The 53,764-nt window shown below is 67.6% G+C and carries 55 protein-coding genes and 2 riboswitches (2 of these 57 only partly in view); of the genes, 22 read left to right on the forward strand and 33 right to left on the reverse strand.

The window, feature by feature from the left end:
• A protein-coding gene (locus BLQ74_RS07510) for a flavin reductase family protein (RefSeq protein ID WP_090261914.1) crosses the window boundary here: on the reverse strand, positions 1 to 64 show its start. 455 nt of this gene lie to the left of the window's left edge; only the first 64 of its 519 coding nucleotides appear in the window; the start codon lies at positions 62 to 64; its stop codon lies off the left edge, out of view.
• A 256-nt stretch (positions 65 to 320) separates the two neighbouring features.
• Here BLQ74_RS07510 and BLQ74_RS07515 point away from each other — a divergent pair, with 256 nt between their 5' ends.
• Complete coding sequence (locus BLQ74_RS07515) at positions 321 to 1,505, forward strand: acyl-CoA dehydrogenase family protein (RefSeq protein ID WP_090261915.1); 1,185 nt, start codon at positions 321 to 323, stop codon at positions 1,503 to 1,505.
• Between the two features lie 117 nt (positions 1,506 to 1,622).
• Positions 1,623 to 2,753 carry an LLM class flavin-dependent oxidoreductase gene (locus tag BLQ74_RS07520; RefSeq protein ID WP_090261916.1) on the forward strand — a complete coding sequence of 377 codons (1,131 nt, stop codon included), beginning with the start codon at positions 1,623 to 1,625 and terminating at the stop codon, positions 2,751 to 2,753.
• Between the two features lie 89 nt (positions 2,754 to 2,842).
• Here the strand turns inward: BLQ74_RS07520 and BLQ74_RS07525 are convergent, their stop codons facing one another.
• Positions 2,843 to 3,133 (reverse strand): GYD domain-containing protein, encoded by a 291-nt coding sequence (locus BLQ74_RS07525; RefSeq protein ID WP_090261917.1) that lies wholly within the window; start codon positions 3,131 to 3,133, stop codon positions 2,843 to 2,845.
• Positions 3,134 to 3,438: 305 nt separating this feature from the next.
• Here BLQ74_RS07525 and BLQ74_RS07530 point away from each other — a divergent pair, with 305 nt between their 5' ends.
• On the forward strand, positions 3,439 to 4,092 hold the full coding sequence (locus BLQ74_RS07530) for a peroxiredoxin (RefSeq protein ID WP_090261918.1): 654 nt from the start codon (positions 3,439 to 3,441) through the stop codon (positions 4,090 to 4,092).
• Between the two features lie 58 nt (positions 4,093 to 4,150).
• Positions 4,151 to 4,903: a Mut7-C RNAse domain-containing protein gene (locus BLQ74_RS07535; RefSeq protein ID WP_090261919.1), complete on the forward strand. Its 753-nt coding sequence runs from the start codon at positions 4,151 to 4,153 to the stop codon at positions 4,901 to 4,903.
• Between the two features lie 15 nt (positions 4,904 to 4,918).
• Here the strand turns inward: BLQ74_RS07535 and BLQ74_RS07540 are convergent, their stop codons facing one another.
• Both BLQ74_RS07540 and BLQ74_RS07545 read right to left on the reverse strand, forming a co-directional pair.
• Complete coding sequence (locus BLQ74_RS07540) at positions 4,919 to 5,800, reverse strand: SDR family NAD(P)-dependent oxidoreductase (RefSeq protein WP_090261920.1); 882 nt, start codon at positions 5,798 to 5,800, stop codon at positions 4,919 to 4,921.
• Positions 5,790 to 7,547: an FAD-dependent oxidoreductase gene (locus BLQ74_RS07545; RefSeq protein WP_090261921.1), complete on the reverse strand. Its 1,758-nt coding sequence runs from the start codon at positions 7,545 to 7,547 to the stop codon at positions 5,790 to 5,792. The genes BLQ74_RS07540 and BLQ74_RS07545 overlap by 11 nt, the downstream gene beginning before the upstream one ends.
• A gap of 244 nt (positions 7,548 to 7,791) precedes the next feature.
• On the opposite strand from BLQ74_RS07545, the gene BLQ74_RS07550 reads away from it, so the two are divergent.
• Both BLQ74_RS07550 and BLQ74_RS07555 read left to right on the forward strand, forming a co-directional pair.
• Entirely contained in the window at positions 7,792 to 9,417 is a 1,626-nt protein-coding gene (locus tag BLQ74_RS07550) for a DUF1302 domain-containing protein (protein WP_090261922.1), read from the forward strand.
• A gap of 28 nt (positions 9,418 to 9,445) precedes the next feature.
• On the forward strand, positions 9,446 to 10,822 hold the full coding sequence (locus tag BLQ74_RS07555) for a DUF1329 domain-containing protein (RefSeq protein WP_090261923.1): 1,377 nt from the start codon (positions 9,446 to 9,448) through the stop codon (positions 10,820 to 10,822).
• A gap of 480 nt (positions 10,823 to 11,302) precedes the next feature.
• Here BLQ74_RS07555 and BLQ74_RS07565 read toward each other — a convergent pair whose 3' ends face one another.
• Genes BLQ74_RS07565 through BLQ74_RS07580 form a run of 4 tightly spaced genes read right to left on the reverse strand, consistent with a single transcriptional unit; the run spans position 11,303 to position 15,407 of the window.
• Complete coding sequence (locus BLQ74_RS07565; protein WP_090261925.1) at positions 11,303 to 12,523, reverse strand: NADH:flavin oxidoreductase; 1,221 nt, start codon at positions 12,521 to 12,523, stop codon at positions 11,303 to 11,305.
• A gap of 7 nt (positions 12,524 to 12,530) precedes the next feature.
• Positions 12,531 to 13,640, reverse strand: a complete 1,110-nt coding sequence (locus BLQ74_RS07570; protein ID WP_090261926.1) for a 3,4-dihydroxy-2-butanone-4-phosphate synthase — start codon at positions 13,638 to 13,640, stop codon at positions 12,531 to 12,533.
• A 12-nt stretch (positions 13,641 to 13,652) separates the two neighbouring features.
• Complete coding sequence (locus BLQ74_RS07575) at positions 13,653 to 14,579, reverse strand: alpha/beta hydrolase (protein WP_090261927.1); 927 nt, start codon at positions 14,577 to 14,579, stop codon at positions 13,653 to 13,655.
• Between the two features lie 9 nt (positions 14,580 to 14,588).
• The gene (locus BLQ74_RS07580; protein ID WP_090261928.1) at positions 14,589 to 15,407 is read right to left on the reverse strand and encodes an SDR family NAD(P)-dependent oxidoreductase; all 819 of its coding nucleotides are present in this window, start codon (positions 15,405 to 15,407) and stop codon (positions 14,589 to 14,591) included.
• Positions 15,408 to 15,612: 205 nt separating this feature from the next.
• Here BLQ74_RS07580 and BLQ74_RS07585 point away from each other — a divergent pair, with 205 nt between their 5' ends.
• From BLQ74_RS07585 to BLQ74_RS27410, 4 genes are all read left to right on the forward strand, one after another.
• The gene (locus BLQ74_RS07585; RefSeq protein ID WP_090261929.1) at positions 15,613 to 16,662 is read left to right on the forward strand and encodes a 3-ketosteroid-9-alpha-monooxygenase, oxygenase component; all 1,050 of its coding nucleotides are present in this window, start codon (positions 15,613 to 15,615) and stop codon (positions 16,660 to 16,662) included.
• Positions 16,663 to 16,770: 108 nt separating this feature from the next.
• On the forward strand, positions 16,771 to 17,901 hold the full coding sequence (locus BLQ74_RS07590; RefSeq protein ID WP_090261930.1) for a helix-turn-helix transcriptional regulator: 1,131 nt from the start codon (positions 16,771 to 16,773) through the stop codon (positions 17,899 to 17,901).
• A 93-nt stretch (positions 17,902 to 17,994) separates the two neighbouring features.
• On the forward strand, positions 17,995 to 18,588 hold the full coding sequence (gene nudE / locus BLQ74_RS07595) for an ADP compounds hydrolase NudE (RefSeq protein ID WP_090261931.1): 594 nt from the start codon (positions 17,995 to 17,997) through the stop codon (positions 18,586 to 18,588).
• A gap of 39 nt (positions 18,589 to 18,627) precedes the next feature.
• Positions 18,628 to 18,792, forward strand: a complete 165-nt coding sequence (locus BLQ74_RS27410) for a hypothetical protein (RefSeq protein ID WP_170842775.1) — start codon at positions 18,628 to 18,630, stop codon at positions 18,790 to 18,792.
• Positions 18,793 to 18,799: 7 nt separating this feature from the next.
• Here BLQ74_RS27410 and cobM read toward each other — a convergent pair whose 3' ends face one another.
• Together cobM and BLQ74_RS07605 are read right to left on the reverse strand one after the other, a co-directional pair.
• Positions 18,800 to 19,549 carry a precorrin-4 C(11)-methyltransferase gene (cobM, locus tag BLQ74_RS07600; protein WP_090261932.1) on the reverse strand — a complete coding sequence of 250 codons (750 nt, stop codon included), beginning with the start codon at positions 19,547 to 19,549 and terminating at the stop codon, positions 18,800 to 18,802.
• A gap of 7 nt (positions 19,550 to 19,556) precedes the next feature.
• A complete protein-coding gene (locus BLQ74_RS07605; protein ID WP_090261933.1) occupies positions 19,557 to 19,958 on the reverse strand; it encodes a cobalamin biosynthesis protein in 402 nt (133 codons plus the stop codon).
• 105 nt (positions 19,959 to 20,063) lie between these two features.
• Positions 20,064 to 20,273: riboswitch (cobalamin riboswitch) on the forward strand.
• Between the two features lie 96 nt (positions 20,274 to 20,369).
• Here BLQ74_RS07605 and cobW point away from each other — a divergent pair.
• A complete protein-coding gene (gene cobW / locus BLQ74_RS07610; protein WP_090261934.1) occupies positions 20,370 to 21,422 on the forward strand; it encodes a cobalamin biosynthesis protein CobW in 1,053 nt (350 codons plus the stop codon).
• Between the two features lie 162 nt (positions 21,423 to 21,584).
• Positions 21,585 to 25,316 (forward strand): cobaltochelatase subunit CobN, encoded by a 3,732-nt coding sequence (gene cobN, locus BLQ74_RS07615; RefSeq protein ID WP_090261935.1) that lies wholly within the window; start codon positions 21,585 to 21,587, stop codon positions 25,314 to 25,316.
• A gap of 434 nt (positions 25,317 to 25,750) precedes the next feature.
• Here cobN and BLQ74_RS07620 read toward each other — a convergent pair whose 3' ends face one another.
• The gene (locus BLQ74_RS07620; protein ID WP_090261936.1) at positions 25,751 to 26,848 is read right to left on the reverse strand and encodes a 3-deoxy-7-phosphoheptulonate synthase; all 1,098 of its coding nucleotides are present in this window, start codon (positions 26,846 to 26,848) and stop codon (positions 25,751 to 25,753) included.
• Positions 26,849 to 27,406: 558 nt separating this feature from the next.
• Between BLQ74_RS07620 and BLQ74_RS07625 the strand changes: the two genes are divergently transcribed.
• The 5 genes from BLQ74_RS07625 (at position 27,407) to BLQ74_RS07645 (ending at position 30,800) form a co-directional block, all read left to right on the forward strand.
• Positions 27,407 to 28,408, forward strand: coding sequence for a magnesium chelatase ATPase subunit I (locus BLQ74_RS07625; protein WP_090261937.1), 1,002 nt, complete (start codon positions 27,407 to 27,409; stop codon positions 28,406 to 28,408).
• On the forward strand, positions 28,390 to 29,073 hold the full coding sequence (locus BLQ74_RS07630; RefSeq protein ID WP_425287483.1) for a vWA domain-containing protein: 684 nt from the start codon (positions 28,390 to 28,392) through the stop codon (positions 29,071 to 29,073). The genes BLQ74_RS07625 and BLQ74_RS07630 overlap by 19 nt, the downstream gene beginning before the upstream one ends.
• Before the next feature lie 123 nt (positions 29,074 to 29,196).
• The gene (locus BLQ74_RS07635) at positions 29,197 to 29,541 is read left to right on the forward strand and encodes a type II toxin-antitoxin system RelE/ParE family toxin (RefSeq protein WP_090261939.1); all 345 of its coding nucleotides are present in this window, start codon (positions 29,197 to 29,199) and stop codon (positions 29,539 to 29,541) included.
• Entirely contained in the window at positions 29,538 to 29,855 is a 318-nt protein-coding gene (locus BLQ74_RS07640; protein WP_090261940.1) for a helix-turn-helix domain-containing protein, read from the forward strand. The genes BLQ74_RS07635 and BLQ74_RS07640 overlap by 4 nt, the downstream gene beginning before the upstream one ends.
• 438 nt (positions 29,856 to 30,293) lie before the next feature.
• Positions 30,294 to 30,800: a BRO-N domain-containing protein gene (locus BLQ74_RS07645; RefSeq protein ID WP_090261941.1), complete on the forward strand. Its 507-nt coding sequence runs from the start codon at positions 30,294 to 30,296 to the stop codon at positions 30,798 to 30,800.
• A gap of 6 nt (positions 30,801 to 30,806) precedes the next feature.
• Here the strand turns inward: BLQ74_RS07645 and BLQ74_RS07650 are convergent, their stop codons facing one another.
• From BLQ74_RS07650 to cbiE, 3 genes are read right to left on the reverse strand one after another with little or no spacing between them, the layout of a single operon-like run.
• Complete coding sequence (locus tag BLQ74_RS07650) at positions 30,807 to 31,538, reverse strand: cobalt-precorrin-6A reductase (protein ID WP_090261942.1); 732 nt, start codon at positions 31,536 to 31,538, stop codon at positions 30,807 to 30,809.
• The gene (locus tag BLQ74_RS07655; protein WP_090261943.1) at positions 31,535 to 32,629 is read right to left on the reverse strand and encodes a cobalt-precorrin-5B (C(1))-methyltransferase; all 1,095 of its coding nucleotides are present in this window, start codon (positions 32,627 to 32,629) and stop codon (positions 31,535 to 31,537) included. Before BLQ74_RS07655 ends, BLQ74_RS07650 begins: the two co-directional genes overlap by 4 nt.
• A 51-nt stretch (positions 32,630 to 32,680) precedes the next feature.
• Positions 32,681 to 33,889 carry a precorrin-6y C5,15-methyltransferase (decarboxylating) subunit CbiE gene (gene cbiE, locus BLQ74_RS07660; protein ID WP_090261944.1) on the reverse strand — a complete coding sequence of 403 codons (1,209 nt, stop codon included), beginning with the start codon at positions 33,887 to 33,889 and terminating at the stop codon, positions 32,681 to 32,683.
• Positions 33,890 to 33,968: 79 nt separating this feature from the next.
• Positions 33,969 to 34,151: riboswitch (cobalamin riboswitch) on the forward strand.
• An 88-nt stretch (positions 34,152 to 34,239) separates the two neighbouring features.
• Between cbiE and cobG the strand changes: the two genes are divergently transcribed.
• Genes cobG through cobJ form a run of 4 tightly spaced genes read left to right on the forward strand, consistent with a single transcriptional unit; the run spans position 34,240 to position 38,615 of the window.
• Complete coding sequence (cobG, locus tag BLQ74_RS07665) at positions 34,240 to 35,598, forward strand: precorrin-3B synthase (RefSeq protein ID WP_090261945.1); 1,359 nt, start codon at positions 34,240 to 34,242, stop codon at positions 35,596 to 35,598.
• On the forward strand, positions 35,591 to 36,217 hold the full coding sequence (locus tag BLQ74_RS07670; RefSeq protein WP_090261946.1) for a precorrin-8X methylmutase: 627 nt from the start codon (positions 35,591 to 35,593) through the stop codon (positions 36,215 to 36,217). The genes cobG and BLQ74_RS07670 overlap by 8 nt, the downstream gene beginning before the upstream one ends.
• Positions 36,214 to 36,957 (forward strand): precorrin-2 C(20)-methyltransferase, encoded by a 744-nt coding sequence (locus BLQ74_RS07675; RefSeq protein WP_170842777.1) that lies wholly within the window; start codon positions 36,214 to 36,216, stop codon positions 36,955 to 36,957. Before BLQ74_RS07670 ends, BLQ74_RS07675 begins: the two co-directional genes overlap by 4 nt.
• Entirely contained in the window at positions 36,957 to 38,615 is a 1,659-nt protein-coding gene (cobJ, locus tag BLQ74_RS07680; protein ID WP_090261948.1) for a precorrin-3B C(17)-methyltransferase, read from the forward strand. Before BLQ74_RS07675 ends, cobJ begins: the two co-directional genes overlap by 1 nt.
• A gap of 125 nt (positions 38,616 to 38,740) precedes the next feature.
• Here the strand turns inward: cobJ and BLQ74_RS07685 are convergent, their stop codons facing one another.
• From BLQ74_RS07685 to BLQ74_RS07695, 3 genes are all read right to left on the reverse strand, one after another.
• Positions 38,741 to 38,938: a hypothetical protein gene (locus BLQ74_RS07685; RefSeq protein WP_090261949.1), complete on the reverse strand. Its 198-nt coding sequence runs from the start codon at positions 38,936 to 38,938 to the stop codon at positions 38,741 to 38,743.
• Between the two features lie 193 nt (positions 38,939 to 39,131).
• Positions 39,132 to 39,632 (reverse strand): single-stranded DNA-binding protein, encoded by a 501-nt coding sequence (locus tag BLQ74_RS07690; protein ID WP_090261950.1) that lies wholly within the window; start codon positions 39,630 to 39,632, stop codon positions 39,132 to 39,134.
• Between the two features lie 17 nt (positions 39,633 to 39,649).
• Entirely contained in the window at positions 39,650 to 41,038 is a 1,389-nt protein-coding gene (locus BLQ74_RS07695) for an MFS transporter (RefSeq protein ID WP_090261951.1), read from the reverse strand.
• A 215-nt stretch (positions 41,039 to 41,253) separates the two neighbouring features.
• Between BLQ74_RS07695 and uvrA the strand changes: the two genes are divergently transcribed.
• Positions 41,254 to 44,109 carry an excinuclease ABC subunit UvrA gene (uvrA, locus tag BLQ74_RS07700; protein WP_090261952.1) on the forward strand — a complete coding sequence of 952 codons (2,856 nt, stop codon included), beginning with the start codon at positions 41,254 to 41,256 and terminating at the stop codon, positions 44,107 to 44,109.
• A gap of 70 nt (positions 44,110 to 44,179) precedes the next feature.
• Here the strand turns inward: uvrA and bfr are convergent, their stop codons facing one another.
• From bfr to rpsN, 16 genes are all read right to left on the reverse strand, one after another.
• Complete coding sequence (gene bfr, locus BLQ74_RS07705) at positions 44,180 to 44,644, reverse strand: bacterioferritin (RefSeq protein ID WP_090261953.1); 465 nt, start codon at positions 44,642 to 44,644, stop codon at positions 44,180 to 44,182.
• A gap of 145 nt (positions 44,645 to 44,789) precedes the next feature.
• Positions 44,790 to 46,238: a catalase KatA gene (gene katA / locus BLQ74_RS07710; RefSeq protein ID WP_090261954.1), complete on the reverse strand. Its 1,449-nt coding sequence runs from the start codon at positions 46,236 to 46,238 to the stop codon at positions 44,790 to 44,792.
• 272 nt (positions 46,239 to 46,510) lie between these two features.
• On the reverse strand, positions 46,511 to 46,900 hold the full coding sequence (rplQ, locus tag BLQ74_RS07715; protein WP_090261955.1) for a 50S ribosomal protein L17: 390 nt from the start codon (positions 46,898 to 46,900) through the stop codon (positions 46,511 to 46,513).
• Between the two features lie 43 nt (positions 46,901 to 46,943).
• Positions 46,944 to 47,945, reverse strand: coding sequence for a DNA-directed RNA polymerase subunit alpha (locus BLQ74_RS07720; RefSeq protein WP_090261956.1), 1,002 nt, complete (start codon positions 47,943 to 47,945; stop codon positions 46,944 to 46,946).
• A gap of 22 nt (positions 47,946 to 47,967) precedes the next feature.
• Positions 47,968 to 48,588 carry a 30S ribosomal protein S4 gene (gene rpsD / locus BLQ74_RS07725; RefSeq protein ID WP_090261957.1) on the reverse strand — a complete coding sequence of 207 codons (621 nt, stop codon included), beginning with the start codon at positions 48,586 to 48,588 and terminating at the stop codon, positions 47,968 to 47,970.
• Positions 48,589 to 48,604: 16 nt separating this feature from the next.
• Positions 48,605 to 48,994: a 30S ribosomal protein S11 gene (gene rpsK, locus BLQ74_RS07730; RefSeq protein ID WP_003093689.1), complete on the reverse strand. Its 390-nt coding sequence runs from the start codon at positions 48,992 to 48,994 to the stop codon at positions 48,605 to 48,607.
• Between the two features lie 18 nt (positions 48,995 to 49,012).
• Positions 49,013 to 49,369 carry a 30S ribosomal protein S13 gene (gene rpsM / locus BLQ74_RS07735; RefSeq protein WP_090261958.1) on the reverse strand — a complete coding sequence of 119 codons (357 nt, stop codon included), beginning with the start codon at positions 49,367 to 49,369 and terminating at the stop codon, positions 49,013 to 49,015.
• Between the two features lie 130 nt (positions 49,370 to 49,499).
• Positions 49,500 to 49,616, reverse strand: coding sequence for a 50S ribosomal protein L36 (gene rpmJ, locus BLQ74_RS07740; RefSeq protein ID WP_002555468.1), 117 nt, complete (start codon positions 49,614 to 49,616; stop codon positions 49,500 to 49,502).
• A gap of 29 nt (positions 49,617 to 49,645) precedes the next feature.
• The gene (secY, locus tag BLQ74_RS07745; RefSeq protein ID WP_090261959.1) at positions 49,646 to 50,977 is read right to left on the reverse strand and encodes a preprotein translocase subunit SecY; all 1,332 of its coding nucleotides are present in this window, start codon (positions 50,975 to 50,977) and stop codon (positions 49,646 to 49,648) included.
• Positions 50,978 to 51,412, reverse strand: a complete 435-nt coding sequence (rplO, locus tag BLQ74_RS07750; protein ID WP_090261960.1) for a 50S ribosomal protein L15 — start codon at positions 51,410 to 51,412, stop codon at positions 50,978 to 50,980.
• Positions 51,413 to 51,415: 3 nt separating this feature from the next.
• The gene (gene rpmD, locus BLQ74_RS07755) at positions 51,416 to 51,592 is read right to left on the reverse strand and encodes a 50S ribosomal protein L30 (RefSeq protein ID WP_003093696.1); all 177 of its coding nucleotides are present in this window, start codon (positions 51,590 to 51,592) and stop codon (positions 51,416 to 51,418) included.
• Positions 51,593 to 51,594: 2 nt separating this feature from the next.
• Positions 51,595 to 52,095, reverse strand: coding sequence for a 30S ribosomal protein S5 (rpsE, locus tag BLQ74_RS07760; RefSeq protein ID WP_090261961.1), 501 nt, complete (start codon positions 52,093 to 52,095; stop codon positions 51,595 to 51,597).
• A gap of 3 nt (positions 52,096 to 52,098) precedes the next feature.
• Complete coding sequence (gene rplR, locus BLQ74_RS07765; RefSeq protein WP_090261962.1) at positions 52,099 to 52,449, reverse strand: 50S ribosomal protein L18; 351 nt, start codon at positions 52,447 to 52,449, stop codon at positions 52,099 to 52,101.
• A gap of 10 nt (positions 52,450 to 52,459) precedes the next feature.
• Complete coding sequence (gene rplF, locus BLQ74_RS07770; protein WP_090261963.1) at positions 52,460 to 52,993, reverse strand: 50S ribosomal protein L6; 534 nt, start codon at positions 52,991 to 52,993, stop codon at positions 52,460 to 52,462.
• 11 nt (positions 52,994 to 53,004) lie between these two features.
• Entirely contained in the window at positions 53,005 to 53,397 is a 393-nt protein-coding gene (rpsH, locus tag BLQ74_RS07775; RefSeq protein WP_090261964.1) for a 30S ribosomal protein S8, read from the reverse strand.
• A gap of 186 nt (positions 53,398 to 53,583) precedes the next feature.
• On the reverse strand, positions 53,584 to 53,764 hold the 3' portion of the coding sequence (gene rpsN / locus BLQ74_RS07780) for a 30S ribosomal protein S14 (RefSeq protein WP_084313380.1). It continues 125 nt past the right edge of the window; 181 of the gene's 306 nt are visible here — the last part of the coding sequence; its start codon lies beyond the right edge, outside the window; the stop codon is at positions 53,584 to 53,586.

Raw genomic sequence — 53,764 nt, forward strand, 5'->3', positions numbered from 1 at the left:
TCACCGACTTGGCCAGCCGGCGCATGGCCTGGAGCATATCGGTTTTCAGATTGTCTTGGCTCATCGCACGGGCCTCTGGTTGTCCGGTAGTGCGATCGATTCTGTCGGCCGTCCCGCCGGCCAACATCGTCCGAGGGGACTAGGCGCCGACGGCGTATCCGGCGTGGCCTGCGCGGCGATCGCGGGCATGGTCCGTTTGTAGGATGCCGCGCCCTTCGCGCGTTGCTTGAATGCCCGCGAAGGGCTCGGCGATGTGCGCGCGGCGCGCGGCCGAAGTCCTGTGCGCAGGCCCCGACGGGGCGATCACAGGAGAACAACAAATGCTCGACCAAGACCTGATCCGCCAGCGCCTTCGCCAACGCGCCCGCGAGCTGGTGCCGGTGCTGCGCGAACGCGCCCCGCTGGCCGCCCAGCGCGGGCAGTTGCCGGAGGAAACCCTTCGCGACTTCCACGAAGCCGGCTTCTTCCGCATCCTCCAGCCGGCGCGCTGGGAAGGCTACGAGCTGGAGCCGAAGGACTTCTTCGAGGTGCAGATGACCCTTGCCGAAGGCTGCATGTCCTCGGCCTGGGTGCTCGGCGTGGTGGCGATCCACAACTGGCAACTGGCGCTGTTCGACGAGCGCGCCGCCAAGGACGTCTGGGGCCAGGACTCCAGCGTGCTGATCTCTTCTTCCTATATGCCGGTGGGCCGGGTCACGCCGGTCGAGGGCGGCTATCGGCTGTCCGGGCGCTGGGGCTTCTCCTCCGGCAGCAAGCATTGCCAGTGGGCCTTCCTCGGCGCCCTGGTGCCGCCCGCGGAGCCGGGCGGCGCGCCGGACTACCGGACCTTCCTGGTGCCGCGCAGCGACTACACGATCCTCGACAACTGGAACGTGATGGGCCTGGAGGCCACCGGCTCCCACGACATCCTGGTGGAGAACGCCTTCGTCCCCGAATACCGCACCCACCGCGCCGTCGACGGCTTCATGCAGAACAGCCCGGGCAACGCGGTCAACACCGCGCCGCTGTTCCGCCTGCCGTTCGGGCAGATATTCGTCCGCGCGGTGTCGTCCTCGGCAATCGGTGCGCTACAGGGCGCCATCGACTGTTTCGTCGAGCACAACCGCGCCCGCGTCGGCGTCAACGATGGCCGCAAGATGGGCCAGGACCCGGCCGCGCAACAGGCGCTGGCCGACGCCATGGTCGCCGCCGACGAATGCCGCACCGTGCTGCTGCGCAACTTCGAGCTGATGCTGCAACGCGCCCGCGACGGCCAGCCGCTGGCCATGCCGGAGCGGGTGAAGATGCGCTACGACTCGGCGCTGGTCGGCGACAAGTGCGCGCGCGCGGTGGCCGCGCTGATGTTCAACAGCGGCGCCTCGACGATCTTCCGCGACCACCCGATCAACCGCGCCTTCCGCGATATCCACACCGGCCGCGCGCACGTCGCCAACAGCCCGGCGAAATACGCCTGGAACCTGGGCGGCGTGAGCATGGGCCTGGACAGCAGCGACTTCTTCCTCTGAGCCGCGCGCCGGGGGCGCGGCATAGTCCATTCGGGCGATTCCGCGCCGCCGGCGATTACCGACCATGACGGCGAGGCAAAACCTGCCAGCCAGTCAAAAAACAACAAGGGAATCCCGATGAAATTCTCTCTGATCTACGAAGCGCAAACGCTGGACGCCAGCCGCGAAGGCGACCGCCGCATCTTCGACGAGACCGTCGAGCAGGCAGTCCTCGCCGACCGTCTCGGCTTCGACACCTTCTGGTGCGTCGAGCACACCGCGCTGAGCAACTACTCGCACATGTCCGCGCCGGAAACCATGCTCGCCTTCGTCGCCGGCAAGACCGAGCGCATCGGCATCGGCCACGGCGTGGTCTGCCTGCCGCCGGCGATGAACCATCCGGTGAAGGTGGCCGAGCGCATCGCCACCCTCGACCTGTTGTCCAAGGGCCGCGTGCACTTCGGCGTGGGCAAGGGCGGCACCCAGCAGGAGGCCGGCACCTTCGGCTACGACCTGAGCACCCTGCAGCCGCAGATCGACGAAGCCATGTACCTGATCCCGAAGATGTTCGTGCAGGACGAGATCGAGCATAACGGCGAATTCGTCAAGATCCCCAAGCGGCCGATCCACCCCAAGCCCTACCAGGACCCGCACCCGCCGATGTACCTCGCCTGCACCAACACCGAGTCGCTGAAGAATGCCGGCGGCCGTGGCATGGGCGCACTGGTGCTGGGCTTCGGCGGCCCCGAGGAAATCGCCAAGAAGGTCGCCGTCTACCACGAGGCCTGGGACCAGCGTGACGAGAAGGACCAAGTCGGCTTCCGCCCGAACCGCCACATCGCCGCGCTGTGCCCGGCCATCGTCCTCGACGACAACGCCCAGGCCCGCGCCATCGGCATCCGCGGCCAACGCTACTTCATGGAATCGCTGGCCTACTGGTACGCCGGCGGCGAGCGCCCGGACCCGGCCAAGTGGCAGGACGACACCTTCGTCGACGGCAACGGCCAGGCGGTGATCCGCTCGCGCTTCGCCTCCGAGGAAGTCACCGTGGACTTCTCCGACCCGACCATGGCGATGATGAACCCCAACCACGCCTACGGCACGGTGAGCGACTGCATCGGCTACGTGCAGCGGCTGATCGACGCCGGCGCCGACGAAATCCTCTTCATCTGCCAGATGGGCACCGTGCCGCAGTGGGCGCAACTGGAAACGCTGAAGAACATCGGCGAGAAGGTGATCCCCTACTTCCGCGACAAGCAGAAGGCCTGAGCCTCGAACCCGACCCGCCCAGGGCGGGTCGGGTAACGCTTGCGCGGGGTGGCCGGCCACGTCCCGGCCGCCCCGCTCCTGCCGGCGCCTCAGCGCAGGCCGGCGAGCAGACCGCGGAACTCCTGTTCCGAGAAACCGCGCAGGGTCTGCGTGCGGATGTTGCCGAGCGACGCCACCTTGAGCAGCAGCGTGGTGGCCGCGTCCTCCGCGCCGTCCACGATCAGCACCATGTCGTAGCTGCCCGTCGTCCAGTAGGCGGCCTTGACCGAAATGCCGAGTTGCTCGGCCATTGCCTTGAAAGCGCCGAAGCGGTCGGGCGAGTCCTTGACGTTGCGGATGCCTTGGTCGGTGAAGCTCACCAGGGTGATGAAGGTAGCCATGGTTCAGCTCCTGTCGTATCGAGAGGCGACGGTCGAAGCAGCGGAAGCCACTGCACCGGAAGAAGGCCGCCACCCTTCCCGCCATGCATGCGTGCGGCGCACCGGGCACCGCGAGCCCCGTCGACCAGCTGCCATCCGACGACCTCCGCACAACAGGCATAGCAGCCCCGCGGCGCCCTGCACGACCGCTGATCCGCTGGCGCCCCGGCAGCTTCCCGGCGCCCGCCTATACTTTTCAGCCCACGCCCCGGCCGACGATTTCCACGGCCCTCGCGGAAGCCCTCAAGCCCACACGGAGAACGGACATGGCGATACGTATTGGCGATGAAGCACCCGACTTCACGGCGGAAAGCACCGAAGGCACCCTGCACTTCCACCAGTGGATCGGCGACCACTGGGCGATCCTGTTCTCCCACCCGAAGGATTTCACCCCGGTGTGCACCACCGAGCTGGGCTGCGTGGCGCGGCTCAAGCCGGAGTTCGACAAGCGCAACACCAAGGTGGTCGGCCTCAGCGTCGACCCGGTCAGCGATCACCGCGCCTGGGTCGGCGACATCGAGGAAACCCAGGGCCACGCGGTCAACTACCCGCTGATCGGCGACGAGAACCTGGTGGTGGCCAAGCTCTACGACATGCTCCACCCCAACGCCAGCCCCGGTGCGCGCAGCGCGGCGGACAACGCCACGGTACGCTCGGTGTTCATCATCGGCCCGGACAAGAAGGTCAAGGCCACGCTGACCTACCCGATGAGCGCCGGGCGCAACTTCGACGAAGTCCTGCGCCTGCTCGACGCGATCCAGCTCAACGCCAAGCACAGCGTGGCCACGCCGGTGAACTGGCGCCCCGGCGATGACGTGATCATCCCCACCTCGGTGTCGGATGAAGACGCGCGGAAGAAGTACCCGCAGGGCTTCAAGACGCTCAAGCCCTACCTGCGCGTGGTCAAGCAGCCGCAATGAGCGACGCCCCCGCTTCCGCCGGGAAGAGGGGGGCGCCACCGGCTGCCATACTGTTCAGATGGTCAGCGCCACTTTCCGCTTCTACGAGGAGCTGAACGACTTCCTGCCCGCCGAGCGTCGCCGGCGCGCCTTCACCTGCGTCTGCGCCGAGTCCGCCACGGTCAAGCACATGATCGAGGCGCTCGGCGTGCCGCACACCGAGGTCGAGCTGGTGCTGCTCAATGGCGAGTCGGTCGGCTTCGAGCGGCTGATCCTCGATGGCGACCGCCTGGCCGTGTACCCGACCTTCGAGCGCCTGGACATCAGTCCGCTGCTCAAGGTGCGCGCGCAGCCCTTGCGGGTGCTGCGCTTCGTCGCCGACGCGCACCTCGGCGGGCTCGCCGCGCTGCTGCGCATGAGCGGTTTCGACACCCTCTACGACAACGCCTTCGAGGATGCCCGGATCGCCGAGATCGGCGCCCGGCAGGGACGCATCGTGCTGACCCGCGACCGCGAGCTGCTCAAGCGGCGGATCATCAGCCACGGCTGCTACGTGCACGCGCTCAAGCCGGCGCTGCAACTGCGCGAGCTGTTCGAGCGCCTCGACCTGGCGCGCAGCGCGCGCCCCTTCAGCCGCTGCCTGCAGTGCAACCAGCCACTGCGCGAACTGCCCGCGGAAGAGGCGCGGCCGCGGGTGCCGCCACGGGTCGCCGCGCGCTACTCACGCTTCCTCGCCTGCGATGCCTGTCAGCAGGTGTTCTGGGAAGGCACGCACTGGCGCAGCATGCAGGCGCTGCTGGCGCCCCTGCTGGCGGGCGACCGAGCGCCCTAGCCGCGCCGAGCGGGTTCAGATCACCCGCGCCGGGTGCTGCACGCGCGGCGCGCCGAGCTGTTCGCGCCAGGACGGCGGCTGGCGCCCGTCGGCCTCGCAGATCGCATAGCGCAGGGCCAGCTCGGCGCTGACCAGGGTCAGCCCGGAAAGACTCGGCAACTGCGGATCGTCGAGCAGCGCGCGGATGATCCGGCCATTGAACTGCGGGGTTTCCGCCTGCGCCAGGAAGGCCTCGTACTGATCGGCGCGAGCCTGCCCGGCGATGGCCGTGCGCTCGGTGAGCTGCGGCCCCAGCCACAGCGAAAGCGCCGCCACCCGGGTGTTCTCGAAGTCCACCGCCATGTCCGCGGCAAGCTTGTCGATGCCGGCCTTCTGCGCGCCGTAGGCCGGCCCGTGCATGTAGCAGCCGGCGCCGAACGACGAGGTGAAGGCGATCAGCCCGCGCGCGGCGCGCAACAGCAGCGGCGCCGCGTAATAGCTGGCGACGTAGGCCGAGCGCAGGCCGACATCGAGGATGTCCACCAATTCGAGCGGCTTTTCCCAGAACGGCCCCGGATCGATGAGGTTCTCGTGGATGCAGGCGGCGTTGTTCACCAGCAGGTCGAGCTGCCCCTGCTCCTCGTCGATGCGCTGGAACAGCGCGCGCACCTGGGCATCGTCGCCATGGTCGCATTGCACGGCGATGCCGCGACCACCGGCGGCGTCGATGGCCGCGGCGGTCTCATGGATGCTCCCCGGCATCACCTGGCCACGCAGCCGCGCCGCGCCCGACTGGGTCGAGCGGCCGCTGACGTAGACGGTCATGCCGGCGGCGCCGAGCGCCACGGCGATGCCCTTGCCGACACCCCGGCTGGCGCCGGTGACCAGCGCCACGCCCGGTTGTCGCTCAGGCGTCATCGCGCACCTCCTGTGCCTGGGGCGCGGCACGGCGGGCGCTGGCCTGCTGGTGGATATGCTCGGCGGCGAGGAAGCCGAAGGTCATCGCCGGGCCGATGGTCGAGCCGGCGCCGGGATAGGTCGTGCCCATCATCGAGGAGGAGCTGTTGCCGATCGCATAGAGCCCGGCGATGACGCCGCCGTTCTCGTGCAGCACGCGGGCATGCGCGTCGGTGAGCAAGCCGCCCTTGGTGCCGATGTCGCCGGCATCCACCTTCACCGCGTAGAAGGGTGCCTTGAGCAACGGCGCCAGGCAGGGATTGGGCTGCACGTTGGGGTCGCCGTAGTAGCGGTCGAACAACGACTCGCCCTTGTGGAAATCCGGGTCCTGGCCCAGCGCCGCGTGGTGGTTGAAGCGCTCCAGGGTACGCACCAGGCCCTGCGCATCGACGCCGATCTGCGCGGCCAGCGCTTCCAGGCTCTGCGCCTTGTGGTAGTAGCCGCGCAGGTTCTCCGGCAGCCGCGAGTCCGGTTGCGCGTAGCCCGGCAGCAGCGCGCCGCAAGGGTATTTGTGGCGGAATTCGGCGTCGAACACCATCCAGCAGGGGACGCTCGCCGCCTGCTCGCTGTGGTTCGCGTACATGGCGTAGACGATGTCGGTGTAGGGCGCCGCTTCGTTGACGAAGCGCTGTCCCGCCGCGTTGACCAGCACGCAACCGGGCAGGTTGCGTTCGACGAACAGCCCGCGCTGTTTTTCTTCGCCATCGACATGCGTGGTTGGCGCCCACCAGCTGTGATCCATCAGCGCGGTGGCGGCGCCCAGTTGCTGGCCGGCGCGAATGCCGTCGCCACTGTTGAAGGGCGGCGTGGCGCTCCATTTCGCCTGCGACGGCCGTGGGTGGTACTGGTCGCGCATGGCCTGGTTTCGCTCGAAACCGCCCGCCGCCACCACCACCGCCTGTCGCGCGCGGACCCGCAGCAGGCGGCCGTTGCGCTGCACCTCGACGCCGATCACCCGGCCGTCTTCCTCGATCAGCGACTGCAGCGACGACTGCAGCCACAGCGGCACGCCGCGATCCATCAGCGAGCGGCGCAGGGCGCCGACCAGCGCGTTGCCGAGGGTGAGGAAGCGGTCGCGCCGCGAACGCAGGCGGCCGCCCAGATCGCTCCAGTAGCGCCAGAGGATGCGCAGGGTCAGGCCGACCCAGCCGGGGCGGCGGCAGAGCAGCACCTGCGCCTCCTTCATGGTCATGCCGATGCGCCCCATCATCAGGGTGCCCGGCGACGGCGCGCGCATGCGCTCGAATTCATCGCCCAGCTCGCGGGCGTCGAACGGCAGCGGGTCCATGGAGCGATAGCCAGGCTTGCCGCCGGGCGCTTCCGGGTAATAGTCGGCGTATTCCGGCTGCGCCTCGAAATGCACGCGGCTGTGCCGGTCCAGGTACTCGACCATGCGCCGGGCGTGCTCGACATAGGCCTCGATGCGGCTCGGCTCGACGATGCCGCCGGTGACCGTGCTGATGTACTGGATCGCCTCCGCCGCCGAGTCCTGCCCGCCGAGGGCGGCGATGCGGTGGTTGTTGGGAATCCAGATGCCGCCGCCGGAGACCGCCGAGGTGCCGCCATAGCGGTCGCTCTTTTCCAGCACCAGCACGTCCAGTCCGAGGTCGCGGGCGCGTAGCGCGGCGGTCATCCCGCCGGCGCCGCTGCCCACCACCAGTACATCGCATTCCTGGTCCCAGTCCTGACCACTCGTCGTTGCCTTCATGCGCGTCTCTCCCGGCAGGCGGCGCGGGTCCATCCCGCGGCCGACGTCGATTGTTCGCGCGCCTCGGAAAGCCCGGCATCGTCCGAAGAGACTAGCGGCCAAGCCGCATGCCAGAGCATCCGAGAGGCTTAGTCCCTTCGGACGATGTTGTCGTTTCGGCGCGATCCCATAGTCCGCTCGCACCTCCCCCCGCCAACCCCCGATCGAGGTCGGGCACCTCGCCCCGACCCGCGCAGAGGACGAGATGACAAGAACAAGAAACGCCGTGCGGCCGTTGCCGCTTGCCTTGCAGTTGTCCGCCATGGGCCTGGTCATGGCTGGCCAGGCCCATGCCCTGTCCTACCAGCTCAACGATGACCTCAAGGTCAACTGGGACACCACCCTCACCTACGGCCTGGCCTGGCGCACCGAGCAACGCGCGCGCGGCCTGTCCAACGGCTACCCCAATCCGGCCATCGCCAGCATCGACGACGGCGACAACGCCTTCGCCAGGGGCAGCCTGATCAACAACCGCGCCAGCTTCCTCACCGAGGCCGACTTCAAGTTCCGCGACGACTACGGCCTGTTCGTCCGCGCCACCGGCTTCTACGACGACGTCTATCACCACAGCAACGACAACGCGACCGGCACCTCCAACTGCTACGCCAGCGGCCACTGCGCCAAGCCCGACCAATTCCCGGACGGTACCGTCGACCAGCACGGCGACGACGCGCGCCTGCTCGACACCTACGCCTACGGCACCTGGGACCTGAGCGGCCACAAGCTGAACGCGCGGGTCGGCAACCAGGTGGTGGCCTGGGGCGAAAGCCTGTTCAACGGTTTCGGCATCTCCGGGGCGATGAGCCCGGTGGACGCGACCAAGGCGAACACTCCCGGCATCGAGATCAAGGAGCTGTTCCTGCCGGTCGGCCAGGTGTTCACCCAGTACAGCCTGAGCGACGCGCTGAACGTGCAGGCCTACTACCAGTACAAGTGGGAGAAGACCGAGATCCCCGGTGTCGGCAGCTACTTCTCGACCACCGACCAGATCGACGAAGGCGGCTACAGCGATGCCTTCGGCATGACCCACCGCCTGGGCGACAAGAAGCCGAGCAACTCCGGCCAGTACGGCCTGGCGCTGACCTACAGCGTGGAGCAGCTGAACAACACCGAATTCGGTCTGTACTACCTGCGCTTCCACGACAAGACCCCGCAGATCGACTTCCTCAGCCAGTGGAACAACGCGGCCTACCGCGCCCTCTACTTCGAGGGCATCGACCTGTACGGCGCCAGCTTCTCCAGCATGGTCGGCGACACCAACGTCAGCGGCGAGGTGAGCTACCGCGACGGCCAGCCGGTGCTGGTCGACACCGGCCTGGTGCCCTACGCGGTGCGCGGCAAGACCGTGCAGGCGCTGGTCTCGTTCATCCACTCCTTCGGCAACCTGCCGATCGCCGACAACACCACCCTCACCGGCGAGGTCGGCTACAACCGCGTGCTGGACAACGACAAGGCACCCAGCTTCGACGTCTTCGTCCCCGGCGGCGGCGGCCGCTACACCCAGGTGCAGACGGCCAACACCGACAAGCTCTACTACGACACCTCGGCCTGGGGTTACACCGTCAACCTGTCGCTGGACTACAACAACGTGTTCAACGGCTGGGACCTGACGGTGCCGATCATCTTCAGCCAGGCGGTCAACGGCAGTTCCTCGATGCCCGGCAGCTTCGGCCTGGGCCAGGGCGACGACCGCTTCGCCGTCGGCACCACCTGGCGCTACCTGAACAATCTCACCGTCGAGGCCCGCTACAACATGTACCTCGGCAATGCCAGCGAAACGCCCCTGGCGGACCGCGACAACCTATCCCTCAGCGCGAAATACAGCTTCTGACCCCGTCAGCCCGAGGAGCACGACCCACATGAAAAGCACCCCCCGCCTGCTTCCCCTTCTACTCTCCGCCGGCCTCGCCTGCCTGAGCCTGCACGCCCAGGCCAAGGTCAGCCCGGAAGAAGCCGCCCGCCTGGGCAAGGACCTCACGCCGATGGGCGCCGAAAAGGCCGGCAACGCCGACGGCAGCATTCCCGCCTGGAGCGGCAAATGGCGCGGCGCGCCGCCGCAGGTGAAATACGCCGGACCGGGCAACGCCTACCCCGATCCCTATGCCGATGAGAAGCCACTGTTCGTCATCACCGCGCAGAACGTCGACAAATACGCCGACAAGCTCACCGACGGCCAGCGGGCGATGTTCAAGCGCTACGCGGCGACCTTCCGCATGCCGGTCTACCCGTCGCACCGCGACTTCCGCTTCAGCCAGAAAGCCGAAGACGACATCAAGGCCAACGCCCTCAACGCCGAGCTGGCCAACGACGGCAACAGCGTGCGCAGCGCCTTTGGCGCCTCGCCCTTCCCGATCCCCAAGAACGGCTACGAGCTGATGTGGAACCACGCCCTGCAAGCGCGGCCCAACAGCGAGGAAGCGATCTACGACCAGGCGGTGATCTACTCCAACGGCAACCAGGCGCTGCAGACCGTGCACTACCAGATCCTCGCGCCCTGGAGCGACCCCAAAGGCTCGCGCGAAAGCTATGACGGCGGAGTCATGAGCCACTTCATGATCACCACCCTCAAGCCGGTGCGCGCCAAGGGCGAAATCATCGGCGGCCATGAGTTCTTCGACCCGATCGTCAGCCCACGGCAGAGCTGGCAGTACCTGCCCGGCACCCGCCGCGTGCGCCGCGCGCCCACCGTCGGCTACGACACGCCGATCGGCGCCGGCGGCTTCCGCACCATCGACGAAGACCGCTTGTTCAACGGCGCGCCCGATCGCTACGAGTGGAAGATGCTCGGCAAGCGCGAGGTGTACATCCCCTACAACAACTACAAGCTCGACGACCCGGCCCACAAGTACGCGGAGATTCTCACGCCCAACCACGTCAACCCCGACCTGATGCGCTACGAGCTGCACCGCGTCTGGGTCGTCGAGGCCACCCTGAAGCCGAGCGCCCGCCACATCTACGCCAAGCGCGTGCTGTACATCGACGAGGACAGCTGGTCCGCCGCCCTCGCCGACAACTACGACGCCCGCGGCCAGCTCTGGCGCACCAACATGCAGACCTCGCTCTACGCCTACGACATCCAGATGAACCAGGCGCGCATCGCGCTGTTCCACGACCTCATCGCCGGCTCCTACCTGGCCGACCGCATGAGCAACGAGCAGAAGCCCGCGGAACTGAACACCGCCACCTACGACAACGACTACTTCACCGCCGCCAACATGCGCAAACTGGGTCAGTGACCCAACCCTGAACGACGGATGCCGGGCTAGCCCGGCATCCGTCGTTTTGCCTGGCGCGCCGCCTCGCCAACGATCGCCCCGCCTCCCGCCACCCCGGCAGCGCCGCCCCGCGTGCGGGCGTCCAGTCCCCATCACTCCCCCGCCATGCCGCCATGCCGCCAGCGGCGACACCTCGCCCCGGGCACGTCGCCCACCCCCGGCGCCACCGCCATCCGCCGCTGCTCGCTGGCTGCCGAACGCCTGCCGCCAGGCGCGACGACAATCACCGCCACGGCGCAGGCGCACCCGCAGACAACGCAGGCGAGCGCCACGCGCAGCCCGGTCGAGCGGACGTCGGCGAACGGCAGGGGCGCACGGGAGGCTGGCGAGCGGGGGAAGAACACTGGCGCCCGGCGGGCAAACGCAAACGCCCCCGCTCCAGTCAGGGGCGAGGGCGTTCGGCAGGTCGGCGGGCCGCTGTGGAGAGCGCCCGAGCGGGAATCAGCGCGGCGCGGCGAAGCTGTCCGGGCGATTCAGCACGCAGCGGATACCGCCGGGCAGACCCATGCTGGCGACGCACTGGTTGCAGTGCGTGCAGCCGTTCTCGTAGTGCTGGCGCTGCTCCCGGGCATTGCGCACCAGGTCCGGGTCGCGCAACAGCGCGCGGCCCATGGCGACGAAATCGAAGCCCTCCTCCATCGCCCGCAGCATGCTGTCGCGGCTGCTCACGCCGCCCAGGTAGACCAGCGGCATGTCGGTGGCCTGGCGCACGCGTCGGGCCTGGTCGAGGAAGTACATCTCGGCATAGGGCAGGTTGGCGAACATGCGTCCGCCGAACCATTGCATGGCCTTGCGCTGCAGCGGGTTGCGCTCCAGCGGCAGCATCTGCGCCAGCGGGCTTTCGCCACGGAACAGGTACATCGGCGCCCGACTGGTGAAACCACCGCTCATCACCAGGGCGTTCAGGCCGTTGCCCGCCAGGAGCTGCGCCGCGCGGCACGACTCGTCGATCTCCAGGCCGCCCTCGAAGCCATCGCTGAGGTTCAGCTTGGCGAGGATCGGGAAGTCGTCGCCGACCGCCTCGCGCACCGCCGCCAGCACTTCCAGCGGCAGGCGCATGCGGTTCTCCAGGCGGCCGCCGTAGGCGTCGCTGCGGCGGTTGGTGGCCGGCGAGATGAACTGGCTGAGCAGATAGCCGTGGCCCATGTGGATCTCGATGGCGTCGAAGCCGGCGCGCTTCACGAAGGCGGCGGCGGCACGGTATTCCGCCACCGTCTTGCGGATGTCGGCGCCGGTCATGGCGCCGGCGAAGGGCACGCCGGAGAGCATGCCGTACTGGTTGAAGCAGGCGCTCGGCCCCTTCGGCCGCGGAATGTTCAGCGGCTTGTTGCGGCTGAAGAAGCCACAGTGCGCGAGCTGCGCAGACACCGCGCCGCCTTCGCGATGCACCGCGCCGGCGAGGCGCCGCAGGGTGCCGAATACCCCCTCGTGCATCCACATCTGGTCGGGGAAGGTCAGCCCGTCCGGCGAGACCCCGCAGTAGGCCACCGTGGTCAGGCCGACCTCGCCGCGCGCCATGCGCGCGTGATGCTCGATCAGGTCATCGCCCGGCACGCCAGCGGGGCACATGCCCTCGAAGGTCGCCGTCTTGATCACCCGGTTACGCAACGGCAACCCGGCCAGGCGGGTCGGGCCGAAGACTTTTTCCACCATGCCACGCATCACTCCGTCACTCCTCTTGGCCAACGCTGAAGGGCACGAACTCGACCACTTCCAATTCAAAGCCGGAGACCGCCTTGTAGGTCACCGGGAAACTCATCAGGCGCATCTTGCGCACGCCCAGGTCGCGGAGTATCTGCGCGCCGACGCCCAGGGTCCGTTGCGGAAACTGCGGCGGGCGCAGCCGTGGCCCCTGGGCCAGTTGTTCGAGGATGGCGCCGGCGCTTTCCACCTGCGCCAGCAGGACCAGCACCCCGCTGCCCTCGGCGGCGATGCGCGCCAGCGAGCGCTCCAGGTTCCACTGCTGCGGCCCCATCGGCGGTTCGCCGGCGAGCAGGTCGCGCAGCGTCTCCACCGCCTGCACGCGCACCAGCACCGGTTGCGCCGAGTCGATCTCGCCGCGTACCAGGGCCAGGTGCACGACGTCCTTGAAGGCGTCGTGGTAGGCGCAGACACGGAACTCGCCGTGGCGGGTGCCGAGACGGTACTCGGCGCTACGCGCGATGGTGCCTTCGTGGAGGATGCGGTGGTGGATCAGCTCGGCAATACCGCCCATGCGCAAGCCATGCCGACGGGCGAAGGCGCGCAGGGTTTCGCCACGCGCGTTGTCGCCGTCCTCGTCGAGAATGCCGGCCAGCAGGGCCGCTGGCCGCAGCCCGGCGAGACGGGTCAGGTCGCAGGCCGCCTCGGCATGTCCGGCGCGGCTCATCACCCCACCGGGCAGCGCGCGCAGCGGGAAGATGTGGCCGGGGCTGACCAGATCGGCGGGGCCGCTGGCCGGGTCCACCGCCACTTGCACGGTGCGCGCCCGGTCGGCGGCGGAAATCCCGGTGCTGATGCCGCTGGTCGCCTCGATGGAAACGGTGAAGCCCGGCCCCTCGCCGGCCCTCGGCGCGGCCACCATGGGTTCCAGGCCGAGGGCCTGGCAGCGCTCGCTGGTCAGCGCCAGGCAAATCAGCCCGCGCGCTTCGCGGGCGAAGAAGTTGACCGCCGCCGCGTCGGCGAACTCGGCGGCCTGCAGCAATACGCCGTCGCTGGCGTCATCCTCGCCGTCGCTGAGCACCACCGGCTCGCCACGGCGCAGGGCCTCGATCAGTTGTAACGGGCTATCCAACGGCATCTTCGCGCCCCCTCAGACCAGCGCACGACGCAGCCAGGCGGCGGCGTCCTGCAGATGCTCGGCGGCCCGCACGACGAACGGCGCGAAGCTGGCGAAACCGTGGATCATCCCCTTCGCCCGCACCAGGCGCGCCTCCACCCCGCAATCGAGCAGACGCCGGGCGAAAGCCTCGCCCTCGTCGCGCAGGGGATCGAATTCCGCGCTGAACACGCAGGTCGGCGGCAGGCCGGCCAGATCGTCGGCGCGCAAGGGCGATACCAGCGCCTCGTCATGCGCCGTCGCCGCCGGCAGGTACTGGCGCCAGAACCACTGCATCATCTGCGCTTCGAGGAAATAGCCCTCGGCGAATTCCCGGTACGAGGCACTGTCGCAGGCCTGGTCGGTGACCGGATAGAACAGACACAGGGCGGCGATTCGCGGCCCGCCGCGCTGCCGCGCCAGGCGCGCCACGGCAATCGCCAGGTTGCCGCCGGCACTGTCGCCGGCGATGGCCAGGCGGCTGGCGTCGACGCCCAGCTCGGCGGCCCGCGCATGGAGGTCGCAGGTGGCGCGGTAGCAATCTTCCGGCGCCGCCGGGAAAGGCGCCTCCGGGGCCAGCCGGTACGCCACCGACACCACCGCGGCGCCGCTGGCCAAGGCCAGTCGGCGGCAGAGATCGTCGTGGGTGTCCAGGGTGCCGGCGACGAAACCGCCGCCGTGCAGGAACACCAGCAAGGGCAAGGCGTCGCCGGCCTGCGGGCGATACAGGCGCGCCGGCAACTCACCGGCGGCGCCGGCCACGCGCAGCTCGCGGACCTCGGCCAGGGCCAGCGGCGCCAGGCCCGGCAGTCCCTGATCGGCGAGGTTGCGGTAGGTGCCGGCGTCGAGCTGGGCGAAATCCAGCGCGAAGGCGCCGGCGAACTGATCGAGCAGGTACTGCATCTGGGGATCGAGCGACATCGCGGTTCCTTAGAGTTCGGCCATCTGGAAGACCGGGTTGGTCTCTTCGAGGATGCTTTGCTGGCGTGCCAGAAGGTTCGGCTTGAAGCCGGGGTGCGGGAGTATCCAGAAACGCCCGGCGGCGAGGGCCTGGAACACCCGCCTGGCCAGCTCGTCGGTGGACATTCCCTGCTCGATGCTGGCGGCGAGCAGGGCGCCGAGTTCCCCGGCCGCCGTGCCGCCGGCCTGGTCGGAAGTCATGATGCGGCTGGCCACCGGGCCCGGGCAGAGCACCGACACCGAGATCGGCGCCTGCAGCGCCGCCATCTCGTAGTGAAGGACTTCGGACAGGGCCACCACCGCCTGCTTGGTCACGGTATAGGCCGCCATGAACGGGCTGCACACCAGCCCGGCGAGGGACGCGGTATTCACCACATGGGCCGGGCGCCCCTGCTCCAGCAGCAGCGGCATGAAGCTGCGCAAGCCATTGATCACGCCCATCAGGTTGATGTCGAGCATGCGCCGCCACTGCGCCGCGTCGAGTTCCCAACTGGCGCCGGTCTGCATCACCCCGGCGTTGTTGAACAGCAGGTCGACGCCGCCGAAGCGCTCCAGCGTCGCGTCGCGCAGGGCGTCGAGCGCCTCGCCGCGCGCCACGTCGGTCGGCTGTTCGAGAACCTCGACGCCGCCGGCGCGCAGGCGCTGCGCCAGCGCCCTCAGGCGCAGTTCGTCGCGGTCCGCCAGGACCAGGCGCATGCGCAGGCGCGCGGCATGCTCGGCCAGGCCCTGGCCGATCCCGCTGGCGGCGCCGGTGATGACCGCCACGCGGCCGTCTCGTTGCTTGTCCATGGCGACTCCGGTTGTCGTTCTTGTTGGCTCGGATGGGCGGGTTTATCCGCCGAAACCGCGCTCGCCGGCATCGTCCACCCGGACTAGCCGCGGCCATCGTCCGTTCAGACGATGCCGTCGCGGCGCGAGCTTGGAGAATCCCGGACAGGCGCCTGCCGCCCCCACCTCTGCCTGCGGCACCACCGACGACACCGGGAGAACAACAATGAGCACGCTGCACAGAATCGAAGCCCGCCCCCTGCAGGATCGCTACGCGCGCGGCTGGCACTGCCTGGGGCTGGCCGCACAGTACCGCGACGGCAAGGCGCATCGCCTGGAGGTCTTCGGCACCCGCCTGGTGGCCTTTCAGGGCGACGACGGGCAGCTCCACATTCTCGACGGCTACTGCCCGCACATGGGCGCCGACCTCAGCCACGGCTGCGTCGAAGGCAACGGCCTGCGCTGCCCGTTCCACGAGTGGCGCTGGGGCGCCGATGGCGTCTGCGACGACATTCCCTACGCCAAGCGCATTCCGCCGCGGGCAAAGATCAAATCCTGGCCGGTGATCGAACAGAATCATCTGCTGTTCGTCTGGAACGACCCGGAAGGCAATCCGCCCATCGCCGAACAGGCCATTCCGCGCATCGACGCCTGCTACGACGGCGAGTGGGCCGCCTGGGCGCTGGAGGAATTGCGCATCGAGACGAACTGCCGGGAGCTGGTGGACAATGTCGCCGACATGGCGCACTTCGACGCGATCCACAGCGCCAAGGTGAAGGAATTCAGCAACCACTTCGAAGGCCATGTGGCGACCCAGGTGATGCGCGGCAGCAGCGCTCGGTTGTCCGGCGACAGCGAGTTGCGCAGCGTCGCCAGCTACTACGGTCCGGCCTACCAGATCACTGAAATGACCGGCGCGATGAACGGCCAGACGATCCACTCGATCCTGCTCAACTGCCATGTGCCGATCGACCTGCACAGCTTCACCCTGCGCTACGGCGTGCTGGTGAAAAAGCTCCCGGGGCTGACCGAGGAACAGAACCAGGCGATGGCCCAGGCCTACGTGCAGCAGGCGCGGGAAGCCTTCTACGAAGACGTGGTGATCTGGCACAGCAAGGTGCGCATCGACAACCCGCTGCTGTGCGACGGCGACGGCCCGGTCTACCAGTTGCGCAAGTGGTACGAGCAGTTCTACACCGACGTCGCCGATCTTCCCGACGGACTGCGCGAGCGCAAATCCTTCACGGTGTGCGGGAGCCAGGCCGAACCGGCCTGATGCGAGGACCGTCCGTCTCCCAAGTGACGGGAGGCGGATTGCCTTTCTGGGAAAACGCCGATTACTCTCTCGGCCGATTTACATAAAAACAATAAGATTGGTTTTCAAATGGCACACTCGCTCACGCTCGAACAGTTCAGCGGGATGCTCGGCAATCTCTACCAGGGCCCACTCGAGCCCACGCCGTGGCAATCCTTCCTCAGCCAACTCAACCAGTTCCTCGACAGCAAGTACGTCACCTTCATCCTGCGCCCACCCAGCGACGACAGCGACGGGCTGATGGTCAACACCAACGGCAGCTCGGCCGAAGTCGTGGCCTCCTACAACCGTTACTACTTCAACCTCGACCCCTTCGTCGGCCTGCCCAACGGCAAGGTCGTCACCCTGGAGGAGTTCGTCTCCCAGCAGGACTGGCTGAACTCCGAGTTCTACAAGAACTTCATGGAGCCAACCGGGGTGTTCCACATCCTCGGCGCCGACATCACCACCCACGATGGCGCCCAGTGCCGCATCCGCGTCAGCCGGGGCCTGGAGGCGCCCGCGTTCACCGACGACGACAAGGCGCTGCTGGCGCACTTCGTGCCGCACCTGGAACGCTCCGTCGCCCTGCACACGCAGATCAACCGCATCGAGACCGAACGCAACCTCTACGCCGGGGCGGTGGACCAGTTCGCCGTCGGCACCATCATCCTCGACGAGAACGGCAAGATCCTGCAGACCAACCAGGTGGCCGACCGCCTGATCAAGGAAAAGGACGGCCTCAAGCTCAGTGGCGACAACCTGCAGGTCGGCACGCCACGCGACTGCCAGGAATTCCGCCGGCTGGTGAAACAGGCGCTGCAATCGCAGCGCGGCGAGCAGCCCTCGGTGGTCGAGGCGATGCGCGTGCAACGCCCTTCCGGCCGCGCCGACCTGGGCATCATCGTGCGCTCGGTTCCCCTGAGCGAATGGAACGAAGGCAAACACTGCCCCTCGGTGGTGATCTTCGTCAGCGACCCCGAGCAGGAGTCCAGCGCCCCCCAGGAGATCGTCAAGGCGCTCTTCGACCTGACCCCGGCCGAAGCGCAACTGGCCATGCTGCTGGCCAACGGCCTGACCCTCGACGAGGCCTCGGAGGCACTCGGCATCAGCCGCAACACCGCCCGCGCGCACCTGCGCTCGACCTTCTCCAAGACCGGAGTGACGCGCCAGACCATGCTGGTGCGCCTGATCCTGCGCAGCGTCGCCACGCTCGGTTGAGTACGCCACGGAGACCGCCTAGTCCACCCGGACGATGGCGGACCTCGACGGCTGGCCGACAGTGGAGGCAGCACGACGCGGGAGGAAATCGCCATGCGCCAATGCCCGACCATCCTCAAGACCGAATTGCTCGCCGAAAGCGGCCATTTCCAGATCGAAGCCCTGCATCTGCGCTTCAGCAACGGCCAACAGCGCGTCTACGAACGCCTGCGCGGCACCGGCTACCGCTCCGTGCTGCTGGTCGCCATGCCTGACCCGGCGCACGTGCTGCTGGTGCGCGAATACGCGGTCGGCGTCGAGGCGCGGGTCCTCGGCCTGCCCAAGGGCGGCGCCGAAAGCGACGAGGACTACCTGCAAGCCGCCCAGCGCGAACTGGCCGAGGAGACCGGCCTGCATGCCGCTCGTCTGACCGACCTCGGCGAGCTGACCCTGGCGCCCGGCCACCTGAGCCACCGCTGCCGGGTGGTGCTCGCCGAACAACTGTCGCCGCGCACCTTGCACGGCGACGAACCGGAACCCCTGGAAGTGCTGCGCGTGCCGCTGGAGCGCCTCGGCGAACTGGTGCTCGCCGGCGAGCTGCAGGAAGCGCGGGCCATCGCCGCGCTGTTCCTGGCACAGAGCGCGCTGGCCCGGCGCAACGCCCATCTAGTCCGTTTGGACGAGGTGCGCGGAGCGGCCGCTCGCTAGCGTCATATCGGAACCATCGAGCGCGAGGTCAACGCCATCATGCGTCACGCCGTCCCCCTGCTGATTTTCGTCGTCCTGCTGGCAGCCATCGGCACCAGCCACCTGGTCATTCAGTTGCGCGAGCAGTCCGAACAACTGGCCATGCTGAGTTCCCGCCTCGGCCCCACCGCCGGCTGCTTCCCCGGCGTGCCGCGCCTGCCCTGAGCCCTGTTCAGTCCGGCCGGTACAGGTGCGCGTGGGTCGCGCTGTACAAGGAGGAATCGGTGAAGCCGTCGGCGGCCAGCACCCGGCCGACGAGGATCAGCGCGGTGCGCTGGAAGTTCTTTGCGCGAGCCTTGGGCAGGATGTCACCGAGGGTGCCGGTGACCTGCGCCTGGTCCGGCCAACTGGCCCGGTGGATCACCGCGATCGGGCAATCGGCGCCGTAGTGCGGCAGCAACTCCTCGACGATCTTTTCCAACTGGCCGACGCCCAGGTGAATGGCCATGCTCGCGCGATGCCGCGCCAGGTCGCCGAGGGATTCGCCGGCGGGCATCCGGGTTTTGCTGGCGTAACGGGTGAGGATCAGCGTCTGCGACACGTCCGGCAGGGTCAGCTCGCAGCCGAGCAGCGCGGCACAGGCAGCGGTGGCGGTGACGCCGGGGATGATCTGGTAGGGAATGCCGAGCGCGCGCAGGTGGCGAATCTGTTCGCCGATGGCGCCGTACAGCGAGGGGTCGCCGGAATGCACGCGGGCCACGTCCTGGCCCTGGGCGTGGGCCTCGGCGAGCAGCGCGACTATCTGCTCCAGGTTCAGCTCGGCGGTGTTCACCACGCGCTCGGCGCGGTGCCCTTCGAGCACCGCGGGCGGCACCAGGGAGCCGGCGTAGAGAATCACCGGGCAACTGCGCAGCAGGCGCTGGCCCTTGACCGTGATGAGTTCCGGGTCGCCGGGGCCGGCGCCGATGAAATAGACCGTCATGACAGATTCACTCGGTAACAGGGGCCCAGGCCAGGGCGCAGGTCGCGTTGGCGCTGCGCCGCTTGGGCAACAGCAGGCGCGCCGGTCTTTCCGCCAGGTCTTCCACCAGGGCCAGGGCCGCCGCCTCGGCGACCCCGGCGCTGCCGCTGGCCTGGCGCACGCGCTCGGACACCACGCTCAGGCGCGACTCGTAGGGCGCCAGGCGCTGCGCCGGGAGCAACTCCAGCGGCAGCTTCAGGCGCTGGGCCAGGCTCCGCAGGCCGGCTTCCAGGGCCTTGGCGTCGCTGCTCGCCAGCGCCGTCAGCGCGCCTTCCTCGACGCGCGCCTCGGCCAGCGTCTCGCGCAGCAGCGCGTGCAGCTCCTCGACGCTGCAACCTCGGCGGCAACCGAGTCCGGCGACCAGTATCACGGGGCGGGTGTCCTGCTGGATGGGAAAAAGGGCTTTTCAGCACAGCACGAGCGCCGCCGCAGCGTCAACCGGCCGGCGGCGATTGACCCTGCCGGCGGGGCTGCGTAGCCTGTGCCGCTTCGAGGTTCTCCGGCATCCAGGTGCATGCCGGAGCTAAGAGGGAACGTGGAAGTCGCCAGCGCGACCCGCCACGGCTGCCCCCGCAACTGTGAGCGATCCCAAGGTCTCCGAATGCCACTGCCGACGGCGGGAAGGCGAAGACCAGGCAACGGCCGGATCGCGAGCCAGGAGACCTGCCTCGACAGACCATTCACGACAACCGGGCGGGGTGATCCGGTGGCGACTTCCGTTGCGCGGGCCAGCCCGTGCGCGCGCCCTTTCCTGCCCGCCGAACCCTGCATCGAGGCGCGCATGAAAACCCTGGCCAAGCTCCCCGTCACCATCGTCACCGGCTTCCTCGGCGCCGGTAAGACCACCCTGCTCCGGCACCTGCTCGAACAGGCCGCAGGCCGCCGCATCGCAGTGATCGTCAACGAGTTCGGCGAACTGGGCATCGATGGCGAGATCCTCAAGCAATGCGCCATCGGCTGCAGCGAAGAAGAGGCCGTCGGCCGCGTCTTCGAGCTGGCCAACGGTTGCCTGTGCTGCACCGTGCAGGAAGAGTTCTTCCCGGTGATGCGCGAACTGGTGGCGCGCCGTGGCGAGCTTGACCAGATCCTCATCGAGACCAGCGGCCTGGCCCTGCCCAAGCCCCTGGTGCAAGCCTTCCAGTGGCCGGAAATCCGCAATGCCTGCACCGTCGATGCGGTGATCACCGTGGTCGACAGCCCGGCGGTGGCCGCCGGCACCTTCGCCGCCCATCCCGAGCAGGTCGACGCGCAGCGCCAGCAGGACCCGAACCTGGACCACGAATCGCCGCTGCACGAACTCTTCGAGGACCAGTTGGCCAGCGCCGACCTGGTGGTGCTGAACAAGGCCGACCTGCTCGACGCCGCGGTCCTCGCTGGCGTGCGCGCGCAGGTCGCCGACGAACTCCCGGCGGCGGTGAAGATCGTCGAAGCCAGCGCCGGCAGGCTGCCGCTCTCGGTGCTGCTGGGGCTCAACGCCGAGGCCGAGCTGCACATCGACGGCCGCCCGACCCACCACGATCATGAAGGCCATGAAGACCATGACCACGACGAGTTCGACTCCTTCCACGTCGACCTCCCGGAAGTCGAGGAACGCGCCCTGCTCGACGCCCTCGCCGCGCTGGTCGAGCGCCACGCCGTGCTGCGCATCAAGGGTTTCGCCGCGATTCCCGGCAAACCCATGCGCCTGCTGATCCAGGGCGTCGGCAAGCGCTTCGACAAACACTTCGACCGCCCGTGGCTGGCCAGCGAATCGCGCACCACGCGCCTGGTGCTGATCGGCCAGGAACTGGACCAGGCCGCCATCGCCAACCAATTGCGCACTGCGCTCGCCTAACCCGGACGACGGCAATGCGTGGTATCGCTCGCGCTCCCACCCGACGAAACCGGCCGCCCCGTAGGGTGGCGTTGAGCGCAGCGATACCCACCGAACGACGGCAATGCTGGCCATCCCAGGCGCTCCACCCGACGCAGTTGACCGAACCACAGAGCCCACCGCATGCACCTGTTGCGCACCCAACCCGGCGGCTTCGTCCCCGACGACGGCATCGCCCACCTGGCCCAGACGCCCGCCGAACTGGTCATCCTCTGCAGCGGCGACTCGCACCTGGCGCTGCTCGCCGAAGCCGCCCGCGCGCTGCCGGAGGACTACCCGAGCCTGCGCCTGGCCAACCCCATGCAGTTGCAGAACCACGCCTCGGTGGACCTCTACGTCGATGAGGTGCTGCAACACGCCAAGGTCATCCTGATCTCGGTGCACGGCGGCGTCGGCTACTGGCGCTACGGCATCGAGCAACTGGTGGCCCTCGGCGAGCGCGGCGCCACGCTGATCCTGGTGCCCGGCGACGACAAGCCCGACCCGGAACTGCAAGCGCTGTGCACGGTCGCGCCAGCGGATGCCGAGCGCTTCTGGCAGTACCTGCGCCAGGGCGGCCTGGACAATGCCCGGCAACTGTTCGACAGCCTGGCCACACAATGCCTGGGACGCGCCTACCCCTGGCGCGAACCGCAGGCGTTGCCGCGCGTGGCGCTCTACCAACCACGCCGAGGCCAAGCCGACCTGGCGCACTGGCGCGCCGCCTGGCAGGCGGACAGCCCGGTGGCCGCCGTGCTCTTCTACCGCACCCACCTGCAAGCGGCGAACACCGGCTTCATCGACACGTTCTGCGAGCGTCTCCAGGCACAGGGCCTCAACCCGCTGCCGATCGCCGTGGCCAGCCTCAAGGAAGCCACCTGCCTGGCCGAGGTGGAAGCGCTGCTCGACGCTGCCGACGCCGAGCTGATCATCAACACCACCGGCTTCGCCCAATCCAACCCGGAGACCCCGCAGGCCCGCCCGTTCCGCCGCGACGTGCCGGTGCTGCAAGCCATCTGCTCGCTGGACAACACCGCGCAATGGCGCGCCAGCGCCCAGGGCCTGGGCCCGCGCGACCTGGCCATGCACGTGGCGCTGCCGGAACTCGACGGCCGCCTGATCACCCGGCCGATCAGCTTCAAGGGCCTGGCCTGGCGCAGCGAGCGCAGCCAGAGCGACGTGGTCTGCTACCTGCCGCACCTGCCCGGCATGGACGTCGTCGCGGAACTGGCGCGGCGCTGGATTCTGCTGGCGCGCAAGGCCAACGCCGACAAGCGCATCGCCCTGGTGCTGGCCAACTACCCGACCCGCGACGGGCGCATCGGCAACGGCGTCGGCCTGGACACCCCGGCGGCGGCGCTGAACATCCTCCGCGCGCTGGAGGCCGAGGGCTATCCGCTGGCCGGTCTGCCGGCGGACGGCACGGCGCTGATCCAGCGCCTGCTGGGCGGCGTCAGCAACGACCTCGACAACCTCGACCTGCGCCCCTGTGCGCAAAGCCTGGCGCTGGAGCACTACCAGGCCTGCTTCGCCCGCCTGCCCGAGGCCAACCAGCGCGCCGTGCGCGAACGCTGGGGCGAGCCGGCGCAGGACCCGATGTTCCGCCAGGGGCGGATGATGGTCGCCGGCCTGCGCTTCGGCCTGACCTTCGTCGGCATCCAGCCGGCGCGCGGCTACCAGCTCGACGCGGCGGCCATCTACCACGACCCGGCGCTGGTCCCGCCGCACGGCTACCTGGCCTTCTATTTCTGGCTGCGCGAGGCTTTCGGCGCCGACGCGCTGATCCACGTCGGCAAGCACGGCAACCTGGAGTGGCTGCCCGGCAAGGGCGTCGGCCTCTCCGAGGAGTGCTGGCCGGACGCGATCCTCGGCGCGCTGCCGAACCTCTACCCGTTCATCGTCAACGACCCCGGCGAAGGTGCCCAGGCCAAGCGCCGCAGCCAGGCGCTGATCATCGACCACCTGATGCCGCCGCTGACCCGCGCCGAGAACTACGGCGCGCTGCGCGACCTCGAACGCCTGGCCGACGAGTACTACGACGCCAGCCTGTTCGACCCACGGCGCGCCAGCCAACTGCGCGGGGAGATTCTCGACGCGGTGCGCGCCGCCGCGCTGGACCGCGAACTCGGCCTGGCGCTCAACGACGACGCCGACAGTTGGCTGCCGCAGCTCGACGCCTACCTCTGCGACCTCAAGGAATCGCAGATCCGCGACGGCCTGCACGTGTTCGGCGAATCGCCGGTCGCCACGCTGCGCCGCGACACCCTGCTGTCGCTGGTGCGCATTCCGCGCGGCGATGGCCGCGACGGCAACGCCAGCCTGCTGCGCGCCCTCGCCCGCGACCTGCAACTGGGCCAGGACCCGCTCGACTGCAACTTCGCCGAGCCCTGGCACGGCCCGCGTCCGACGCTGCTCGCCGAACTCAGCGAAGACCCCTGGCGCAGCAACGGCGACACCCGCGAGCGCCTGGAACTGCTCGCCCTGCGCCTGATCGACAGCGGCGCCGCGGCGCCCGGACCGGCCAGTGCGGCGGTGCTGCAGCAGGTCCGCGAGGTGGTGGCGCCGCTGCTCGACCGCTGCGGCGCCAACGAAATCGGCCAGCTACTCGCCGGCCTCAGCGGCCGCTTCGTCCCCGCCGGGCCGAGCGGCGCGCCTAGCCGCGGGCGCCTCGACGTGCTGCCCACCGGGCGCAACTTCTTCACCGTCGATGTGCGCAACCTGCCGACCCCCACCGCCTGGCGTCTGGGCTTCCAGTCCGCCAGCCGACTGCTCGAACGCCACCTGCAAGACCACGGCGACCACCTGCGCCAGCTCGGCCTCTCGGTGTGGGGCACGGCGACCATGCGCACCGGCGGCGACGACATCGCCCAGGCCCTGGCGCTGCTCGGCGTGCGGCCGGTGTGGCAGGCCGGCAGCCAGCGCGTGGAAGACTTCGAAATCCTCCCGCTGAGCCTGCTCGACCGCCCACGGGTGGACATCACCCTGCGCGTGTCGGGCTTCTTCCGCGACGCCTTCGCCAACCTCATCCGCCTGTTCGATGCCGCCGTGCAGGCGGTCGCCGCGCTCGACGAACCGGACGACCTGAACCCCCTGGCCGCACGCGTGCGCACCGACCGCGAACGCCTGCAAGGCGAAGGCCTGGACGCCGACAGCGCGCGCCGACAGGCCGGCTGGCGCATCTTCGGCGCCCAGCCCGGGGCCTATGGCGCCGGGGTGCAGGGGGTCATCGAAGCGCGCCACTGGGAAAACCGCGCCGACCTCGCCACGGCCTACCTCAACTGGGGGGGCTACGCCTACGGCGCCAGCGACGACGGCACCCCGGCGCGCGAGCGCTTCGCCCAGCGCCTGGCCGGTCTGCAGGCGGTGCTGCAGAACCAGGACAACCGCGAGCACGACCTCCTCGACGCCAACGACTACTACCAATTCCAGGGCGGCATGCTGGCCGCCGCCGAGGTGCTGCGAGGGGCACGGCTCGCCAGCTACCACGGCGACCACAGCCAGCCGGACAACCCGCGCATCCGCACCCTCAAGGAAGAACTCGGGCGCGTCGTCCGCGCCCGCGCGGTCAACCCGAAATGGATCGCCGGGATGAAACGCCACGGCTACAAAGGCGCCTTCGAACTGGCCGCCACCGTCGACTACCTGTTCGCCTTCGACGCCACCAGCGAACTGGTCGACGACCACCAGTACCAACTGCTCGCCGACGCCTACCTGCTCGACGACGACACCCGCGAATTCATCCGCCGGCACAACCCCGACGCCCTGCGCGACATCGCCGAACGCCTGGTGGAAGCGCAACAGCGCGGCCTCTGGGAAGAACCGGGCGAATACCGCGACGCCCTGGAAGACCTGCTGCTGGACAGCGAGGAAACCTAGGCCGGGTCGAGCGCGGCGAAAGCCCGGGCCAAACGATGGGTATCGCTGCGCTCAACACCATCCTACGCGGCGTTACCTCCCCAACCGCTCGCCCGTAGGATGGGTTGAGCCCGCGAAACCCATGCGGCCCGCGGCCCGCGCACCAACCACGGCGATGGATATCGCGGCGTTACCCACCCAACCGCTCGCCCGCAGGATGGGTTGAGCCCGCGAAACCCATGCGGCCCGCGGCCCGCGCACAAACCACGGCGATGGATATCGCGGCGTTACCCCACCCAACCGCTCGCCCGTAGGATGGGTTGAGCCTGCGAAACCCATGCGGCCCGAGGCCCGCGCACCAACCACGGCGATGGATATCGCGGCGTTACCCACCCAACCGCTCGCCCGTAGGATGGGTTGAGCCCGCGAAACCCATGCGGTCTGCCGCGCAGGGTTCAGCCCCGGCGCAGGCGTTGCGCCGCGTCCAGCAGCAGCGCCTGGGTGGCGTTCCAGCCCAGGCAGCCGTCGGTGATCGACACGCCGTAGCGCAGCTCGCCCTTGAGCGGCTGGCAACCATCGAACAGGTGGCTTTCGAGCATCACCCCGCGCAGCGAGCGGTCGCCGCCCAGGCGCTGGTCGAGCACGCTGGCCAGCACCGCCGGCTGGCGCAGCGGGTCCTTGCTGCTGTTGGCGTGGCTGCAATCGACCATGATCCGCGCCGGGATGCCCTGTTTCTCCAGCCCTTCGCGGGCGGCGCGCACGCTGGCCACGTCGTAGTTGGGGCCGTCGTGGCCGCCACGCAGCACCAGGTGGGTATCCGGGTTGCCGAGGGTCTGCACCAGCGCCGGCCGGCCCTGCGCGTCGATGCCGAAATGCTGGTGCGGGTGCGCCGCCGAGCGCATCGCATCGCACGCGATGCCGAGGCTGCCATCGGTGCCGTTCTTGAAGCCCACCGGCAGCGCCAGGCCGCTGACCATTTCGCGGTGGACCTGCGACTCGCTGGTACGCGCGCCGATCGCCGCCCAGCCCAGCAGGTCGTCGAAGTAGCCGGCGGCCAGCGGTTGCAGCAGCTCGGTGGCGATCGGCAGGCCGCGCTCGATCATCTGCAGCATCAGCCGACGCGACAGCGCCAGGCCGCCAGCCATGTCGCCGCTGCCATCCAACTGCGGGTCGTAGACCAGCCCCTTCCAGCCGATGGTGGTGCGCGGCTTCTCGACGTAGGCGCGCATCACCAGCAGCAACTGATCGCTCACCTGCGGCGCCAGCGCGGCCAACTGGTCGGCGTATTCGAGGGCGGAAAGCGGATCGTGGATGGAACAGGGACCGACCACCACCAGCAGGCGCGGGTCGTGGCCATCGAGCACGGCGCGGATGGCCTGGCGGTCACGCTGCACGCGCTCGGCCAGGGTGGCGGACAGCGGCAGGTGCTGGCGCAGTTCGGCGGGGCTTGGCAACGGCCGTTCATGGCGGCGGGCGGAGGGGCGCTGCAGTTCGAGGACATCGGCGGACTGCGGCAGGTCGTGGCGGATCAGGGCGGAAACGGAAGAATTCATGGCTGGCATCCTTGGCCGGCGCGGCTCAGGACCGCGCGCGGCGCGCTATCTGGGTGTTCGATTCGATGGAGTTCGGGTGGCGGCGACAGCGCGGCTAAATCGCCAGTCAGCGTTGCGGTAATAACGGTAATAGGTGGAGTAAGCGGTCATGTTTCGATCCTCGGTTGAACGGTTTGGCCTTGTGAGCCGGAAAACAAAAAACCCCGGTCGGGTTGCCGACCGGGGTTTCGTGAATCTGTCTAGTTGGCGACCCTGCTTGCTAGGGCGCCTGTGGGGTATCAGGCGCGCCTGTGGCTAAACCAATACCCATAAAAGAAATAACCGGCCGCCGCGACCAGCACCTGCGCGCGAGCGACCACGGCGCCGGAGGCAGCGAGGCGAGCGAGGGACGGCTGGGAAAGGCTGGACGACATGGTCATCTCCGTTGCGATGCCGGCCAACTTACTGCATCGCCGACGGCCTTTCAATCATCCTTTCCGCCAAGCGCCGCCGCCACGGTCGCCGCGGCCGCCCGGCTTCGCTACCATTCGCCCCTCTCCATGCCGCAGGTAACGCCCCATGCTCCCGCCCTTCCCCCTCGCCGCCGTGGTCGCCGCCGATGAGCTGAAACTGGCGCTGTGCCTGGCCGCCATCGACCCGGCCATCGGCGGGGTGTTGATCGAGGGGCCGCGCGGCATGGCCAAGTCGACCCTGGCCCGCGGCGTCGCCGACCTGCTCGACGGCGGGCGCTTCGTCACCCTGCCGCTGGGCGCCAGCGAGGAGCGCATCGTCGGCAGCCTCGACCTCGACGCCGCCCTCGGCCAAGGCCGCGCGCAGTTCTCCCCGGGCATCCTGGCCAACGCCCATGGCGGCGTGCTCTACGTCGACGAAGTGAACCTGCTGCCCGACCACCTGGTGGACCTGCTGCTCGACGTCGCCGCCAGCGGCGTGAACGTCGTCGAGCGCGACGGCCTGTCGCACAGCCACCCGGCGCGCTTCGTGCTGATCGGCACCATGAACCCCGAGGAAGGCGAACTGCGCCCGCAGTTGCTCGACCGCTTCGGCCTCAAGGTGGAACTCGGCGGCGCCCCCGAACCCAGGGCGCGCGCCGAGATCGTCCGCCGCCGCCTGGCCTTCGACGCCGAGCCGCAGGCCTTCCTCGCCCGCTGGCAAGGCGAACAGCAAGCCCTGCGCCAGCGCTGCCAGCAGGCGCGCCAGCGACTGCCGGCGATTGCGCTGGACGACGCCGCCCTCGACGCCATCGCCGAACGCTGCTTCGCCGCCGCCGTGGACGGCCTGCGCGCCGACCTGGTGTGGCTGCGGGGCGCCCGCGCGCACGCCGCCTGGCGCGGCGCCGAACGCATCGGCGCGGAAGACATCGCCGCCCTGGAACCCTTCGTCCTCGCCCATCGCCGGCGCCAGCCCGGCGAAGCGCCCGACGCCTCGCAGGCCACCCAGCCCCCCGCTGCCGCGCCCGAGCAGGCGCCCGCCCAGGGCCAAGGCCAGTGGGGCGAACTGCCGGCCCAGCCAATGCCCATGGGCGCGCCCCACGCGCTGCCGGGCTGGCCAAAAAAGCCCTGAGCATCCGCCCGCGCCCGGCCCCAGGCGCGGATGCCACCCCCACACCCGGCCAGTCAGCCGGCGGCCGCAGCGGCGCCCGCCGCGACGGCGCGCAGGCGCGTATCGACTGGCCGGCGACCCTGTTGCGCGGCCGCCCGACGCAGCGCGAGCACCTGCTGCTGCGCGCCCGCAGCGCCCGCCCCCAGGAACTCTGGCTGGTGATCGTCGACGCCTCCGCCAGCACCCGCCGCCACGGCGCCCTGAGCCGCGCCAAGGGCCTGCTCGGCCAACTCTTCGAACAGGCCTACCGGCAGCGCGCGCGCCTCGCCGTGCTGCACGCCGGCGGCCAGCAGGCGCGCTGGCTATGGCAGGGGCAGAAAGCCTCGGCCGAACTGCGTGCCTGGCTGCAACAGCTCGGCGCCGGCGGCGGCACCCCGCTGCCCGACGCCCTGCGCCAGGCCGCCGACTGGCTGGCGCGCCGCCAGCGGCAGAAACCCGGCGAACGCCAGCGCCTGCTGATCCTCACCGACGGCCGCCTGCGCGCCTGGCCCACCCTGGCGCCACTGCCCTGCCCGGCGCTGCTGGTGGATATCGAAAGCGGCCCGGTGCGCCTGGGACGCGGGCGGCAACTGGCGGCCGAGCTGGGCGCGGAGTACCAGCCCATCGAGGCGCTGGCGTGCCGCTAGGCAGCGCCGTCCGAGCATTCACTCAGGAACATCGGACCAATGCCTCGCGCCGTCAGTGGACGGCGGATTTCTTGACAGACACACTGGTGGCACCAAAACTATACGCAATTCGCGCACGCAAAAATGCATGCTCTCTTCATCGAACTCACCCCGTTCGAGCGCAACCGCAAGCAGTACCTGGACGACGACGCCTTCAGAGCCCTCCAGCGCATCCTGTTGGAAAACCCTGAAGCCGGTGCCGTCATCGCCAACACGGGTGGCCTGCGCAAGATTCGCTTCGCCGACCCGCGACGCGGCAAAGGCAAGCGCGGTGGCCTGCGCGTCATCTACTACTACTGGCACAGGGGCGCGCAATGCTGGCTCTTCACCCTGTACGACAAGGACGAACTGGACGACCTCAGTGACGAGCAGCGCCGGCGCCTGAAAGCCCTGCTCGACGCCGAAATCAACGCGAGAGAAACCCCATGACCAAGCGCGATATCTTTGCGGAGCTGCTCGAAGGCTTCGACGACCTGGCGGCCCAGCGGCAAGGCAAGCGAACCCTGCGCGAACACCCGGCCGAGCTGCCGCCGCTGGTCCCGGCCAGCGCCGAGGAAATCGTCGCCGTGCGCAAGAAGCTCAACATGTCGCAGCCGGTGTTCGCCCGAGTGCTGCACACCAAACCGGCGACCCTGAAGAACTGGGAACAGAGCCGGTCCACACCGAATGACCAGGCGACCGTGCTGATCCGCCTGCTCGACAAGCACCCGGAAACCCTCCAACTGCTCGCCGAATTGGCCTGAGCGCCGCCACCCGGCGCGGGGCGGCGGGATCGGTGCGCGTGTGCCGATGGGCATCGCGCGACGCGCACACCCCATCCGACGGATCGGGATGGCGGATAACGCGTTGCGTTATTCGTACGCGTTCCTCCGACCGTTCCGCTTGCCCGGCCCTATCGACCTGCCTATCCTGCGCCGGTCACGGTCAATCCCGTGGCCGGGTTTAGCGACCCGAACCAATAGGCGCGATTGCGCCAAACCGGTGCATGCGAAAGCGACGTTCGTTTTTGCAGGCCCCCGCACGCATGCAGTTTTACTGCAATGCTCTATGGCAGGTCGTGCGGGGAGACCTTCGGGTCTGCCGGGTCCTATTGGCCGGTTCGCTAACCCCGCACGATCTGCCGCCCTTCGAATAGCGACGGTGGGTGGCAGCTCTCTATAGCGACCAATAGGAGCCTCACCATGCACGACGCACACACCCCCACGCATTTCCTCCGCTTCAACCTTCCCTTGCGCGCCCTGTTGATCGACGACCAGCCGTGGTTCGTCGCCAGCGACTTCTGCCGCCTGATCGGCCATCGCCACCCGGAGCGCATCGGCCGCGCGCTGGACGACGACCAGCGGGCGCTGGTGCGGCTGCGCGAGGGCGAGGGCGAAAGCCCGGTCGAGGTGCTCAGCGAGTCCGGCGCCTATGCCGTCTTCTACCGCTACCGCCACCCGGAAAACCGCCACCTGCGCCGCTGGCTGACCCAGGAGGTGATCCCCAGCCTGCGCGGCCTGGCCCAGGCGGACGACGGCAAGCCGCGGCGGGTGCTGCTGGCCTGGGAGGGCACGCGGGTCAGTCTGCTGGAATGGCAAGGCGGGCTCTGGGTGCCGCTGGAGCAACTGCCGCGCTTCAGCGCCCAGGACGCCAGCCTGCGCCAACGCGGCAGCGTGCTCGCGCGCTGGTGGCCGGCGCTACCGGGCTGAGCCGCGCTATCCGCGCCGGAGCAGCGGCGCCAGCGCTGCCCACAGGGCCTCGACGCTGGCGAATTCCCGCGTCACGGCGGGCAGTTCCGGCCGCGCCAGGATCAACACCGGCAGGCCGAGTTCGCGGGCCACTTGCAACTTCGGCTCGGTGGCCTGGCTGCCGCTGTTCTTGCTGATCAGTACATCGCTGCGCAGGCGCCGGAACAGCTCGCGCTCGCCCTCCAGGGTGAAGGGGCCGCGCGCGCCGAGCACGTCGGCGCGGGCATTGCCGGGCAGGCTTTGCAGGCAGCGCACGGTCCAGTGCTGGTGGGCGGGGATTTCGTCGAGGTGTTCCAGCGGTTCGCGGCCCAGGGTGAACAGCGGCCGGCGGAAGGCCGCCAGGGCGGCGATCAGCGCCGGCCAGTCGGGCAGCTCGCGCCAGTCGTCGGCGGCGCCGGCCTGCCAGCCGGGACGGCGCAGCGCCCAGCAGGGCACGCCGGCGAGTTGCGCGGCGCGGGCGGCGTTGCGGCTGATCTGCGCGGCGTAGGGGTGGGTGGCGTCGAGCAGCAGGTCGATGCCCTGTTCGCCGATGAAGCGCGCCAGCCCGTCGGCGCCGCCGTAGCCGCCGACGCGCACCTGGCAGCGCAGGTCGTCCGGCACCTTGCCGAGGCCGGCCAGGCTGTACAGGTGGGGCGGGCCGAGGCGGCGGGCGATGGCCAGGGCTTCGCCGATGCCGCCGAGCAGGAGGATGCGGGTCATGCTTCCAGGGCCTCGCCGACCAGGTTGCCCTGGCGGTCGATGGCGAAGACTTCCAGGCGCACCGCGGCGGGCACGATGCGCCGGGCGAACGCCAGGGCGCGGGCGCAGACGGCGTCGCCCAGGGCGATGCCCTCGGCGCGGCACAGGGCCAGGGCTTGCTGGCTGGTGTTGGCCTCGCGCATGGCCTGTTGCAGCGCGGCGCTGGCGCCGAGTTCGGCGGCCCAGGCGGCCAGTTGCGGCAGGTCGATGCTGGAGTGGCGGCTGTGCAGGTCCAGGTGCCCGGCAGCCAGCTTGCTGATCTTGCCGAACCCGCCGCAGAGGCTGAAGCGCGCCACCGGCGCCTGGCGCAGGTGCTTGAGGGCGGCGCCGGCGAAGTCGCCCATCTCGATCAGCGCGCAGTCGTCGAGGCCGTAGCGCTGGCGCATGGCGTCTTCGCTGGCGTTGCCGGTGCAGGCGGCGAGGTGCTGGAAGCCGTTGGCGCGGGCGACGTCGATGCCCTGCTGGATGGAGGCGATGTAGGCCGCGCAGGAGAACGGCCGGACGATGCCGGTGGTGCCGAGGATGGACAGCCCGCCGAGGATGCCCAGGCGCGGGTTCATGGTTTTCAGCGCCAGCGCCTCGCCGCCGTCGATGCCGATGGTCACCTCGAAGCCGCCGGCGTAGCCCTGTTCGGAGGCCAGCGCGGCGAGGTTGTCGCGCATCATCTGCCGTGGCACCGGGTTGATCGCCGGTTCGCCCACCGCCAGCACCAGCCCCGGCCGGGTCACGCGGCCGACTCCCGCGCCGGCATGGAAGCGCACGCCCGGCTCGGCGGCCAGGGCCACGCGGGCGAAGACCAGGGCGCCGTGGGTCACGTCGGGATCGTCGCCGGCGTCCTTCAGCGTGCCGGCCTCGGCGCCGCCCTCGCAGAGGCGGCAGAATTCCAGGCGCAGGGTCGCCGTGCGCGCTTTTGGCAGGGCGATCCGCGCGGCGTCGCAGGCTTCGCCGCTGAGCAACAGGCGCGCCGCCGCCAGGCTGGTGGCGGTGGCGCAGCTACCGGTGGTGTAGCCGCTGCGCAGGGGCTTGGGCTGTTCGGCGGTTTCTTCACGCATGGCGTGACCTCGTCTGCCTGGATTTCGCCCGCGCACGGCGACTCCCGTCGATCAGGTGCATGCCTTGCGTACCTCCAGCAGGGTGATCGGCAGCGCCGCGCGCCAGGTGTCGAAGTGGCCCAGGGGCTGCGCCTGGGAGACGCTCAGGCGGGTCAGTTCGCCGCCGTGGCGCTCGCGCCAGGCGACCAGGGTGGCCTCGCTCTGCAGGGTCACGGCGTTGGCCACCAGGCGGCCGCCGGGCTTGAGGGTGGCCCAGCAGCGTTCCAGCACGCCGGGCACGGTGACGCCGCCGCCGATGAAGATCGCGTCTGGCGCTTCCAGTCCCTCCAGGGCCTGCGGCGCGTGGCCGACCACCAGTTGCAGGCCCGGCACGCCGAGGGCGTCGCGGTTGTGCGCGATGTGGCCGAGGCGGCCTTCGTCGGCTTCGATGGCAATGGCCCGGCAACTGGGGTGCGCGCGCATCCATTCGATGCCGATGGAGCCGCAGCCGGCGCCAACGTCCCAGAGCAGTTCGCCGGGCTCCGGCGCCAGCCGCGCCAGGGTCACCGCGCGGACGTCGCGCTTGGTCAATTGGCCGTCGTGGCGGTAGGCCGCGTCGGGCAGGCCGACGGTCAGCGGCAGGCGCCGCGCGTCAGCGCCGGCGCGGCAGTCGATGGCCACCAGGTTGAGCGCCGCCGCTTCGGCCAGCGACCAGTCGGCGGCGAGGCCGTCGATGCGCCGCTCGCGCTCGCCACCGAGGTGTTCCAGCACGCTCAGCCGGCTCGGCGCGAAACCGCGCTCGCGCAGCAGCGCGGCGATGGCCGCCGGACTCTGGCCGTCGTTGCTCAGCAGCAGCAGGCGGCGGCCCGCATGCAGGTGCGCGTTGAGCGCCGCCAGCGGCCGCCCGACCAGCGACAGCAGGCCGACGTCCTGCAGCGCCCAGCCCAGGCGCGCGGCGGCCAGGCTGACCGAGGACGGCGCCGGCAGCACGCGCATTTCCTCGGCCGCCAGTTGCCGCGCGAGGGTCGCGCCTATGCCGTAGAACATCGGATCGCCACTGGCCAGCAGGCAGGTCGGCATGCCGCGCCGGGTCAGCAGCGGGGCTAGGTCGAAGGGGCTCGGCCAGGGAGTGCGGCGGGCACCGATGCAGGACGGCAGCAGGGCCAGTTGGCGCTCGCCGCCGAACACCTCGGCGGCTGCCAGCAGGGCCCGGCGGGCGGCCTTGCCGAGGCCGGCGTAACCGTCCTCACCGATGCCGACGATGGTCAGCCAGGGCGTCATGGGAAATCCTCGTGGTATGCGAGCAGCCGCCGCCGGGCATTCCGACAGGCAGGCTTTTCATGCTGCTGCTCAAAGCGGGCATAATACCCGCTTCGTCGGTGCCCTACGGGGCCGAAGAGGGAACGCGCGGGACTCGTCCAAGCGCGGCTGCCCCCGCAACTGTAAGCAGAGAGTCCGCGCGACATGGCCACTGGGCAACCGGGAAGGCCGCGAGGGACGATGACCTGCCAGCCAGGAGACCTGCCGACGGAACCAGTCGCGCGTGCAAGCATCGAGCGGGGTGTATCGATGTTGTGAAATCCCCTCGCCGGGGGATTCGCAGGTCACCGCGGCCTAGCCCTGGTGAACCTGTGCAGACCCGATCCCCTGCCCTGCCCGTTTCCGTCCGCCCCTCGGCCTGTCCGGGGTTGCTGCGCATCGTCGCCTCGGCCGACGGCGGCATCTGCCGTATCAAGCTGCCCGGTGGGCGCCTCGATGCCACACAGGCGCGGGCCATCGCCGCTGCCGCGGAGCGCCACGCCGATGGCGTGCTGGAGGCGACCAACCGCGCCAACCTGCAGATCCGTGGCGTGCGCGCCGGCGCCGAGGCGGTGCTCTCCGCCGCACTGCTCGACGCCGGGCTCGGCCCACGCCAGGCCGCCGCCGACGATGTGCGCAACCTGCTGCTCAGCCCCGCCGCCGGCCTCGACCCAGACACGCCGCTGGATACCTGGCCGCTGGCCGAACGCCTGCTCGACCTGTTGCAGGACACCCCGCGCTTCCACGCCCTGTCCGCCAAGTTCGCCCTGCACCTGGACGGTGGCGAGGGCCTGGCGATGCTCGAACACCCGCACGATATCTGGCTCGCGGCGATGAGCGCGGAGGCCGCGCCGCTGTTCGCCTTCGGCCTGGCCGGTTGCCCACCCCGGCAGGCCGAGGAGGCGCCGGCGCTGGCCGCCGTGCCCATGGCGCAGGTACCGGCGCTGGTCGAAGCCCTGCTCGACCTGTTTCTCACGCTGGCCGGCGACGGGCAGACGCGCATGCGCCAGTTGCTCGCCGAGCACTCCGCCGACACGCTGCTGCAGCGGCTTCAGCAGCGCCTGGCTTTCCCCCTGCGGCGCGAGCGCGCGGTGACCGACTGGCGGCGCCGCGATGTGCCGGCCTTCGCCCATCTCGGCAGCCAGCCACAGCGCCAGCCGGGGCTGTGCCGGGTGGGCGCGGCCTTTGTCCTCGGCCGCCTCGACAGCCACCTGCTGCGCGCCCTCGCCGCGCTGGCCGAACGCCACGGCGACGGCAGCCTGCGCCTGACGCCCTGGCAAAGCGTGCTGCTGCCGAATGTCGCCGCCGCCGAGGCGCCTGCCGTGCTCGACGCCCTGCGCCAGCTCGGCCTGGCGACCCGCGCCGAGGAGCCGCTGGCGCGCCTCATCGCTTGCAGCGGTTCCAGCGGCTGCGCCCGCGGCCTGGCCGACACCAAGGGCGACGCGCTGCGCCTGGCCGCGCGCCTGGGCGCGAGCACCGCGCTGCCCGGCCTGCACCTGTGCGGCTGCCCGCGCTCCTGCGCCGCCGCGCATGTCGCGCCGCTGACCCTGCTGGCCGTCGCCGACGGCCGCTACCACCTCTACCGACGCGCGCCCGCGCAGCCCGGCTTCGGCCAGTTGCTGGCGCGCGACCTGACCCTCGATGCCGCCGGCGATCTGCTGTGTGGCCCTGGAGCCCTACCCGATGCTTGATTACCTCCGCGACGGCCAGGCGATCTATCGCCAATCCTTCGCCACCATCCGCGCCGAAGCCGACCTCAGCGGCATCCCCGCCGATCTGGAAAAGCTCGCGGTGCGGGTGATCCACGCCTGCGGCATGGTCGACGTGGTGCAGGACCTGCGCTTCTCGCCCGGCGCCGGCAGCGCCGGACGCACGGCCCTGGCCCAGGGCGCGCCGATTCTCTGCGATGCGCGGATGGTCGCCGAGGGCATCACCCGCGCCCGCCTGCCGGCGGACAACCGGGTGATCTGCACGCTCAACGACGCGGACGTGCCGGCGCTCGCCCGCGAGCTGGGCAACACCCGCTCGGCGGTGGCCCTGGAGCACTGGCGCGAGCACCTGGAGGGCAGCGTGGTGGTGATCGGCAACGCGCCCACCGCGCTCTTCTACCTGCTGGAGATGCTCGACGCCGGCGCACCCAAGCCGGCGCTGATCCTTGGCTTCCCGGTGGGCTTCGTCGGCGCCGCCGAGTCCAAGGACCTGCTCGCCGCCGACAGCCGCGGCGTACCCTATGTGATCGTGCGCGGCCGCCGCGGTGGCAGCGCCATGGCCGCCGCCGCGGTGAACGCCCTGGCCACGGAGGTGGAATGATGAGCGGACGCCTGCTCGGCCTCGGTGTCGGCCCCGGCGACCCCGAGCTGATCACCCTCAAGGCCCTGCGCCTGCTCCAGGCCGCCCCGGTGGTCGGCTACTTCGTGGCCAAGGCCAAGCACAACGCCGGCCAGGGCGGTAACGCCTTCGGCATCATCGAGCAGCACCTGCGCGCCGAGCAGCAGCGCCTGCCGCTGGTGTACCCGGTGACCACCGAGAAGCTGGCGCCGCCGCTGGACTACGAAACCCTGATCAGCGACTTCTACGACACCGCCGCCGCGCAGGTCGCCGCGCACCTGGACGCGGGCCGCGATGTCGCGGTGATCTGCGAGGGCGACCCGTTCTTCTATGGCTCCTATATGTACCTGCACGACCGCCTGGCCACGCGCTACCCGTGCGAGGTGGTGCCCGGCGTCTGCTCCATGCTCGGCAGCGCGGCGGTGCTCGGCGTGCCGCTGGTGTACCGCAACCAGAGCCTCTCGGTGCTCTCCGGGGTGCTGCCGGAGGATGAACTCAAGCGGCGCCTGGCCGACGCCGATGCCGCCGTGGTGATGAAGCTCGGGCGCAACTTCGACAAGGTGCGCCGCGTGCTGCGCGAACTGGGCCGCGACGGCGGCGCGCACTACGTCGAGCGCGCGACCATGCGCGAGCAGCGCATCGTCGCGCTGGACGAGGTCGATCCGATGGCCTCGCCGTACTTCTCGATGATCGTGATTCCCGGCGCACGGTGGCAGGGCTGATGAACGACAACGCAGCGGCCATCGTCATTCTCGGCAACAGCGCGCTGGCCACCGCCCGGCGCGTGCAGGAACGTTATCCACAGGCGCGCATCCTCGGCCTGCAGGGCCGCGTCGAGGGCGCCGATGCGCTCTACGCGAACGCCGGCGACTGCCTGCGCCAGCTCTACCGCGACAACACGCCGATCATCGCCCTGTGCGCCGCCGGCATCGTCATCCGCAGCCTGGCGCCGGTACTGGAAGAAAAAGGCGCCGAACCGCCGGTGCTGGCCGTGGCCGAGGACGGCAGCGCCGTGGTGCCGCTGCTCGGCGGCCTGGCCGGGGTCAATCGCCTGGCCCGCGAGATCGGCGAGGCACTGGGGGTGGCGGCGGCGATCACCACCAGCGGCGAACTGCGCTTCGGCACCTGCCTGCTGGAGCCACCGCCCGGCTATGTGCTGGCCGATCTCGAGCAAGGCAAGCGCTTTGTCGCCGACCTGCTCGCCGGCCAGTCGCTGCGCATCGACGGCGAGGCGCCCTGGCTGGCCAATGCCAGGCTGCCGCTGGCCGAGGACGCAGCACACCGGCTGCGCATCGACGCCCAGGCCGGCGCCGCCGTGGCCGGCGAGTTGCTGATTCACCCGCGCCTGGTCCTCGCCTGCGCCGAGCAGGTGGACGAACACCTGCCGCGGCACGTGCGCCAGGCCCTGGACGCGGCCGGACTGGCCCACGCGGCGCTGGCCGCCCTGCTCGCCCCGCGCCAGCAGATGGGCAATGCCACGCTGGCCGACGCGGCCCGGCGACTCGGCGTGCCGCTGCGCTTTATCCACAACGACGCCGAGCTGCCGCCCGCGCAGCTGACGGCGCCTGGCCTGAGCCTGCGCCTGGCGGCGAGCCCCGCCGACGCCGACGGCATCGGCCAGGCGCGCGGCCGGCTGAGCGTGGTCGGCCTCGGTCCCGGCGCCGCCGACTATATGATCCCCGCCGTGCGCCGCGCGCTGGATGAGGCCGAGGATCTGCTCGGCTACGAAACCTACGTGAACATGGCCGAACCGCTGCGCCCGGAGCAGGTGCGCCATTGCAGCGACAACCGCGAGGAAATGCAGCGCGCCCGTCACGCCTTCGCGCTGGCCGCCAGCGGGCGGCGGGTGGTGGTGATCTCCTCCGGCGACCCCGGTGTGTTCGCCATGGCCGCGGCGGTGATGGAAGCCCTGCACGAAAGCGACGATGCGCACTGGCATGGTGTCGAGCTGGAGGTGCTGCCGGGCGTCTCCGCCGCCCTTGCCGCCGCCGCCCGGGCCGGCGCGCCGCTGGGCCATGACTTCTGCCTGATCTCGCTGTCGGACAACCTCAAGCCCTGGGAGGTCATCGAGCAACGCCTCGAACACGCCGCCGCCGCCGATCTGGCCATGGCTTTCTACAACCCGATCTCCAAGGCGCGCCCCTGGCAACTCGGCCGCGCCCTGGCACTGCTGCGCCAGCATCGCGCGGCAGAGACCCTGGTGGTCCTCGGCCGCGACATCGGCCGCCCGGCCGAAGCGCTGCGCGTGCTGACCCTGGGCGAGCTGGAACCGGCGATGGTCGATATGCGCACCCTGGTGATCATCGGCTCCTCGCTGACCCGGCGCTTCCCGCGCGCGGAGGGCGGCGACTGGGTCTACACGCCGCGCTGGTACCGCTGAGCCAGGGCGGCGAGCGGGAGCGCTGCGTCATCTGCAAAGGGGCTTGAGCCGATACGTCGATTGCCGACATGGCGGCTGGCGGGACGCCTCGACAGGGGCCTCGGGGCACCCTGTCGAGGGCGGTTTCAGAATCGCTCGGCGGCCAGCGCCTGCCGCTGGCTCTCCTCGCGCGCCAGGGTCTCGCGGTAGGCGTGAGCCTCCTGCTCACTGTGGAACACGCCCACCAGCAGGCCCTGCTGGTGCACGTCCCAGCAGCGCCGACCGAGGGCGCGGAACTCACGGGATTTATGCTCTTCGTCGCGTTCAGTAACGGTTACGCTCATCTGTTCTTCTCCGTTGTTGCATTGCATCAAGGCGGAGTCAGATTCACTTAATTAGCTAGCTAACGAAACAGCCAGTATGGAAAAGGACTGTTGCAGCCACTGCAGGAAAGTTGGCACGCCGGGTCAGGCGCGCGGGCAAGAAAAAGCCCGGCGTCCACAAGGAGGCCGGGCTCTTGTCTGCGACAGCGGACGCTTAGAACGGAATATCGTCGTCGAAGCTGTCGTAGTCGGCCGCCGGCGGCTGCGGAGCGGCTTGCGACTGCTGCGGCGCCGGACGCGGAGCCTGCTGCGGGCGCTGCTGCTGCGGCTCACGCGGAGCGCGCGGGGCATCGTCGCCACCAGCGCCCGGACGGCCGCCGAGCAGTTGCATGTTGCCGTTGATGTCGACCACGATCTCGGTGGTGTAACGGTCCTGACCGTCCTGGCCCTGCCACTTGCGGGTGCGCAGGCTGCCTTCGACGTAGACTTGCGAACCCTTGCGCAGGTACTCGCCGGCGATTTCCGCCAGGCGGCCGAAGAACACCACGCGGTGCCATTCGGTACGTTCCTGCTGCTGGCCGGTCTGCTTGTCCTTCCAGCTCTCGCTGGTGGCCAGGGTGATGTTGGTCACCGCGTTGCCGTTGGGCAGGTAGCGGGTTTCCGGGTCACCACCGACGTTGCCAACCAGAATGACTTTGTTAACCCCACGGGCCATGACGTTCTCCTAAAGGCTCAGCACGCCACGGGCTCGGCTTGCGCCAGACGCTCGAGGGACGTGCGATCCACTTGTTGGGTATCCACTTTGACATAAGCGGCGGCTTCTTCAGCCACCACCATCGCGTCTGCCACACCGGGCAGCGCCTTGAATCGCTCGGCCAGCTCCGCATCGCGCAGGGCCTCGGAGGATAGAGGCAGGCGGATGCTGGTCACATAGGGCGGCTCGCGCATGGTAACAGCAATCGCCAGCCAGATGGCAGCCAGCGCCGCGCAGCCGATGAACACCCCGTCGAGGCCGCCATGCTGGAACATCCAGCCACCGAGAATGCCGCCCATCGCGGCGCCGAGGAACTGGCTGGTGGAGTACACGCCCATCGCCGTGCCCTTGCCGCCCGCCGGCGACACCTTGCTGACCAGCGACGGCAGCGAGGCTTCGAGCAGGTTGAACGCGGTGAAGTAGACGACGATGCCGAACACCAGTTCCTTGAGGCTGTAGCCGAACTCCCAGAAGAACAGTTCGCAGAGCAGCAGGGTCGCCACGGCGCCGGCCAGCACCCGCTTCATCTGGCGCTTCTTCTCGGCATAGATGATGAACGGCACCATGCCGAAGAAGCCCACCAGCAGGGCGGTCAGGTAGACCCACCAGTGCTGCTCCTTGGGCAGCCCGGCGCGCTCGACCAGGGCCAGCGGCAGGGCGACGAAGCTGGCCATGAGGATGGCATGCAGGACCAGGATGCCCAGGTCCAGGCGCAGCAGGTCGGCGTTCTTCAGGGTTGGCAGCAGGGCCTTGCTGGCCACGGTGGACTCGCGATGCTGCAGGCGGCGATCGGGCGTCGGCACCATGAACAGAATCAGCAGCAAGCCGACCAGGGCCATGCCCGAGGTGAACCAGAACAGTCCGTGCAGACCGAACAGGTGGGTCAGCACCGGGCCGGCGACCATGGCCACGGCGAAGGACAGGCCGATGCTCATACCGATCATGGCCATGGCCTTGGTGCGGTGCTGTTCGCGGGTCAGGTCGGAAAGCATGGCCATGACCGCCGCCGAGATCGCCCCGGCGCCCTGCAGCACGCGGCCGGCGATCACCCCCCAGATGGAGTCGGCGTTGGCCGCCAGCGCCGCGCCGGCGGCGAAGATCAGCAGGCCGACGACGATCACCGGGCGCCGGCCGATGCGGTCGGAAAGCGTGCCGAAGGGAATCTGCAGGATGGCCTGGGTCAGTCCGTAGGCGCCGATGGCCAGGCCGATCAGCGCGGGCGTCGAACCGGCGAGATCCTGGCCGTAGGTGGCGAGCACCGGCAGAACCATGAACATGCCGAGCATGCGGAACGCGAAGACCAGCGAGAGGCCGATGGCCGCGCGGGTTTCGGTGCCACTCATGCGCTCAGTGTGGGTGTCGTGCATAAGTCCCTCGTGGGAATACTGGACTGGGGCGGGGCTTCGCATCATGCCCCCGCTATGGCGCTTCCATCCGCTCCCGGATGGCTGGCGGGCGCCAACGCCTGAAATAGCGGCGCATTCTAGCAGCCTGGCCGCCCAGCGGCACAGACGCTGCGCTTTGCCGCGTAGCGGCGGGGAAACGTATACTCAGCGGTTTTCGCCCGCCATGCGAGGCCGCTGTGGACAAGATCCTCATCCGTGGGGCACGTACCCACAACCTGAAGAACATCGACCTGACCCTGCCACGCGACAAGCTGATCGTGATCACCGGCCTGTCCGGTTCCGGCAAGTCGTCCCTGGCCTTCGACACCCTCTACGCCGAGGGCCAGCGTCGCTACGTGGAGTCCCTGTCGGCCTATGCCCGGCAGTTCCTCTCGATGATGGAAAAGCCCGACGTCGACACCATCGAAGGGCTCTCCCCGGCGATCTCCATCGAGCAGAAGTCCACCTCGCATAACCCGCGCTCCACGGTCGGCACCATCACCGAGATCTACGACTACCTGCGCCTGCTCTACGCGCGGGTCGGCATCCCGCGCTGCCCGGACCACGACATCCCGCTGGAAGCACAGACCGTCAGCCAGATGGTCGACCAGGTACTGGCCCTGCCGGAGGGCCGCAAGCTGATGCTGCTGGCCCCGGTGATCCGCGAACGCAAGGGCGAGCACCTGGCGGTGTTCGAGGAAATGCGCGCCCAGGGCTTCGTCCGCGCCCGCGTCAACGGCAAGCTCTACGAACTGGACGAACTGCCCAAGCTGGACAAGCAGAAGAAGCACTCCATCGACGTGGTGGTGGACCGTTTCAAGGTGCGCGCCGACCTGCAACAGCGCCTGGCCGAATCCTTCGAGACCGCGATCAACCTGGCCGACGGTATCGCGCTGGTTGCGCCGCTCCCCGACGAAGACAACAAAGAACAGGGCGAAGAAGTCGAGGAGATGATTTTCTCCGCGCGTTTCGCCTGCCCGATCTGCGGCCATTCGATCAGCGAGCTGGAACCCAAGCTGTTCTCCTTCAACAACCCGGCCGGCGCCTGCCCGACCTGCGACGGCCTGGGTGTGAAGCAATTCTTCGACGCGCGCCGCGTGGTCAACGGCGAACTGACCCTGGCCGAGGGCGCCATCCGCGGCTGGGACCGGCGCAACGTCTATTACTTCCAGATGCTCGGTTCGCTGGCCCAGCACTATGGTTTCAGCCTGGAAGAGCCCTTCGAGGAGCTTTCCGCCGAACACCAGAAAATCATTCTGTCCGGCTCGGGACGGGAGAACGTCGACTTCCGCTACCTCAACGATCGCGGCGACATCGTCAAGCGTGCCCACCCCTTCGAGGGCATCCTGCCGAACCTGGAGCGCCGCTACCGCGAAACCGAGTCGATGACCGTCCGCGAAGAGCTGGCCAAGTTCCTCAGCACCCAGCCCTGCCCTGACTGCCACGGCACTCGCCTGCGCCGCGAAGCCCGCCACGTCTGGGTCGGCGACAAGACCCTGCCGGCGGTCACCTCGATGCCCGTGGGCGCGGCCTGCGACTACGCCGCCGGCCTGTCGCTGACTGGCCGGCGCGGCGAGATCGCGGCGAAGATCCTCAAGGAAATCCGCGAGCGCCTGCAGTTCCTGGTCAACGTCGGCCTCGACTACCTGACCCTCGACCGCAGCGCCGACACCCTGTCCGGCGGCGAAGCCCAGCGCATCCGCCTGGCGAGCCAGATCGGCGCCGGCCTGGTGGGCGTCATGTACATCCTCGACGAGCCCTCCATCGGCCTGCACCAGCGCGACAACGAGCGCCTGCTCGGCACCCTCACCCACCTGCGCAATCTGGGTAACACGGTGATCGTCGTCGAGCACGACGAAGATGCCATTCGCCTGGCCGACTACGTGGTCGACATCGGCCCCGGCGCCGGCGTGCATGGCGGGCAGATCGTCGCCGAAGGCACCCCGGCAGAAGTGATGGCGCACCCCGACTCGCTGACCGGCAAGTACCTCTCCGGGCGCATGAAGATTGCCGTCCCGGCGCAGCGCACCCCGCGCGACAAGAAAAGGCTGCTCAAACTCAAGGGCGCGCGTGGCAACAACCTGCAGAACGTCAACCTGGAAATCCCGGTCGGCCTGTTCACCTGCATCACCGGGGTCTCCGGCTCGGGCAAATCGACGCTGATCAACAACACCCTGTTCCCGATCACCGCCACTGCCCTGAATGGCGCGACCACCTTGGAAGTCGCGCCCCACGACAGCTTCGACGGCCTGCAACACCTGGACAAGGTGGTCGACATCGACCAGAGCCCGATCGGCCGCACGCCGCGCTCCAACCCGGCGACCTACACCGGGCTTTTCACGCCGATCCGCGAGCTGTTCGCCGGTGTTCCCGAGGCGCGTTCGCGCGGCTATGGGCCGGGGCGTTTCTCCTTCAACGTCAAGGGCGGCCGCTGCGAAGCCTGTCAGGGCGACGGCGTGATCAAGGTGGAGATGCACTTCCTGCCGGACATCTACGTGCCCTGCGACGTCTGCAAGGGCAAGCGCTACAACCGCGAGACGCTGGAGATCCGCTACAAGGGCAAGAGCATCACTGAAGTGCTCGACATGACCATCGAGGACGCCCGCGTCTTCTTCGACGCAGTCCCGGCACTGGCACGCAAGCTACAGACCTTGATCGACGTGGGCCTGTCCTACATCAAGCTGGGGCAGAGCGCGACCACCCTGTCCGGCGGCGAGGCGCAACGGGTCAAGCTGTCCCGCGAGCTGTCCAAGCGGGATACCGGCAAGACCCTGTACATCCTCGACGAGCCGACCACCGGCCTGCACTTCGCCGACATCCAGCAACTGCTCGACGTACTGCATCGTCTGCGCGACCACGGCAATACCGTGGTGGTGATCGAGCACAACCTGGACGTGATCAAGACGGCCGACTGGCTGGTCGACCTCGGCCCCGAGGGCGGCTCCAAGGGCGGCCAGATCATCGCCACCGGCACGCCGGAGCAAGTCGCTGAGATGGCGCAATCGCACACCGGGCACTTCCTCAAGCCACTGCTGGAGCGCGACCGGGCCTGACCGCCGCGCCACGAAAAAGCCCCTGGCGCCGCAAGGCACCAGGGGCTTTTCAGTGGAATCGCAGCGAGGCTCAGATCTGCGACTGCAGGTAGTTTTCCAGGCCCATCTTGGCGATCAGCCCGAGTTGCTGCTCCAGCCAATAGGCATGGTCTTCCTCGGTGTCGGCCAACTGCGCGCGCAGAATTTCACGGCTAACGAAATCCTTGTGCTTCTCGCAGAGGGCGATGCCCTTGGCCAGCGCGGCACGCACCTGGCGCTCTAGCTTGAGATCGGCCTCGAGCATCTCCGGCACGCTGGTCCCAGGGTGAATGTCGTCCGGACGCATGCGCGGCGTGCCTTCCAGCAGCAGGATGCGGCGCAGCAAAGCGTCGGCGTGCTGGGTTTCCTCTTCCATTTCGTGGTTCAGGCGCTCATAGAGCTTGCTGAAACCCCAGTCCTCGTACATGCGCGAGTGAATGAAATACTGGTCGCGCGCCGCCAGCTCGCCGGTCAGCAACGTGTTGAGATACTCGATAACCTCGGCATGACCTTGCATCGGCCTACTCCCTGAAACCTGACAGCGAATTGAAGGGCGCCATGGTCGCCAGCGCCCCGCGACGGGTCAAGCCCGCGCCCATCACGGAGGCACGCCGCGTGAAAAAAAGCCGCCCTCGCGGACGGCTTATCCACAGCCAGGCGGATCAGCTCATTTTCAGGCCGAGCGCCTTGGCGACACCCTCACCGTATTCCGGATCGACCTTGTGGAACAGTGCCACCTGACGACGCTGAATCTCTTCGGGCACTGTACCGAGATCGCCGGCGATGTTGGCGTAGAGCCGCTCCTTCTGTGCCGCGTCGAAGAGCCGGAACAATGCAGCCGGTTGGCTGTAGTAGTCATCGTCCACCCGATGGTTCCAGTGATCGGCGGCGCCTTCCAGGGACAGCGGCGGTTCGGAGAAGTCCGGCTGCTGTTGCCAGTGCCGGAAGCTGTTGGGCTCGTAGCTGACCGCCAGGTCGGCGTTGTTGCCGTCGGTGCGCATGGCGCCATCGCGGTGATAGATGCGCGGGTTGTTACGCGCGGCATTCACCGGAATCTGGTGGTGGTTGACGCCCAGGCGGTAGCGGTGCGCATCGCCATAGGAGAACAGCCGGCCCTGGAGCATCTTGTCGGGGGAGAAGCCGATACCGGGAACCACATTGGCCGGGCTGAAGGCGGATTGCTCGACCTCGGCGAAGTAGTTCGCCGGATTGCGATTCAGCTCGAAGTAACCCACCTCGATCAACGGATAGTCGCCATGCGGCCAGACCTTGGTGAGGTCGAACGGATTGTAGCGGTAGGTCGCGGCTTCCTTCTCCGGCATTACCTGGACGAACAGCTTCCAGCGTGGGTAGTCGCCACGCTCGATGGCGTCGTAAAGGTCCCGCTGCGAGCTCTCGCGATCCTCACCGATCAGCTTGGCGGCTTCCTCATTACTGAGGTTCTCGATGCCTTGCTGGGACTTGAAGTGGAACTTGACCCAGAAGCGCTCGTTCTTCGCATTGATGAAACTGAAGGTGTGGCTACCGAAGCCATGGATGTGACGGTAGCTACGCGGCAGGCCACGGTCGCTGAAGTCGATGGTGAGCTGGTGCAAGGCTTCCGGCAGGTGCGAGAAGAAGTCCCACTTATAGGTGGCGTTACGCAGGTTGGTGCGCGGGTCGCGCTTGACCACGTGATTGAGGTCGGGGAATTTCAGCGGGTCACGGAAATAGAACACTGGCGTGTTGTTCCCGACCAGGTCCCAATTGCCTTCCTCGGTGTAGAACTTCAGGGCGAAACCACGGATATCCCGCTCGGCATCAGCCGCCCCTCGTTCACCGGCGACGGTGGAAAAGCGCAGGAACAGGTCGGTCGTCTTGCCGACCTGGGAAAACAGCTTGGCGCGGGTGTAGCGGGTAATGTCGTGCGTGACGGTGAAGGTGCCATAGGCAGCGGAGCCCTTGGCGTGCATGCGGCGTTCCGGGATGACTTCGCGATCGAAATGGGCGAGCTTCTCAAGGAACCAGACATCCTGCAGCAGCAGGGGGCCTCGGGAGCCTGCGGTCTGCACGTTCTGATTGTCCGGGACCGGTGCTCCTGCAGCGGTCGTCAGGCGGGTGGTATCGCTCATGGTGTCTCTCCTCAACAACGGTTTCGTCAATCGAGCGCAACGGAACACGGAACCAGTAAGCCTGGTACAGATTCGCTATTTCGCCAGCGAAGCTGCGGTGCTGCCGGGACTCGATCCTGCTAGTCGATCCAGTAGTGACCGGACCGGCACAGGTTCGATGATCGTGATGAATGAAACCAATTTATTGAGCGCAACGACCCAATAGAAATTCTCTTTATTACAAGCAATAAAAAACCGGGCCGAAGCCCGGTTTTTCATGAGAGGCAGTCGCCTTACTCGGCAGCGTCTACAACTTCGCCGCCGACCGGACGATCAACCAGCTCGACATACGCCATGGGGGCGTTGTCGCCAGCGCGGAAACCGCACTTGAGGATGCGCAGGTAGCCACCCGGACGGTTGGCATAGCGCTTGCCCAGGTCGTTGAACAGCTTGCCAACGGCAGCTTTCGAACGGGTACGGTCGAAAGCCAGACGACGGTTGGCGACGCTGTCTTCCTTGGCCAGGGTGATCAGCGGCTCGGCAACGCGACGCAGTTCCTTGGCCTTGGGCAGGGTGGTTTTGATCAGTTCGTGTTCGAACAGCGACACAGCCATGTTCTGGAACATAGCCTTGCGGTGCGCGCTGGTGCGGCTCAGGTGACGACCACTTTTACGATGGCGCATTGTTCAATTCCTTTCCAAACTTTACGTTCGGTAGCTACGACGATCAGGCAGTGGCCTTGTCGTCTTTCTTAAGACTTGCCGGCGGCCAGTTGTCGAGGCGCATACCGAGGGACAGACCGCGAGAGGCCAGAACGTCCTTGATTTCGGTCAGGGACTTCTTGCCCAGGTTCGGAGTTTTCAACAGCTCTACTTCGGTACGCTGAATCAGGTCGCCGATGTAGTAGATGTTCTCCGCCTTCAGGCAGTTGGCCGAACGGACGGTCAGCTCAAGATCGTCGACCGGACGCAGGAGGATCGGATCGATCTCGTCTTCCTGCTCTTCCACGACCGGCTCGCTGTCGCCCTTGAGGTCCACGAACGCTGCCAGCTGCTGTTGCAGGATGGTAGCGGCGCGGCGGATAGCCTCTTCGGGGTCCAGGGTGCCGTTGGTTTCCAGGTCAAGGACCAGCTTGTCCAGGTTGGTACGCTGTTCGACACGGGCGTTTTCGACCACGTAGGCAACACGACGTACGGGGCTGAACGAGGCGTCGAGCTGCAGACGGCCGATGCTACGGCTTTCGTCTTCATCGCTCGAACGAGCATCAGCCGGCTCGTAGCCACGGCCACGAGCGACTTTCAGCTTCATGTTCAGCGCGCCGTTATCAGCCAAGTGGGCGATAACATGGTCACCGTTGACGATCTCGACATCATGATCCAGCTGAATATCGGCAGCGGTCACCACACCCGAGCCCTTTTTCGCCAGGGTCAGCGTCACTTCGTCACGGCCGTGCAGCTTGATGGCCAGACCTTTCAGGTTGAGCAGGATCTCGATGACGTCTTCCTGCACACCTTCGATCGCGGAGTACTCATGGAGTACGCCATCGATCTCGGCCTCGACCACTGCACAGCCAGGCATGGAGGACAACAGGATGCGACGCAGCGCGTTGCCCAGGGTATGGCCAAAACCGCGCTCGAGAGGCTCGAGCGTGATCTTGGCACGGGTCGGACTGACCACCTGCACATCAATGTGGCGGGGGGTCAGGAACTCATTTACCGAACTCTGCATGGATGCACCTATTTTCTAGCCCTTACTTGGAGTAGAGCTCGACAATCAGGTTTTCGTTGATGTCGGCGGACAGATCGGCGCGAGCCGGAACACTTTTGAAGGTGCCGGACTTCTTGTCGGAATCCACTTCGACCCACTCAACGCGACCGCGCTGAGCGCACAGATCCAGGGCTTGAGCGATACGCAGCTGATTCTTCGATTTCTCGCGAACAGCAATGACGTCGCCAGCTTTAACCTGGTAGGACGGAACGTTTACGGTCTGACCGTTGACGCTGATGGTCTTGTGCGACACCAGCTGACGGGATTCGGAACGAGTGGAACCGAAGCCCATACGATAGACGACGTTGTCCAGGCGGCACTCGAGGATCTGCAGCAGGTTTTCACCTGTGGAGCCCTTGCGGCGGGACGCTTCCTGATAGTAACCACGGAATTGACGCTCCAGAACGCCGTAGATACGACGAACTTTCTGCTTCTCACGCAGCTGCAGACCGTAGTCCGACAGGCGACCACGGCGCTGGCCGTGTTGACCCGGGACGTTTTCGGCCTTGCACTTGGAGTCGAGGGCGCGGGCGCCGCTCTTCAGGAACAGGTCGGTGCCTTCACGGCGAGACAGTTTGCACTTGGGACCAATGTAACGAGCCATTTCTCACTGTCTCCTATTACACGCGACGTTTCTTCGGCGGACGGCAGCCGTTGTGAGGGATCGGGGTCACGTCAGTGATGCTGGCGATTTTGTAACCGCAAGCGTTCAGTGCGCGAACAGCCGATTCACGGCCCGGGCCGGGGCCCTTGACGTTTACGTCAAGGTTTTTCAGACCATATTCCAGAGCAGCCTGGCCGGCACGCTCGGCCGCTACCTGGGCAGCGAACGGGGTGCTCTTACGCGAGCCACGGAAACCCGAACCACCGGAGGTAGCCCAGGACAGAGCGTTACCTTGACGGTCGGTGATGGTCACGATGGTGTTGTTGAAAGACGCGTGGATGTGGGCGATCCCATCAACCACCGTCTTTTTGACTTTCTTACGAGGACGAGCAGCAGGTTTTGCCATGACTAAATTCCTAAGCGATTACTTGCGGATCGGCTTACGCGGGCCCTTACGGGTACGCGCGTTGGTCTTGGTACGCTGACCGCGAACCGGCAGACCGCGACGATGACGCAGACCGCGGTAGCAACCGAGGTCCATCAGACGCTTGATGTTCATGTTGATTTCGCGGCGCAGATCACCCTCGGTGGTCAGTTTGCCCACCTCGGTACGCAGCTGATCAATCTGCTCTTCGCTCAGATCTTTGATCTTTGCAGCCGGGCTGATGCCGGTGGCGGCGCAGATGCTCTGTGCAGTAGTGCGACCAACACCATAGATGTAGGTCAGCGAGATAACAGTGTGCTTGTTATCCGGAATGTTTACGCCTGCAATACGGGCCATTCAGAAAAACTCCAATTGACAGCTACCCGGCGCCCAGGAAGCCAAGAAAGGGCGCGGATATTAGCGCTGTAATAACAAATAATCAACCCGGCAGCGCACTAGCTGCCGGGTTATAACGCGTGGTTCACACTCAGCCTTGGCGCTGCTTGTGACGCGGCTCCGCGCTGCAGATCACCCGCACGACACCTTCGCGGCGGATGATTTTGCAGTTACGGCACAGCTTCTTAACCGATGCACGAACTTTCATCAGTGACTCCTACTAACCTTACGGGCCGGTCAGCGCAGCAAGCCGCTGCCATAACCCTTCAGGTTGGCCTTCTTCATGAGGGATTCGTACTGGTGAGAAACGAGGTGCGATTGTACTTGGGCCATAAAGTCCATCACAACCACGACCACGATCAGCAACGAGGTCCCGCCGAGGTAGAACGGAACGTGGGCAGCCACCACCAGGAACTGGGGCAACAGGCACACCGCCGTCATGTACAGGGCACCGAACATGGTCAAACGGGTCAACACGCCATCGATATAGCGAGCCGACTGTTCGCCCGGACGAATACCCGGAATAAATGCACCGGACTTCTTGAGGTTTTCCGCCACGTCCTTGGGATTGAACATCAGCGCTGTATAGAAGAAGCAGAAGAAAACGATCCCTGCACTAAACAGCAGAATGTTCAGCGGCTGCCCAGGAGCAATCGCTTGCGCAATGTCCTGCAGCCAACCCAGGCCCTCCGACTGACCGAACCAGGCGCCCAAGGACGCCGGGAACAGCAGAATGCTGCTGGCGAAAATCGCGGGAATGACGCCCGCCATGTTCACCTTCAACGGCAGATGGCTGGTCTGCGCGGCAAACACCTTGCGACCTTGTTGGCGCTTGGCGTAATGCACGGCAATACGGCGCTGACCACGCTCGATGAACACCACGAACGCGATGATCGCAACGGCCAACAGGCCGACAGCGATCAGGGCGAAGATGTTGATGTCACCTTGACGGGCGGACTCGAAAGACTGCCCGACGGCGCGCGGCAAGCCGGCAACGATACCGGAGAAGATCAGCATGGAGATGCCGTTACCGACACCCCGCTCAGTGATCTGCTCGCCCAGCCACATCATGAACAGCGCACCAGCCACGAAGGTGGTGACTGCCACGAAGTAGAAGCCGAAGTCATTGGAGAAGGACACACCCTGGCTACCCAGACCAACGGCCATGCCGATAGCTTGGACAAGCGCCAGGATGACAGTCCCGTAACGGGTGTACTGGCTGATCTTGCGACGCCCAGACTCACCCTCTTTCTTCAACTGCTCCAGCTGCGGGCTGATAGCGGTCATGAGCTGCATGATGATCGACGCCGAAATGTACGGCATGATCCCCAGCGCAAAGATACTCATGCGCTCCAGCGCGCCGCCGGAAAACATGTTGAAGAGGCTAAGAATGGTCCCCTCGTTCTGCCGGAACAGTGCCGCCAAGCGATCAGGGTTGATGCCCGGAACTGGGATGTGCGCGCCGATCCGATAGACGATGATCGCCAGGAATAGGAAACGCAGACGTGCCCAGAGCTCGGAAAGACCACCACCGTTGCTCAGCGCAGAGAGAGCACCTTGCTTAGCCATTTAGTCCTCGAATTTGCCGCCAGCTGCTTCGATGGCCGCACGCGCACCTTTGGTGGCGGCGATACCTTTCAGGGTGACCGCGCGAGTAACGTCGCCGGACAGCATGACTTTCACACGCTGTACGTTCTGGTTAATCACGTTGGCATCCTTCAGGGTCTGCAGGGTGACGACATCGCCTTGCACCTTGGCCAGCTCGGAGGTACGCACTTCTGCGCGATCCATAGCCTTCAGGGAGACGAAGCCGAACTTCGGCAGACGACGGTGCAGAGGCTGCTGACCGCCCTCGAAGCCCGGAGCAATGGTGCCACCGGAGCGGGAGGTCTGACCTTTGTGACCACGGCCACCAGTCTTACCCAGACCGCTACCGATGCCACGGCCCGGACGGTGCTTCTCGCGACGGGCACCCGGCGCGGAACGCAGATCGTTCAGTTGCATGGATTAACCCTCCACACGCAGCAGGTAGTAGGCCTTGTTGATCATGCCGCGGTTTTCAGGAGTGTCCTGAACTTCAACGGTATGATTGATGCGACGCAGGCCGAGACCCTTGACGCAAGCCTTGTGATTGGCCAGACGGCCGTTCAGGCTCTTGACCAGAGTGACTTTGACAGTTGCCATGGTTAGAGAATCTCCTCGACGCTCTTGCCACGCTTGGCCGCTACCGACTCAGGGGACTGCATGTTCTTCAGGCCCTTGAAGGTTGCGTACACCACGTTCACCGGATTGGTGGAGCCGTAGCACTTAGCCAGAACGTTCTGCACACCGGCCACTTCCAGGACAGCACGCATGGCGCCGCCGGCGATGATACCGGTACCTTCCGAAGCCGGCTGCATGTACACCTTGGAGGCGCCATGAGCGGACTTGGTCGGGTACTGCAGGGTGGTGCCGTTCAGATCAACCTGGATCATGTTGCGGCGAGCGGCTTCCATTGCTTTCTGGATGGCGGCCGGCACTTCACGCGCCTTGCCACGACCGAAACCAACACGACCTTTACCATCGCCGACCACGGTCAGAGCGGTGAAGGCGAAGATACGGCCACCTTTTACGGTTTTGGCGACGCGGTTAACTTGAACCAGCTTCTCGATGTAGCCTTCGTCGCGCTTTTGCTCGTTGTTTGCCATAACTTAGAACTCCAGACCGCCTTCGCGAGCGGCATCAGCCAGGGCCTTGATACGGCCGTGGTACTTGAAGCCAGAACGGTCGAACGCCACCTGAGTGACGCCGGCAGCCTTGGCGCGTTCGGCGACCAGTTGACCAACTTTCTTGGCTGCCTCGATGTTGCCGGTGGCACCTTCGCGCAGATCCTTGTCGAGGGTCGAGGCGCTGGCCAGGACCTTGCCGCCGTCGGCCGCGATGACCTGGGCGTAAATGTGCTGGGAGGAGCGGTACACACAAAGGCGTACGGCTTCCAGCTCGCGCATCTTCAGGCGTGCCTTGCGAGCGCGACGCAGACGGGTTTCTTTCTTGACGCTCATTTGCTATGCCCTACTTCTTCTTGGCTTCTTTACGAAGGACGACTTCGTCGGCGTAACGCACGCCTTTGCCTTTGTACGGCTCCGGCGGACGGAAGTCGCGAATTTCCGCAGCAACCTGGCCGACCAGCTGCTTGTCGATGCCCTTGATCAGGATATCGGTCTGGCTGGGGGTTTCGGCTACGATGCCGGCGGGCAGTTCGTAATCAACCGGGTGGGAGAAGCCGAGAGCCAGGGACAGCACTTGGCCTTTGGCCTGCGCCTTGTAACCAACGCCGACCAGCTGGAGCTTGCGCTCGAAGCCTTGGCTGACGCCGATCACCATGTTGTTGACCAGAGCGCGGGTGGTACCGGCCATGGCACGGGTCTGCTGGTCGCCGTTACGCGCAGCGAAACGCAGCTCACCGTTGTCCTGAATGACTTCTACGGATGGGTGAACCTTCAGTTCCAGAGCGCCTTTGGCGCCTTTTACCGAAAGCTCCTGGCCAGCCAGCTTGATTTCAACGCCGGCAGGCAGCTTGACGGGGTTCTTAGCAACGCGAGACATGCTGATTCCCCTTAGAACACAGTGCAGAGCACTTCGCCACCAACGCCAGCGGCACGAGCAGCACGATCAGTCATCACACCCTTGTTGGTGGAAACGATCGAGACACCCAGACCACCGCGAACTTTCGGCAGCTGATCTACGGACTTGTACTGGCGCAGGCCAGGACGGCTGATTCGCTTAACTTCTTCGATGACAGGCTTGCCTTCGAAGTACTTCAGCTCGATGGACAGCAGCGGTTTGGCTTCCGCGCTGATCTGATAGTCCGCAATGTAACCTTCGTCCTTGAGGACTTTGGCTACTGCCGCTTTCAGCTTGGAAGACGGCATGCTCACGACGGTCTTCTCAGCCATCTGGGCATTACGGATGCGAGTTAGCATGTCTGCTAACGGGTCCTGCATACTCATGGGCTTAACGCTCCTGATACAAAAGATAAGCCTTTAACTTCACTCGCCCACAAAACGCCAGGCGAAATAGACCCAGGCTCAGGGGAGCCGGGTATTCTAGAGATCGCTCAAAAACGAATCAAGCCCCGGAGAGGGGCTTGATTCGCTAAGCGATCAACGGAGCCGTCTCCGACTCCGTTTCGGGACTTACCAGCTGGCTTTCACCAGGCCAGGTACGTCACCGCGCATCGCAGCTTCACGCAGCTTGTTACGGCTCAGGCCGAACTTGCGGTAGAAGCCGTGCGGACGACCAGTCAGACGGCAACGGTTACGCAGGCGGCTGGCGCTTGCGTCACGCGGTTGCTTCTGCAGGGCGACCTGCGCATTC

Origin of the sequence: Pseudomonas panipatensis (assembly GCF_900099785.1) — a bacterium.
Classification (GTDB): Bacteria; Pseudomonadota; Gammaproteobacteria; order Pseudomonadales; family Pseudomonadaceae; genus Pseudomonas; species Pseudomonas panipatensis.

Excerpts from the sequence above, each read along its gene's own strand:
- BLQ74_RS07515 (WP_090261915.1), top strand. The coding sequence starts at position 321 with ATGCTCGACCAAGACCTGATCCGCCAGCGCCTTCGCCAACGCGCCCGC.
- BLQ74_RS07520 (WP_090261916.1), top strand. The coding sequence starts at position 1,623 with ATGAAATTCTCTCTGATCTACGAAGCGCAAACGCTGGACGCCAGCCGC.
- BLQ74_RS07525 (WP_090261917.1), bottom strand. The coding sequence starts at position 3,133 with ATGGCTACCTTCATCACCCTGGTGAGCTTCACCGACCAAGGCATCCGC.
- BLQ74_RS07530 (WP_090261918.1), top strand. The coding sequence starts at position 3,439 with ATGGCGATACGTATTGGCGATGAAGCACCCGACTTCACGGCGGAAAGC.
- BLQ74_RS07535 (WP_090261919.1), top strand. The coding sequence starts at position 4,151 with ATGGTCAGCGCCACTTTCCGCTTCTACGAGGAGCTGAACGACTTCCTG.
- BLQ74_RS07540 (WP_090261920.1), bottom strand. The coding sequence starts at position 5,800 with ATGACGCCTGAGCGACAACCGGGCGTGGCGCTGGTCACCGGCGCCAGC.
- BLQ74_RS07545 (WP_090261921.1), bottom strand. The coding sequence starts at position 7,547 with ATGAAGGCAACGACGAGTGGTCAGGACTGGGACCAGGAATGCGATGTA.
- BLQ74_RS07550 (WP_090261922.1), top strand. The coding sequence starts at position 7,792 with ATGACAAGAACAAGAAACGCCGTGCGGCCGTTGCCGCTTGCCTTGCAG.
- BLQ74_RS07555 (WP_090261923.1), top strand. The coding sequence starts at position 9,446 with ATGAAAAGCACCCCCCGCCTGCTTCCCCTTCTACTCTCCGCCGGCCTC.
- BLQ74_RS07565 (WP_090261925.1), bottom strand. The coding sequence starts at position 12,523 with ATGCGTGGCATGGTGGAAAAAGTCTTCGGCCCGACCCGCCTGGCCGGG.
- BLQ74_RS07570 (WP_090261926.1), bottom strand. The coding sequence starts at position 13,640 with ATGCCGTTGGATAGCCCGTTACAACTGATCGAGGCCCTGCGCCGTGGC.
- BLQ74_RS07575 (WP_090261927.1), bottom strand. The coding sequence starts at position 14,579 with ATGTCGCTCGATCCCCAGATGCAGTACCTGCTCGATCAGTTCGCCGGC.
- BLQ74_RS07580 (WP_090261928.1), bottom strand. The coding sequence starts at position 15,407 with ATGGACAAGCAACGAGACGGCCGCGTGGCGGTCATCACCGGCGCCGCC.
- BLQ74_RS07585 (WP_090261929.1), top strand. The coding sequence starts at position 15,613 with ATGAGCACGCTGCACAGAATCGAAGCCCGCCCCCTGCAGGATCGCTAC.
- BLQ74_RS07590 (WP_090261930.1), top strand. The coding sequence starts at position 16,771 with ATGGCACACTCGCTCACGCTCGAACAGTTCAGCGGGATGCTCGGCAAT.
- nudE (WP_090261931.1), top strand. The coding sequence starts at position 17,995 with ATGCGCCAATGCCCGACCATCCTCAAGACCGAATTGCTCGCCGAAAGC.
- BLQ74_RS27410 (WP_170842775.1), top strand. The coding sequence starts at position 18,628 with ATGCGTCACGCCGTCCCCCTGCTGATTTTCGTCGTCCTGCTGGCAGCC.
- cobM (WP_090261932.1), bottom strand. The coding sequence starts at position 19,549 with ATGACGGTCTATTTCATCGGCGCCGGCCCCGGCGACCCGGAACTCATC.
- cobW (WP_090261934.1), top strand. The coding sequence starts at position 20,370 with ATGAAAACCCTGGCCAAGCTCCCCGTCACCATCGTCACCGGCTTCCTC.
- cobN (WP_090261935.1), top strand. The coding sequence starts at position 21,585 with ATGCACCTGTTGCGCACCCAACCCGGCGGCTTCGTCCCCGACGACGGC.
- BLQ74_RS07620 (WP_090261936.1), bottom strand. The coding sequence starts at position 26,848 with ATGAATTCTTCCGTTTCCGCCCTGATCCGCCACGACCTGCCGCAGTCC.
- BLQ74_RS07625 (WP_090261937.1), top strand. The coding sequence starts at position 27,407 with ATGCTCCCGCCCTTCCCCCTCGCCGCCGTGGTCGCCGCCGATGAGCTG.
- BLQ74_RS07635 (WP_090261939.1), top strand. The coding sequence starts at position 29,197 with ATGCATGCTCTCTTCATCGAACTCACCCCGTTCGAGCGCAACCGCAAG.
- BLQ74_RS07640 (WP_090261940.1), top strand. The coding sequence starts at position 29,538 with ATGACCAAGCGCGATATCTTTGCGGAGCTGCTCGAAGGCTTCGACGAC.
- BLQ74_RS07645 (WP_090261941.1), top strand. The coding sequence starts at position 30,294 with ATGCACGACGCACACACCCCCACGCATTTCCTCCGCTTCAACCTTCCC.
- BLQ74_RS07650 (WP_090261942.1), bottom strand. The coding sequence starts at position 31,538 with ATGACCCGCATCCTCCTGCTCGGCGGCATCGGCGAAGCCCTGGCCATC.
- BLQ74_RS07655 (WP_090261943.1), bottom strand. The coding sequence starts at position 32,629 with ATGCGTGAAGAAACCGCCGAACAGCCCAAGCCCCTGCGCAGCGGCTAC.
- cbiE (WP_090261944.1), bottom strand. The coding sequence starts at position 33,889 with ATGACGCCCTGGCTGACCATCGTCGGCATCGGTGAGGACGGTTACGCC.
- BLQ74_RS07670 (WP_090261946.1), top strand. The coding sequence starts at position 35,591 with ATGCTTGATTACCTCCGCGACGGCCAGGCGATCTATCGCCAATCCTTC.
- BLQ74_RS07675 (WP_170842777.1), top strand. The coding sequence starts at position 36,214 with ATGATGAGCGGACGCCTGCTCGGCCTCGGTGTCGGCCCCGGCGACCCC.
- cobJ (WP_090261948.1), top strand. The coding sequence starts at position 36,957 with ATGAACGACAACGCAGCGGCCATCGTCATTCTCGGCAACAGCGCGCTG.
- BLQ74_RS07685 (WP_090261949.1), bottom strand. The coding sequence starts at position 38,938 with ATGAGCGTAACCGTTACTGAACGCGACGAAGAGCATAAATCCCGTGAG.
- BLQ74_RS07690 (WP_090261950.1), bottom strand. The coding sequence starts at position 39,632 with ATGGCCCGTGGGGTTAACAAAGTCATTCTGGTTGGCAACGTCGGTGGT.
- BLQ74_RS07695 (WP_090261951.1), bottom strand. The coding sequence starts at position 41,038 with ATGCACGACACCCACACTGAGCGCATGAGTGGCACCGAAACCCGCGCG.
- bfr (WP_090261953.1), bottom strand. The coding sequence starts at position 44,644 with ATGCAAGGTCATGCCGAGGTTATCGAGTATCTCAACACGTTGCTGACC.
- katA (WP_090261954.1), bottom strand. The coding sequence starts at position 46,238 with ATGAGCGATACCACCCGCCTGACGACCGCTGCAGGAGCACCGGTCCCG.
- rplQ (WP_090261955.1), bottom strand. The coding sequence starts at position 46,900 with ATGCGCCATCGTAAAAGTGGTCGTCACCTGAGCCGCACCAGCGCGCAC.
- BLQ74_RS07720 (WP_090261956.1), bottom strand. The coding sequence starts at position 47,945 with ATGCAGAGTTCGGTAAATGAGTTCCTGACCCCCCGCCACATTGATGTG.
- rpsD (WP_090261957.1), bottom strand. The coding sequence starts at position 48,588 with ATGGCTCGTTACATTGGTCCCAAGTGCAAACTGTCTCGCCGTGAAGGC.
- rpsK (WP_003093689.1), bottom strand. The coding sequence starts at position 48,994 with ATGGCAAAACCTGCTGCTCGTCCTCGTAAGAAAGTCAAAAAGACGGTG.
- rpsM (WP_090261958.1), bottom strand. The coding sequence starts at position 49,369 with ATGGCCCGTATTGCAGGCGTAAACATTCCGGATAACAAGCACACTGTT.
- rpmJ (WP_002555468.1), bottom strand. The coding sequence starts at position 49,616 with ATGAAAGTTCGTGCATCGGTTAAGAAGCTGTGCCGTAACTGCAAAATC.
- secY (WP_090261959.1), bottom strand. The coding sequence starts at position 50,977 with ATGGCTAAGCAAGGTGCTCTCTCTGCGCTGAGCAACGGTGGTGGTCTT.
- rplO (WP_090261960.1), bottom strand. The coding sequence starts at position 51,412 with ATGCAACTGAACGATCTGCGTTCCGCGCCGGGTGCCCGTCGCGAGAAG.
- rpmD (WP_003093696.1), bottom strand. The coding sequence starts at position 51,592 with ATGGCAACTGTCAAAGTCACTCTGGTCAAGAGCCTGAACGGCCGTCTG.
- rpsE (WP_090261961.1), bottom strand. The coding sequence starts at position 52,095 with ATGGCAAACAACGAGCAAAAGCGCGACGAAGGCTACATCGAGAAGCTG.
- rplR (WP_090261962.1), bottom strand. The coding sequence starts at position 52,449 with ATGAGCGTCAAGAAAGAAACCCGTCTGCGTCGCGCTCGCAAGGCACGC.
- rplF (WP_090261963.1), bottom strand. The coding sequence starts at position 52,993 with ATGTCTCGCGTTGCTAAGAACCCCGTCAAGCTGCCTGCCGGCGTTGAA.
- rpsH (WP_090261964.1), bottom strand. The coding sequence starts at position 53,397 with ATGAGTATGCAGGACCCGTTAGCAGACATGCTAACTCGCATCCGTAAT.